The 57,671-nt window shown below is 73.5% G+C and carries 23 protein-coding genes and 2 pseudogenes; 19 read left to right on the top strand and 6 right to left on the bottom strand.

The genetic code is table 11. The features are described 5' to 3' along the window. The first annotated feature begins 20 nt into the window (after nucleotides 1–20). The 7 genes from Q5694_RS25890 to Q5694_RS25860 all read left to right on the top strand — a co-directional run bounded on the left by Q5694_RS25890 (nucleotide 21) and on the right by Q5694_RS25860 (nucleotide 23,290). Entirely contained in the window at nucleotides 21–254 is a 234-nt protein-coding gene (locus Q5694_RS25890; RefSeq protein ID WP_333935763.1) for a phosphopantetheine-binding protein, read from the top strand. 40 nt (nucleotides 255–294) lie between these two features. Continuing rightward, nucleotides 295–1,479, top strand: a complete 1,185-nt coding sequence (locus Q5694_RS25885) for an NAD(P)/FAD-dependent oxidoreductase (protein WP_333935762.1) — start codon at nucleotides 295–297, stop codon at nucleotides 1,477–1,479. A 41-nt stretch (nucleotides 1,480–1,520) separates the two neighbouring features. Next, a complete protein-coding gene (locus tag Q5694_RS25880) occupies nucleotides 1,521–9,305 on the top strand; it encodes an amino acid adenylation domain-containing protein (RefSeq protein WP_333935761.1) in 7,785 nt (2,594 codons plus the stop codon). 12 nt (nucleotides 9,306–9,317) lie between these two features. Next, nucleotides 9,318–17,081, top strand: a complete 7,764-nt coding sequence (locus Q5694_RS25875; protein ID WP_333935760.1) for an amino acid adenylation domain-containing protein — start codon at nucleotides 9,318–9,320, stop codon at nucleotides 17,079–17,081. A 4-nt stretch (nucleotides 17,082–17,085) separates the two neighbouring features. Further along, a complete protein-coding gene (locus Q5694_RS25870) occupies nucleotides 17,086–20,976 on the top strand; it encodes a non-ribosomal peptide synthetase (protein ID WP_333935759.1) in 3,891 nt (1,296 codons plus the stop codon). A gap of 76 nt (nucleotides 20,977–21,052) precedes the next feature. Further along, nucleotides 21,053–21,796 (top strand): thioesterase II family protein, encoded by a 744-nt coding sequence (locus tag Q5694_RS25865; RefSeq protein WP_333935758.1) that lies wholly within the window; start codon nucleotides 21,053–21,055, stop codon nucleotides 21,794–21,796. Between the two features lie 267 nt (nucleotides 21,797–22,063). Beyond that, on the top strand, nucleotides 22,064–23,290 hold the full coding sequence (locus tag Q5694_RS25860; protein WP_333935757.1) for a cytochrome P450: 1,227 nt from the start codon (nucleotides 22,064–22,066) through the stop codon (nucleotides 23,288–23,290). Between the two features lie 21 nt (nucleotides 23,291–23,311). Here Q5694_RS25860 and Q5694_RS25855 read toward each other — a convergent pair whose 3' ends face one another. Both Q5694_RS25855 and Q5694_RS25850 read right to left on the bottom strand, forming a co-directional pair. Beyond that, the gene (locus Q5694_RS25855) at nucleotides 23,312–24,154 is read right to left on the bottom strand and encodes a DUF4097 family beta strand repeat-containing protein (protein ID WP_333935756.1); all 843 of its coding nucleotides are present in this window, start codon (nucleotides 24,152–24,154) and stop codon (nucleotides 23,312–23,314) included. A gap of 49 nt (nucleotides 24,155–24,203) precedes the next feature. Continuing rightward, complete coding sequence (locus tag Q5694_RS25850) at nucleotides 24,204–24,707, bottom strand: toxin-antitoxin system HicB family antitoxin (RefSeq protein ID WP_333935755.1); 504 nt, start codon at nucleotides 24,705–24,707, stop codon at nucleotides 24,204–24,206. A gap of 267 nt (nucleotides 24,708–24,974) precedes the next feature. On the opposite strand from Q5694_RS25850, the gene Q5694_RS25845 reads away from it, so the two are divergent. Further along, entirely contained in the window at nucleotides 24,975–25,250 is a 276-nt protein-coding gene (locus Q5694_RS25845; protein ID WP_333935754.1) for a transposase, read from the top strand. Nucleotides 25,251–26,526: 1,276 nt separating this feature from the next. Beyond that, a complete protein-coding gene (locus Q5694_RS25840) occupies nucleotides 26,527–26,718 on the top strand; it encodes a hypothetical protein (protein ID WP_333935753.1) in 192 nt (63 codons plus the stop codon). A 238-nt stretch (nucleotides 26,719–26,956) separates the two neighbouring features. On the opposite strand, the gene Q5694_RS25835 is transcribed toward Q5694_RS25840, so the two are convergent. Further along, nucleotides 26,957–27,118 carry a hypothetical protein gene (locus Q5694_RS25835; RefSeq protein WP_333935752.1) on the bottom strand — a complete coding sequence of 54 codons (162 nt, stop codon included), beginning with the start codon at nucleotides 27,116–27,118 and terminating at the stop codon, nucleotides 26,957–26,959. Between the two features lie 299 nt (nucleotides 27,119–27,417). Between Q5694_RS25835 and Q5694_RS25830 the strand changes: the two are divergent. Further along, nucleotides 27,418–28,059: pseudogene (locus Q5694_RS25830) on the top strand (IS5 family transposase). Nucleotides 28,060–28,955: 896 nt separating this feature from the next. Here Q5694_RS25830 and Q5694_RS25825 read toward each other — a convergent pair. Then, entirely contained in the window at nucleotides 28,956–29,552 is a 597-nt protein-coding gene (locus Q5694_RS25825; RefSeq protein ID WP_333935751.1) for a dihydrofolate reductase family protein, read from the bottom strand. A 235-nt stretch (nucleotides 29,553–29,787) separates the two neighbouring features. Here Q5694_RS25825 and Q5694_RS25820 point away from each other — a divergent pair. After that, nucleotides 29,788–30,280: pseudogene (locus Q5694_RS25820) on the top strand (HNH endonuclease); the annotation flags it as partial. Nucleotides 30,281–30,308: 28 nt separating this feature from the next. On the opposite strand, the gene Q5694_RS25815 reads toward Q5694_RS25820, so the two are convergent. After that, nucleotides 30,309–31,802 carry an FAD-dependent monooxygenase gene (locus Q5694_RS25815; RefSeq protein WP_443040943.1) on the bottom strand — a complete coding sequence of 498 codons (1,494 nt, stop codon included), beginning with the start codon at nucleotides 31,800–31,802 and terminating at the stop codon, nucleotides 30,309–30,311. Nucleotides 31,803–32,176: 374 nt separating this feature from the next. On the opposite strand from Q5694_RS25815, the gene Q5694_RS25810 reads away from it, so the two are divergent. From Q5694_RS25810 to Q5694_RS25775, 8 genes are all read left to right on the top strand, one after another. After that, a complete protein-coding gene (locus Q5694_RS25810; RefSeq protein WP_333935749.1) occupies nucleotides 32,177–32,440 on the top strand; it encodes a phosphopantetheine-binding protein in 264 nt (87 codons plus the stop codon). Next, nucleotides 32,437–33,687: a cytochrome P450 gene (locus Q5694_RS25805; protein WP_333935748.1), complete on the top strand. Its 1,251-nt coding sequence runs from the start codon at nucleotides 32,437–32,439 to the stop codon at nucleotides 33,685–33,687. The genes Q5694_RS25810 and Q5694_RS25805 overlap by 4 nt, the downstream gene beginning before the upstream one ends. Then, nucleotides 33,684–34,421, top strand: coding sequence for a thioesterase II family protein (locus Q5694_RS25800; protein ID WP_333935747.1), 738 nt, complete (start codon nucleotides 33,684–33,686; stop codon nucleotides 34,419–34,421). Before Q5694_RS25805 ends, Q5694_RS25800 begins: the two co-directional genes overlap by 4 nt. Nucleotides 34,422–34,476: 55 nt before the next feature. Beyond that, the gene (locus Q5694_RS25795) at nucleotides 34,477–37,587 is read left to right on the top strand and encodes a type I polyketide synthase (RefSeq protein WP_333935746.1); all 3,111 of its coding nucleotides are present in this window, start codon (nucleotides 34,477–34,479) and stop codon (nucleotides 37,585–37,587) included. A gap of 41 nt (nucleotides 37,588–37,628) precedes the next feature. Continuing rightward, nucleotides 37,629–43,343 carry a type I polyketide synthase gene (locus tag Q5694_RS25790; RefSeq protein ID WP_333935745.1) on the top strand — a complete coding sequence of 1,905 codons (5,715 nt, stop codon included), beginning with the start codon at nucleotides 37,629–37,631 and terminating at the stop codon, nucleotides 43,341–43,343. Between the two features lie 8 nt (nucleotides 43,344–43,351). Beyond that, the gene (locus Q5694_RS25785) at nucleotides 43,352–49,840 is read left to right on the top strand and encodes a type I polyketide synthase (RefSeq protein WP_333935744.1); all 6,489 of its coding nucleotides are present in this window, start codon (nucleotides 43,352–43,354) and stop codon (nucleotides 49,838–49,840) included. 5 nt (nucleotides 49,841–49,845) lie between these two features. After that, nucleotides 49,846–52,965, top strand: coding sequence for a type I polyketide synthase (locus tag Q5694_RS25780; protein ID WP_333935743.1), 3,120 nt, complete (start codon nucleotides 49,846–49,848; stop codon nucleotides 52,963–52,965). A gap of 187 nt (nucleotides 52,966–53,152) precedes the next feature. Then, on the top strand, nucleotides 53,153–56,308 hold the full coding sequence (locus Q5694_RS25775) for an AMP-binding protein (protein ID WP_333935742.1): 3,156 nt from the start codon (nucleotides 53,153–53,155) through the stop codon (nucleotides 56,306–56,308). A 112-nt stretch (nucleotides 56,309–56,420) separates the two neighbouring features. Here Q5694_RS25775 and Q5694_RS25770 read toward each other — a convergent pair whose 3' ends face one another. Next, nucleotides 56,421–57,188: a thioesterase II family protein gene (locus Q5694_RS25770; protein ID WP_443040940.1), complete on the bottom strand. Its 768-nt coding sequence runs from the start codon at nucleotides 57,186–57,188 to the stop codon at nucleotides 56,421–56,423. Between the last annotated feature and the right edge of the window lie 483 nt (nucleotides 57,189–57,671).

Below are 57,671 nucleotides of genomic sequence, written 5' to 3'. Positions count from 1 at the left end.
GACGAACCGAGAGGACAGCGATGACTGCCGAGCGCGTGCGCGCCATCTGGTGCGAGGAGCTGCAGCGCGACGACATCCGCGCCGACGACGACTTCTTCGCCCTGGGCGGCAACTCCGTGGTCCTGGTGCGGATCCAGGGCGCCTACGTCGAGGAACTGGGTGCCGAGGTGCCGATGGACCAGATGTTCCTCCACCCGACGGTGGCGTCCATCTCCGCCTACATCGAATCCCAGGCCGCGGCCACCGCGCCGTAGCCGCCCCGTGTCGGAAAACCACTGGCCAGAGAGGCGCGCCATGTACGACGTCATTGTCATCGGGGCCCGTTGTGCGGGATCGCCGACCGCCATGCTGTTCGCGCGACAGGGCTACCGCGTCCTGCTGCTGGAGAAAGCGCGCTTCCCGCAGGACACGCTCTCCTCGCACTACCTGCACATGCAGGGCGTGGCCCTGCTGGAGCGGTGGGGGCTGCTCGACCGCGTCCGCGACTCGGGCGCCCAGCCGATCACCCACCAGATCTACCAGGGCCCCGACGTGCGCATCGAGGGCTTCTCCCTGCCGATCGACGGCCTGACGACCACGTACGCGCCGCGGCGCTACGTGCTGGACCCGATCCTCGCCGAGGGAGCCGTCGCCTCCGGCGTGGACTTCCGCCAGGGCTGCGCGGTCAAGGACCTGCTGTGGGAGAACGACCGGGTGGCCGGGGTGCGCTACACCACGCCCGGCGGCACCGAGACGACCGAGCGGGCCCGCCTCGTCGTCGGCGCCGACGGCATGCGCTCACTGGTGGCCCGCAAGGCCGGCGCCGAGAACGTCATCGAGCACCCGCGCATGACCACCACCTACTACAGCTACTGGTCGAACGTCCCGGCCGACTTCGAGCTGTACGAGCGGCCGGGCCGCTGGATCGGCGTGCTGCCCACCAACGACGACCTGACCCTGCTCATGGCCTACTTCCCACAGGCCGACTACCACCAGGTCCGCAGAAACGCCGAACCCGCCTACCTCGACGCCTTCCGCACCACCGCCCCCGAGCTGTACGAGCGGATGCAGTCGGGCAGGCGCGAGGAACAGCTGTACGGCACCGGCCACCAGGAGAACTACTTCCGCAAGGCCTGGGGACCGGGCTGGGTCCTGGTCGGCGACGCGGTGAACCACAAGGACTCCATCACCGCCCGCGGCATCACCGAAGCCTTCGTGCAGGCGCAGTCCCTCACCGCTCTCGTCGGCGACCGGCTGCACGACGACGCGGGGCTCGCCTCGGCGCTCAGACGCTACGAGAACGAACTGGGCAACGAGGCCCTCAACCACTACCAGGGCGCGCTGAACGTCGCCGAGCTCAAACCCGAGGGACGCACGGAGATGCTCCGCAAGCTGGTCGGGCACCAGGAGCACATCGACCGGTACTTCTCCACCCTGTCCGGGGCCATCTCCATCGACGACTTCTACAACGACGAACTCCTGACCCTCCTCGACAGCTGAGCGACGACCCCGCTTCCTGGTTCGCCGATTTTGGAGACACAATGATCCCGTTGTCGTTCGCGCAGCGCCGGCTGTGGTTCGTGGACCGGTTCGAAGGCCCCTCGCCGACCTACAACGGCGCCTTCGCCCTGCGGCTGACCGGTGAGCTGGACGTGGACGCCCTCACCGCGGCACTCCAGGACGTCGTCGACCGGCACGAGGTCCTGCGCACGGTGATCGTCGAGGGCGACGACGGCGTCCCCCACCAGCGGGTGCTGCCCACCGGCGACAGGCCGTTCGTCCTGCCCGTCCTGGACGCCACCGGCGAGCAGCTGACCGCGGCCGTCGAACAGGCGGCCACGCAGACCTTCGACCTGGCCGCCGACGTGCCCCTGCGCGCCCGCCTGCTGCGCAGCGCGCCGCACGAGCACACCCTCGTCGTCGTCGCCCACCACATCGCCGTGGACGGGGAGTCCTTCGGGCCGCTGTTCGGCGACCTCACCACCGCCTACGCGGCCCGCAGGCAGGGCCGAGCCCCCGCGTGGGAACCGCTGCCGGTGCAGTACGCGGACTACACGCTGTGGCAGCTGGACCTGCTGGGCGAGGAGACCGACCCGGACAGCCTCGCGGCCCGCCAGCTGGACTACTGGCGCCGGACGCTCGCCGACCTGCCGCAGCCGCTGCCCCTGCCCACCGACCGGCCCCGCCCGAGGGTGATGAGCCCCGACGGCGACCGGATCCCCTTCCGTCTCGACGCGAGTCTGCTGGAAGACGTCGAGAAGCTGGCCGCCGAGCTGGACACCACGGTGTCGATGGTGATGCACGCGGCGCTCGCGGTGCTGTTGCAGCACCTCGGCTGCGGGGACGACGTGCCCATCGGCGCGCCCATCACCGACCGCACCGACGAGGACCTGCGCGACCTGGTCGGGTTCTTCGTGAACACCTGGGTGCTGCGCGTCGACCTGACCGGCCGGCCCACCTTCCGCGACCTGCTGCACCGGGTGCGGGAGCGGTCCCTGGCCGCCTACGACAGCCAGGACATGCCCTTCGAGCGGCTGGTGGAGGTGCTCAACCCCCACCGCTCCACCGCCTACAACCCGTTCTTCCAGGTCATGCTCTCCTGGCAGCCGCCCGTGCCGCCGCTGCACCTGCCCGGCCTGGGCGTGCACGTCGAGCGGCTGGAGACCGGCACCGCCAAGTTCGACCTCTTCTTCGACCTGCTGCCCGACAGCACCGGCGGGGCGAACTGCCGGCTGGAGTACGCCACCGCCCTGTTCGACGAGGACACCGCCCGCGGCATCGCCGAGCGGTTCGTGCGCGTCCTGGACCGGCTCGTGGCCGGCCCCGACCGCGCCGTCGCCACCGTCGACGTCCTCGACGCCGCCGAACGCGACCAGTGGCTCACCCGGTCCGCCGGCCCCACGGCCCACCTGCCCGAGACGACGATCCACGAACTGTTCCAGCAGCAGGCCGCCGCCACCCCGCACGCTCCGGCACTGGTGTGCGCGGACCGGACCCTGACCTACCGGGAACTGGACCGGCGGGCCGACGCCGTCGCCTGGGAGCTGATCCGGCGCGGAGCCGGCCCCGAGGACCTGGTGCTCCTCGCCCTGCCGCGCACCGAGGACCTCGTCGCCGGCCTGCTCGGCATCCTCAAGTCCGGCGCCGGCTACGTGCCGATGGACCCGCAGTACCTCGCCGGACGGGCACGGACCGTGCTGTCCCAGGCCCGCCCCCGCTTCGCGGTCACCGACACCGCCACCTGGCGGGAGCTGCCGCCGTCCGGCCTCACCCCCGTCAACGTCGACGACCGCGCCGCCTGGCAGACGCCCGCCGGGACGCCGCGCGACGCCGACCGCACCGCACCGCTGGGCCCGGACAACCTCGCGTACGTGATGTACACCTCCGGCTCCACCGGCACGCCCAAGGGCGCGGCGATCACCCATCGCAACGTCGTCAACGGCCTGCGCGAGCTGGTGCGCGTCCTGGACACCCCGCCCGGCTGGCGGATGCCGGCCGGCACCTCGGTCAACTTCGACGTCTCCGTGTTCGAGCTGCTGACCACCCTGACCACCGGCGGCACGGCCGAACTGCTGCCCAACGCCCTCGCCCTCGGCGAACGCGACAATGTCGACGGCCACATCCTCAGCGGCGTGCCCTCGGTGCTCGGCGAACTCGCCGGCCACCTGGACAAGGCGCCCGACGTGCGCACCGTCGTCCTCGCCGGCGACGTGCTTCCCGCCCGGCTGGTGAAGCAGCTCCGCGACGCCCTGCCCGGCGCTCGCATCGTCAACTCCTACGGGCAGAGCGAGACTTTCTACGCCACCACCTGCTCCCTGGCTCCCGGGCAGGAGTGGACCGACGGTGACGTCGCGCCCATCGGCACCCCGCTGGGCAACATGCGCGCCTACGTCCTCGGCCCGGGCCTGGCCCCCGTGCCGCAGGGGGTGGTCGGCGAGCTGTACGTGGCCGGGGCCTGTGTGGGCCGCGGGTACCACGGACGGCCGGGCCTGACGGCCGAACGCTACGTGCCCAGCCCCTTCGGCCCGGCCGGCGGGCGGATGTACCGCACCGGCGACCTGGCCCGCTGGAACGCCCACGGCCGGCTGGAGTGCGTCGGACGCGGCGACGGCCAGGTGAAGGTGCGCGGCTTCCGCATCGAGACGGCCGAGGTCGAGGCGGTCATCACCACCCACCCCGGCATCAGCGAGGCCGTGGTGATCGGCCGTGAACTGCCCTCCGGTGGCAAGCAGCTCGTGGCGTACGTGGTGCACACCGGTGAGGGAGCCGTCGGCGACGACGGCTCCGGCGGCATCGGCGACGTCGACGTGCAGGCCGGGGCCTCCGCCGCCGAGCTGCGCAAGTTCACCGCGGCCCGGCTGCCCGACTACATGGTGCCCTCGTCGTTCGTGGCCCTGGGCGCCCTGCCGCTGGGACCGACCGGCAAGCTGGACCGCTCGGCCCTGCCCGAGCCGGAGTTCCTCGGCGAGACCTACCGCGAACCCCGCACCGCCACCGAGAAGATCATCGCCGCCGCCTACGCGGACGTCCTCGGCGTGGACCGGGTCGGCGCCGACGACGACTTCTTCGCCGTCGGCGGGGACAGCCTGCGCTCCATCCAGGTGGTGGCCCGCGCCCGCGCCCAGGGCCTGGAGCTGACCACCCGGGAGATCTTCGAGTGCCGTACGGCGGCCCGGCTGGCCGAGGTGGCCGCCGACCGCCGCGACCGCACACCCGTGCTCGCCGAGCTCGACGGCGGCGGCATCGGCCCGGTGCCGCTGCAGCCGGTGGCCCGCCAGGTGTTCCAGCACGGCGGCGGCACCGACCGGTTCGCCATGTCGATGGTGCTGGAACTGCCCGAAGGCATCGACGCCGACGGCCTCGCCGCCACGCTGGACGCCGTCATCGACCGGCACGACCTGCTGCGCTCCCGTCTGGTGCGCGGCGATGAGCCCCACCTCGTGGTGGCCGAGCCGGGCACCGTCCGCGCCGCGGACCTGCTCCGCCGGGTCGACTGCGACGGACGCTGGCGGGAACCGGCCGCGCTCGAGGCGGCCCGAGGAGAACTGGACCGGGCCGTCGGGCGACTGGCCCCCGAGGCCGGCACCGTGGCCGACTTCGTCTGGTTCGCCCCCGCCGGCGGCCGGGGCCGGCTGCTGGTGGTCCTGCACCACCTGGTGGTCGACGGCGTCTCCTGGCGCATCCTCATGTCCGACCTGGCCGAGGCCTGGCAGCACATCCGCTCCGGCAGGGCGCCCGAGCTGCCGGCCGTCGGCACGTCGGCCCGGCGCTGGGCGTCGGCCCTGGAGGACGAGGCGTACTCCGCGCATCGGGAGGCGGAACTGACCCACTGGCAGAACGTCCTGGAGCAGTCCGACCCGCCGCTGGGCACGCGGCCCTTCGACCCGGCGGTGGACGTGTGGTCCACGGTCGACACCGTGCGCGTGGAGCTGCCCGCCGACGTCACCGAGGCGGTACTGAGCACCCTGCCCACGGCGTTCCGCGGCACCGGCACCGACGTGCTGCTCGCCGCGCTCGCCCTGGCGGTGCACCGCTGGCGCGGTGCGGACGTCTCCACCCTGGTCCGCCTGGAGGGCCACGGCCGCGAGGAGGACGCCGTCCCCGGCGCCGACCTCTCCCGCACCGTCGGCTGGTTCACCAGCATGTACCCCGCCCGCGTCGACGTGCGGGACGTGGACCTGGCCGAGGTGCTGGCGGGCGGCGCCGCCGCCGGCCGGGCCGTCAAGCTGGTCAAGGAGCAACTGCGCGCGGTCCCCGGCAAGGGCATCGGATACGGGATGCTGCGCTGGCTGAACGAGGCGACCGGCGAACAACTCGCCGACTGCCCGGCGCCGCAGATCGGCTTCAACTACCTCGGCCGGATCTCCGACTCGGACGTGCCCGAGCACCTGCGCGCCGAGGGATGGGGCCCGGCCGACTGGTCCGCGGAGCTGATCGCCCTGCCCGACCCCGACCTGCCCGCGCTGTCCCCGCTGGAGGTCAACTCGGTCGCCACCGACACCCCCGACGGCCCCCGGCTGCAGGCGGCCTTCATGTTCCCCACCGGCGTCCTGACCCGGGAACGCACCACGCAGCTGGCGGAGTTGTGGACCGAGGTGCTGCGGGGCATGGCCGCGCACGCCGCACGTCCCGGCATCGGAGGGCTCACCCCCGCCGACGCGCCGCTCGTGCCGGTTCGCCAGCACGAGATCGAAGCGTGGGAGGAGCGCTACGGCCGGCTCACCGACATCTGGCCGCAGGCCCCGGGACAGTCCGGCATCCAGTTCCAGGCCGCTCTCGCCGAGGGCTCCTTCGACGTCTACCACATGCAGTTCGCGCTGCACCTGTCCGGGCACGTCGACCCCGAGCGCATGCGGGCCGCCGGGCAGGCGCTGCTGCGGCGCCACCCCAACCTGCGCGCCGCGTTCCTCACCACCGACGAGGGCGAGCCGGTGCAGGTCGTGCCGGACCACGTCGACCTGCCGTGGCGGCACCTGGACCTGACCGGAGCGAGCGAGGCCGAGCAGGAGGCGGCACTCGACCGGGCCCTGGCCGAGGACCGGGCCGACCAGCTCGACCCGGCCCGCCCGCCGCTGATCCGGCTGGCGCTGCTGACCTGCGGACCGCAGCGGGCCAAGCTGATCGTCACCGCACACCACACCCTGTTCGACGGCTGGTCCTCGCCCATGGTGATCACCGACCTGATCCGGCTGTACTCCGGCACGCGGGAGCTGACACCGGTCCGCGACTACGGCGACTACCTGGCCTGGCTGGCCGCCCAGGACCGGACGCGCTCCCAGGAGCGGTGGAAGCAGGAGCTGGACGGCTTCGACCAGCCCACCCTCGTCGCCCCGGACGCCGCCCTGAAGGGCACGGCGTCCGCCCTGGGCCGCGTCGAGGTACCGCTGTCCATCGACGAGGGACGCGAACTCGCCCGCCGGGCCGCCGGGCTCGGCGTCACCCTGAACACCCTGCTGCAGGGGGCGTGGGCGATCCTGCTGTCACAACTGACCGGGCAGCACGACGTGGTCTTCGGCGCCGCCGTGAACGGCCGCCCCGCCGACCTGGCCGGCTCCGACGAGATGGTCGGCCTGTTCATCAACACCCTGCCCACTCGCGTGGTCTGCGACCCCGCCCGGACCATGGGTGAGGTCATCACCGACCTGCAGGACCGCCAGACCGCCCTGCTCGACCACCACCACCACCCGCTGGCCGACATCCAGCGCAGCGTCGCACTGCCCGCCCTGTTCGACACGCTGATCGTGTTCGAGAACTATCCGATCGACCGCGAGGGCATGGTCGAGGCCAACACCTCGGCCGGCTTCACCATCGACGGCATCCGCCCCTTCGCCGGGTCCCACTACCCGCTCACCCTCAATTCCTCCGACCCCTACCTGCGGTTGTCCCTCGACTACCAGAACAACCTCTACGACCGAGCGGCCGCCGAGGAGATCGCCGCCCGGCTCGTGCGGGTCCTCGACCGGCTCCTGGCCGACCCGGCCACCCGCCTGGGCGAGCTGGACGTCCTGGGCGAGACGGAGCGGGACTGGCTGCTGCACCGGGTCAACGCCACCGCCGAGCCGTCCCTGGAGGAGGGCGGCCTGGTCCAGGCCGTGCAGCGGCAGGCGGAGGCCGCCGGGCACGCCCTGGCCGTCGCCGCCGAGGACACCTGCCTCACCTACGCCGAACTGGAGGAGCGCGCCAACCGGCTTGCGCACTGGCTGATCGAACGCGACGTGCGGCCCGAGTCGCTGGTGGCCGTGCGGCTGCCGCGCTCCGCGCAGCTCGTCGTCGCGCTGCTGGCGGTACAGAAGACCGGCGCCACCTACGTCCCGATCGACCCCGACCACCCGCGCTCGCGGATCGAGCACATCCTCGAGGACGCCCGCCCCGCACTGGTGCTCGACACCGACACCCTCGCCGCCGCCGACTGCTCGAACCACCCGGCCACCGCGCCCGCCGTGGCCGTCCACCCGGACAACGCCGCCTACGTCATCTACACCTCCGGCTCCACGGGCAAGCCCAAGGGCGTGTCGGTCACCCACCGGGGGCTGGCCAACTTCCTGGCCACCATGCGGCGGCGCACCCCGCTGACCGGCTCCGACCGGCTGCTCGCCGTGACGACCGTCTCCTTCGACATCGCCGGGCTGGAGCTGTACCTGCCGCTGACCTGCGGGGCGGCGGTGGTGCTCGCGGGCAAGGACACCGTCTCCCGCCCGTCGGCCGTACGGGAGGTGATGCGCCGTCACCGGGTCACCGTCGTCCAGGCGACCCCGGCGTTCTGGCAGATCCTGCTGATGGAGGAACCCGACGGCGCCACCGGCCTGCGCATCCTCGTCGGCGGCGAGGCACTGCCACCGCAGCTCGCCCGGGCCCTCGCCGCCCAGGCCGCAGAGGTGACCAACGTCTACGGCCCGACCGAGACGACGATCTGGTCCACCGCCGCCCCCGTCGACGCGGACGCCGGCACCCCCTCCATCGGCACACCCATCGGCAACACCCGGGTGTACGTGCTCGACGCGCACCTGCGGCCCGCACCGCGCGGGGTGCAGGGCGAGCTGTACATCGCCGGCGACGGCCTGGCCCGCGGCTACCAGGGCCGGCCCGACCTCACCGCCGGACGGTTCGTCGCCTGCCCCTTCGGTGCTCCGGGCACACGGATGTACCGCACCGGCGACCTGGTGCGCTGGCGCGAGGACGACCGGCTGGAGTACATCGGGCGCACCGACTTCCAGGTCAAGATCCGCGGCTTCCGCATCGAACTGGGCGAGATCGAGCACGTTCTGGCCGAGCACCCCGCTGTGGCCCAGGCGGTCGCCCTGGCCCGCGAGGACCGCCCCGGCGACCAGCGGCTGGTCGCCTACGTGGTGCCGGCCGGCAAGGCCGACCCGGCCGGGCTCGACCTCGCGCCCCTGGCGGAACTGCTGCGCCGGCGCCTGCCCGAGTACATGGTGCCGGCGGCGATCGTGCCGCTCGCGGCGTTCCCGACCAATCCCAGCGGAAAACTCGACCGCCGCGCGCTGCCCGCCCCCGACCAGGGCCGCGCCGAGCCGGGCCGCGGCCCGCGCAACGCCACCGAGGAAGCCCTGTGCGGCCTGTTCGCCGACCTGCTCGGCAGGCAGGACATCGGCATCGACGACGACTTCTTCGGCAACGGCGGACACTCGCTGCTGGCCACGAGGCTCAGCGGGCGCATCCGCAACCGGTTCGGCGTCGACTCCAAGGTCACGATGGTGTTCCGCAATCCCACGGTCGCCCAACTGGCGGCGCGTATCGAGGAACTGACCGCGGACGAGTCCCGGCCGCGCAAGAAGAACCGCCCCCAGCTGCGCCAGATGAGCGTGTAGGAGTTCGCGCCGATGATTCCGCTGTCGTACGCACAACGCCGGCTGTGGTTCCTCCACCGTCTGCAAGGCCCGTCCCCGACCTACAACATCCCCTTCGTGCTGCGTCTGGAAGGGCCGCTGGACACGGCGGCCCTGGCGGCGGCCGTCACGGATGTCGTGACCCGGCACGAGACCCTGCGCACCCTCGTCGCCGAGAACGCCGACGGCACGCCCGAGCAACGGATCCTGCCCCCGCAGGAGGCGGCCGTCGCGTTCCGGGTGACCGACGTGGCCGGGCACGCCCTGGACGCCGCGCTGAGCGCGGCACTGGGGGAGGGGTTCGACCTCGAGACGGAACTGCCGCTGCGCACCACCGTCTTCCGCATCTCCCCGCACGAGCACGTCGTGGCGTTCGTGTTCCACCACATCGCCGTCGACGGCGCCTCCATGGCGCCGTTCCTGCAGGGACTCGTGTCCGCCTACACCGCCCGCCGGGCCGGCGCCGACCCGGGGTGGGAACCGCTGCCGGTGCAGTACAAGGACTACACGTTGTGGCAGCGGGAGGTGCTGGGCGACGAGGCGGACCCGGAGTCGGTCGCCGCGGCGCAGATCGACTACTGGCGCCGCGAGCTGCAGGGGGTGCCGCAGCCGCTCCAGCTCCCCCTGGACCGGCCCCGTCCCACCATGGCGGGTCACCGCGGCGGACACGTCTCCTTCGAACTGGAACCCGAGTTGCTCGCCGGACTGGGCAGGCTGGCGGCCGAGCGGGGTGCCACGCCGCCGATGGCGGCCCAGGCCGCACTGGCCGTGCTGCTGCACAAACTGGGCGGCGGCACGGACGTGACGATCGGCAGCCCCATCGAGGGACGCGCCGACGAACAGCTCGACGACCTGATCGGGTTCTTCGTCAACACCTGGGTGCTGCGCGCCGACCTGTCGGGCAACCCCTCGTTCGGGCAGGTGCTCGAACAGGTACGGGACAAGGCCCTGGCCGCCTACGACCACCAGGACATCCCGTTCGAGCGCCTGGTGGAACTGCTCGGCCCGGAACGCGCCACCTCCTACCAGCCCCTGTTCCAGGTCATGCTGGCCTGGCAGTTCGTGTGGCCGCCCATCGAGATGCCCGGGCTGCGGGCCACGCCCGTCGCCGCGGACACCGCCACCGCCAAGTTCGACCTGTTCGTCAACGTCGTCCCGCAGTCGGACGGCGGCGCCTACGGGCGGCTGGAGTACGCGGCCGAACTGTTCGACCACGGCACCGCCCAGGCGATCGTGGACCGCTTCGTGCGCCTGCTGCGGCAGGTGGTCGCCGACCCCGCGGCGCCGCTGGCCGCCGTGGACGTGCGCACCGGCGCCGAACGGGAGCTGCTGGCCCGGGTCAACGACACGGCCGCCCCCCTGCCGGCCCGCACGGTGGTGGAGCTGGTCGCCGCCCAGGCGGCCCGCACCCCCGACGCGGTCGCGGTGGTGAGCGGGGACACGTCACTCACCTACCGGCAACTGCAGCGGCGCGCCGGCCGCCTCGCCGCGGTGCTGCGCGAGCACGGCGTCGGGCGAGGCGCGCTGGCCGCCGTGGCGCTGCCGCGCTGCGCCGATCTGGCGGTCGCGATGCTCGCCGTGCTCAAGGCCGGCGGTGCCTATCTGCCGCTCGACCCCGCCCACTCCTCCTCGCGGACCGGGCTGCTGCTGGACGCCGCCCGCCCGGCACTGGTGCTCACCGGCGGCGAGGTGGCCGCCGGCCTGACCGGCAGCCCGGCACCGGTGCTCCGCCTGGAGGACGTCGACCTCGACGGCCCCGGCCCCCAGGCCGCCGAGGTGCGCCTGTCGGCCGAGGACCTGGCCTACGTGATGTTCACCTCCGGCTCCACAGGCACCCCCAAGGGCGTCGCGGTGCCGCACGGCGCCGTCGTCAACGGCGTGCACGACCTGCGCCGCACCGTCGGCGTCGAGGCGGGCTCGCGGATGCTCGCCGCGACGTCGGTCACCTTCGACGTGTCCGTCTTCGAGATCTTCACCGCCCTCGCCACCGGGGCCACCGTCGAGATCGTCCGCGACGTGCTCGAACTCGCCGAGCGCGGCTCCTGGTCGGGCACCACCGTCAGCGCCGTGCCCACCGTGTTCGCGGCCCTGCTCGACCAGCTCGCCGCCCACCGGGGCGGCGGACTCGACGTGCGGACCGTCGTCTTCGCCGGCGAGGCCCTCACCGCCGACCTGGTGCACACCGTGCGCGAGGCCCTGCCCGGCGTGCGCATCGTCAACGCCTACGGCCAGACCGAGAGTTTCTACGCCACCACCCACACCCTGTCCGCGCAGCCGGACGCCACCGGCCCCGTCCCCGTCGGACGGCCCCTGGCCGGCATGCGCGCCCACGTCCTCGGCCCCGACCTCGCGCCGGTGCCGCCCGGCGTGACCGGGGAGCTGTACGTCGCCGGCCGGCTCGCCCGCGGCTACCACCGCAACGGCCGCGCCACCGCCGAGCGGTTCGTGCCCTGCCCGTTCGGCGAGCCCGGGGCGCGGATGTACCGCACCGGCGACCTGGCGCGGTGGGACGCCGAGGGACGGCTCGTCTACGCCGGCCGCGCCGACGCCCAGATCAAGGTCAACGGCATTCGCATCGAGCCGAGCGAGATAGAGAGCGTCCTGGCCCGGCACCCCGCGGTCGGCCGGGCCGTGGTCACCGTGCGCCGCGACCCGGCCGGCACGGCCCGGCTCGTCGGCTACCTCGCCCCCGCCGGGGACGACGACGCGCGGACGGCACCCGGGCCGGACGCGGCGGACGTGCGGCAGTTCGCCGCCGGGCGGCTGCCGGACTACATGGTCCCCGCCCAGCTCGTCGTCCTGGAACGGCTGCCGCTGACCGCCAGTGGCAAGCCGGACCGGGCCGCGCTGCCCGAGCCGCGGTTCGCCGGCGCCGAGTACCGCGAGCCGCGCACACCGGCCGAGCGGATCCTGGCCGAGGTGTACGCCGACGTCCTCGGCGCCGAACGCGTCGGCGTCGACGACGACTTCTTCACCAGCGGCGGCGACAGCATCCGCTCCATCCAGGTCGTCGCACGGGCCAGGACGCGCGGCGTCACGGTCAGCACGCGCGAGATCTTCGAGCACCGCACCGTCGTCCGCCTCGCGGAACTCGTCGAGGGCCGTGGCCAGGAGCAGCCGGTGCGCCTGGCGGAGCTGCCCGGCGGCGGCACCGGCCGCTGCCCGCTGCCGCCGACCGCGGCCCACGTCCTCGAACTCGGCGGCGGCATCGGCCGGTTCTGCATGTCGGCGCTGCTGACCCTGCCCGAGGGCATCGACCGTGCGGGACTGACCGCCACCCTGCAGGCCGTGCTGGACCGCCACGACGTCCTCAGAGCGCGGCTGGAGCGCACCGGACCGGGCCTGCGCATGGCCCCGGCCGGCAGTGTCGACGCCGGATCACTGCTGCGCGAGGTCCCCCGCGAAGGCTCCGACGTGCAGGCCGAACTGGACGCGGCGGCCGGCCGGCTGGACCCCGACGCCGGCGTCATGGCGCAGTTCGTCCGGTTCACCTGCGCCACAGCCACAGACACAGACACAGCCACAGACACAGTCACGGACACCGACCGGCTCCTGATCGTGCTGCACCACCTCGTCGTCGACGGGGTCTCGTGGCGGATCCTGCTGCCGGACCTGGTGTCCGCCTGGCAGCGCGTCCGCGACGGCCTGCCCCCGCAGCAGGCCGGAACCGGCACCTCACTGCGCCGCTGGATGCACGCACTGGCCGACGAGGCGGTCACCCCCGCACGGGAGGCCGAACTGCCCCGGTGGCAGGACGTCCTGCGCGAGGAGGAGCCGCCGCTGGGCGCACGCGAACTCGACCCCGCCCGCGATGTCGCCGCCACCGTCGACACCGTCCGCGTGCGGGTGCCCGCGGACGTCACCCGCACGCTGCTCGACACGGTGCCCGCGCTCTTCGGCGGCGGAGCCGACGACGGGCTGCTGGCCGCCCTGGCGCTGGCCCTGGTGCGCCGGCGCCGCACGCGCGGGGTGCCCGGCTCCACCGCGCTGGTCCGGCTGGAGGGACACGGCCGGGAGGAGCACCTGGTGCCCGGCGCCGACCTGTCCGGCACGGTCGGCTGGTTCACCGCCATGTACCCCGTCCGCCTGGATCTGTCCGGCATCGACGTGGCGGACGCCTTCGCCGGCGGACCGGCGGCCGGACGGGCCGTCAAGGCCGTCAAGGAGCAACTGCGCGCGATACCCGGCAACGGCCTCGGCTACGGCCTGCTGCGCCACCTCAACCCCACCACCGCGGCAGCCCTCAGCGGCCGACGCCCGCCCCAGATCGGGTTCAACTACCTCGGCAGGTCCTCCGCCGCGGACATCCCCGAGCACCTGCGCGGCCTGGGCTGGACCCCGGACACCGCCCACCGCGACCTGATCGCCGCACCGGACCCGGACATGCCGGCGCTGTCCGCCCTGGAGATCAACGCGGTCGCCACCGCCGGCCCGGACGGCGACGAACTGAGTGCCTGGTTCGGCTTTCCCACCGGCGTGCTCACCCGCGAGGAGGTCACCGAACTGGCCGCACTGTGGGTCGAGGCCCTGACCGCCCTGGCCCGGCACGCCGGCACCCCCGGCGCCGGCGGACTGACCCCGAGCGACGCACCTCTGACGAAGGTGAGCCAGGACGAGATCGACGCCTGGGAGGCCCGCTTCGGCCCACTGAGCCACGTGTGGCCGGTGACCCCGGCCCAGTCCGGGATGCTGTTCCACACCATGCTGGCCGGAGCGTCGTCGTTCGACGCCTACCACATGCAGATGGTCTTCCATCTCGGCGGCACCGTCGACGCCGGGCGGATGCGCCGCGCCGGGCAGGCGCTGCTCGACCGGCACGCCAACCTGCGCGCGGCATACGCCGAGAAGGCCGACGGCGACGTGGTGCAGGTGGTCCCGCGCGAGGTCACCCTGCCCTGGCGGCACCTCGACCTGACCACCGGCGAGAGCACACCCACCGAGGCGTTCGAACGCTTCCTCGCCGAGGACCGCGCCGCCCGCTTCGACCGGGACGCCCCACCGCTGTTCCGCCTGTCCCTCGCCGTCCTCGGCCCCGGCCGCACCGAACTGGTGATGACCGCCCACCACGTCCTGTTCGACGGCTGGTCCACACCCCTGCTGATGCGCGACCTGCTGCTGCTCTACGCCTTCGACTGCGACCCGGCCGCCCTGCCGGCCGTGCGCGGCTACGGCGACTTCCTCACCTGGCGCGCACGGCAGGACCGGCAGGAGTCGGCCCGGGCCTGGGCGGCGGAGCTGGCAGACCTGGACGAGCCCACCCTGCTCGTCCCCGGAGCCGACGACGAGCGCGCCGGCGGACCCGGCCGCGTGGAGGTGGAACTGCCGCCGGAACTGGCCCGCGGCATCGGCCGCAGCGCCGCCGGACTGGGCGTCACCGTCAACACGCTGATCCAGGGCGCGTGGGCGCTGCTGCTCGGCCGGCTCACCGGCCGCCATGACGTGGTGTTCGGCGCGACCGTCTCCGGCCGCCCGCCCGCGGTGACGGACGTGGAGTCGATGGTCGGGCTGTTCATCAACACCCTGCCCGTCCGCGTCCGCCACGCCCCCGGCGACACCCTCGCCGAGATCCTCACCCGGCTGCAGAGCCGCCAGGCGGCCCTGCTGGAGCACCACCACCATCCGCTCGCCGAGATCCAGCAGGCCACCGGCCTGCAGTCGCTGTTCGACACGCTGGTCGTCTTCGAGTCCTACCCGGTCGACCAGGAGGGCCTGGGCGCCGCACTGGACGCCACCGCCGGGATCAGTCTCACCGGCATGAGCGCCGACACCGGCACCAACTACCCGCTGACCCTCATGGCGCTGGTCGAGCCGCAACTGCGGCTCACCCTGCAGTACGCCGAGGGCGTCCTGGACCGCCGGGAGGTGCAGGACTGCGCCACCCGCCTGGTCCGGGTCCTGGAGCAGCTCACCACCACCCCCGGCCTGCGCGCCGCGGAGCTGGAGGTCCTCGGCACCGCCGAACGCCACCGGCTGCTGACCGCGTTCAACGACACCGCCGCCCCCACCCCCGACACCACCGTCGACGCACTCGTGCGCGCCCAGGCCGAACGCACCCCCGACGAGGTCGCCGTGGCCGCTGAGGGCGTGACGCTCACCTACCGGGAGATCGACACCCGCGCCGGCCGCCTGGCAGCCGAACTCCTGCGCCGGGGTGTGGGGCCGGAGTCCCTGGTGGCGGTCTCCCTGCCCCGGTCGGCGGACCTCGTCGTCGCCCTGCTCGCGATCCTCAGAGCAGGCGGTGCCTACCTGCCGGCGGACCCCCGCTATCCCGGCCGGCGCCTGCGCGCCGTCCTCGACCAGGCACGGCCCCGCCTGGTGCTGACCGACACGGCGACGGCCGCGACACTGCCGCCCCACCACACCCCCCACCTGCTCCTGGACACCCTCGACCTCACCGAGGGCCCCACCGGGCCGCTGCCGCGGGTCCACGCGCAGCAACTGGCGTACGTGATGTACACCTCCGGTTCCACCGGCACGCCCAAGGGTGTGGCCATCACCCACGCCAACGTGGTCAACGGCGTACTGCGGCTCGCCTCCCGCGTGGGACTCGGACCGGGCGGGCGGATGCTGGCCGGCGCCTCCGTCAACTTCGACGTCTCGGCGTTCGAGATCTTCACCACCCTCGCCACCGGCGGCGTCGTCGAACTCGTCCGCGACGTGCTGGTGCTGGGGGAGCGCACGGACTGGAGCGGCACCGTCATCTCCACCGTGCCCTCCGCCTTCGCCGAACTCCTCGACCGGATCGCCGACCGCACCCGTGTGTCGACGCTCGTCTTCGCCGGCGAGGCCCTGCCGCTGTCGCTCGTCGAACAGGCCCGCGCCGCCTTCCCCGGGGTACGGGTGGTCAACGCCTACGGGCAGAGCGAATCCTTCTACGCCACCACCTGCACCGTCACCACCCCCGCCGGCCCGGGCAACGCTCCCGTGGGCACCCCGCTGGGCAACATGCGCGCCTACGTCCTCGGCCCCGGCCTGACCCCCCTGCCGCAGGGCACCGTCGGCGAGCTGTACGTCGGCGGCAGCGTCGGCCGCGGCTACCACGACCGCGCCGCCCAGACCGCCGAGCGGTTCGTCGCCGATCCGTACGGCCCGCCCGGATCCCGCATGTACCGCACCGGCGACCTGGCGCGCTGGAACGCCGACGGCCTGCTGGAATACGTGGGCCGCGCCGACACCCAGGTCAAGATCCGCGGCTTCCGCGTCGAACCCGGCGAGGTCGAGGCTGCGTTCACCGCGCACCCCGACGTCGCCCAGGCCGCCGTCGTCGCCCGGGGCACCGGCACCGCCAAGCGGCTCGTCGCCTATGTCGTGACCGCGCAACAGGCCACCACCACGCAGCAGGTGCGCGACTTCGTCACGGAGCGGCTGCCGGAGTTCATGGTGCCCTCCGCCCTGGTCGTGCTGGACCGGCTGCCGCTGATGCCCAACGGCAAGCTGGACCGCTCAGCGCTGCCGGAGCCGGAGTTCAGCACCGCCCCCTACCGCGAGCCCCGCACGCCCCGCGAGAAGGCCCTCGCCGAGCTGTTCGCCGAGGTGCTCGACGTGGAACGGGTCGGCCTCGACGACGGCTTCTTCGCGCTCGGCGGGCATTCGCTGCTCGCCACCCGCCTGATCAGCCGCGTCCGCGCCGAGCTGGGGGTCGAGATACCCATCCGCCAGGTCTTCGACCAGCCGACGGTCGCCGCACTCGCCACGTGGTCGGAGGAATCGGCCGCTCCCCGTCGCCCCAGTATGCGCCAGATGTTCACCAAGGAGTGAAGCGATGATTCCGCTGTCCTTTGCCCAACGCCGCATGTGGCTGCTGCACAGACTCGAGCGGGGAGCGGCCACCTACAACATATCGGCGGCGTTCCGGCTGACCGGCACCCTGGACCAGGACGCCCTGGTCGCGGCGGTGCACGACGTCGTCGGCCGGCACGAGATCCTGCGCACCACCTACGGCACCGACGACACCGGTGAGCCGTACGCGCGGATCCGGCCGATGGCCGAGGCGCCGCTGAAGGTGCCGGTGGCCGACGTCACGGCCGAGGAGTTGCCCGCCCGGATCGGCGAAGCCGTCGCGCACCGCTTCGACCTGGCGGCCGAACTGCCCTTCCGGGCCGACCTGCTGCGCTGCTCGCCGACGGAACACGTCCTCGTCCTGGTCATCCACCACATCGCCTCCGACGGCAGCTCCGGCGCCCCGCTGATGCGCGACCTGGTCGAGGCCTACACCGCACGCCGGGAGGGCCGGGCCCCGGCCTGGGAGCCGCTCCCGCTGCAGTACAAGGACTACGCGCTGTGGCAGCGTGAGGTCCTCGGCGACGTGGCCGACCCGGGCAGTCTCGCGGCGGCGCAGATCGAGTACTGGCGCAAGGAACTCGCGGGCGTGCCGCAGCCGCTGAACCTGCCCCTGGACCGCCCGCGCCCGGCGGAGGCCGGCACCCACGGTGACACGGTCGCCGTCGAGGCGCCGCCCGAGGTGGCGGCCGGGCTGCAGCGGCTCGCCGACGAGCGCGGCATGAGCCTGTCGATGGTCGTGCAGTCCGCACTGGCGGTGCTGCTCGGCAAGCTCGGCGGCGGCGAGGACGTGACGATCGGCTCACCCATCGCCGGGCGCACCGACGAGGCGCTGGCCGACATGATCGGATGCTTCGTCAACACCCAGGTCCTGCGCGCCGATCTCTCCGGCAACCCGCGCTTCACCGATCTGCTCGCGCAGGTGCGCGACAAGGCGCTGAACGCCTACGAGCACCAGGACGTGCCGTTCGACGTGGTGGTCGAGGCGATCAACCCCGACCGCTCCGCCGCCTACCAGCCGCTGTTCCAGGTGATCTTCTCCTGGCAGAGCTACGACAAGCCCGACCTGACCCTGCCCGGCCTGCAGATGCGCTTCGAGCAGGCCATCCCCTCGACCGCCATGGTCGACCTCACGTTCTTCCTCGCCGTGGACGCCGAGGGCGCACTGCGCGGCGACCTGCAGTACGCCACCGACCTGTTCGACCGAGCGACGGCCCGGGAGATCTCCGCCCGGCTGGTGCGGGTGCTCGCGCAGTTCGCCGCCGAACCGGACCTGCGCGTCGGCGACGTCGACGTGCTCGGAGCCGACGAGCGCCGGCGGCTGCTGGTCGAGGTCAACGCTGCCGGGGACGGCATCGACGAGGTCACCCTGGTGGAGCTGTTCGAGCGGCAGGCCGCACAGCGCCCGGGGAAGACCGCCGTCGTCTTCGAGGGCACCACGCTCACCTACGGGGAGCTGAACGCGCGGGCCAACCGGCTCGCCCGGCACCTGCTCGCCCGGGGCGTGGGCCCCGAGTCCCTGGTCGGGGTCTGCCTGGAGCGCTCCGCGGAACTGGTCGTCGCGCTGCTGGCGGTGCTCAAGGCGGGCGGCGCCTACCTGCCGATCGACCCCGACTCCCCGGCCGAACGCATCGCCCACATCGTCGCCGACGCGGCCCCCGTCCTGCTGCTGACCACCGACGACACCGACCCCGCGCAGGACCTCGCCCACGACCTGCCCCTGGTCCTCCTCGACGAGTGGGGGGTCTTCGACGACGAGTCGGCCGCCGACCTCACCGACGCCGAGCGGCGCACCCCCCTGCGCCCCGGGCACCCCGCCTACGTCATCTACACCTCCGGGTCCACCGGCCGCCCCAAGGGTGTGCCGGTGCCGCACCGCAACGTGGTCGGGCTGTTCACCGCCACCCGCGACTTCGGTTTCGGCCCGGACGACGTGTGGACGCTGTTCCACTCCTTCGCCTTCGACTTCTCGGTGTGGGAGCTGTGGGGCCCGCTGCTGCACGGCGGACGCCTGGTCGTGGTGCCCTACGACGTCTCCCGTTCCCCGGCCGACTTCCTGCGCCTGCTGGCCCGGGAGCGGGTCACCGTCCTCAACCAGACGCCCTCGGCCTTCTACCAGCTCGCCCAGGCCGACGCCGACGCACCCGGTCAGGACCTGGCGCTGCGCTACGTGGTGTTCGGCGGCGAGGCCCTGGACGTCAACCGCCTCACCGACTGGTACACCCGCCACGCCTCCGACGCGCCGGTGCTGGTCAACATGTACGGCATCACCGAGACCACCGTGCACGTCACACGCGTCGACCTGGACGAGCGCAGCGCCGCCCGCCACGGGGCCGGCGTGATCGGCCCGGCCGTGCCGGGCCTGCGCACCTACGTCCTGGACGCGTACCTGAGACCGGTCCCCGCCGGCGTGACCGGCGAGCTGTACGTGGCCGGGTACGGACTGGCCCGCGGCTACCTCGGCCGGCCGGGTCTGACCGCCGGACGGTTCGTGGCCTGCCCCTTCGGCGAGCCGGGGGAGCGGATGTACCGCAGCGGCGACCTGGTCCGCTGGGACCGCGAGGGCCGGCTGCGGTACGTGGGCCGCGCCGACTCCCAGGTGAAGATCCGCGGCTTCCGCATCGAGCTGGGCGAGATCGAGCACACGCTGGCCGGCCACCCGGACGTGGCGCAGGCGGTCGTCCTGGTCCGCGAGACCCACGACGGCGACAAGCGCCTGGTCGGCTACGCCGTGCCCGAGCCGGGGGCCACCGTCACCGGTGAGGAACTGGTGCAGCACCTGCGCGCCCGCCTGCCCGACTACATGGTGCCCTCCACGGTCGTCCCGCTGGCGGAGATCCCGCTGACCTCCAACGGCAAGCTCGACAAGCGGGCCCTGCCCGCCGAGGACACGACGGCGGACGCCGCCGCCCGGGAACCGCGCAACGCCTACGAGCGCGCTCTGTGCGAGTTGTTCGCCGAACTGCTGGGCCTGGACCGGGTCGGCGTCGACGACGGGTTCTTCGCCCTGGGCGGACACTCGCTGCTGGCCACCCGGCTCAGTGTGCGCATCCGGGACCGGTTCGACATCGACATCCCCATCCGGACGATCATCCGCTACCCCACGGTGGCCGAACTGGCCGCGCTGATGCTGGCCGGTGGCGTCCCCGACGACGGCGCCGACTCCTTCGCGGTGGTGCTGCCGCTGAACGACGATCCCGGCACGGGCAAGAAGCCGGTGTGGTTCTTCCACGGGGGCGGCGGCCTGGGCTGGGCGTACTACAGCTTCGTGCTGCACCTGCCGGACCGGCCCGCCTACGCCCTGCAGTCGCGGGGAAGCGACGGCGTGGAAGAGCTGGCCGGCTCGGTGCGGGAGATGGTCGAGGACTACGTCACCCAGATCCTGCGGATCCAGCCGGAGGGCCCGTTCAACCTCATCGGCTGGTCCTACGGCGGCTCCGTGGTCCAGGCCGTCGCCGACGCCCTGGACCGGCGGGGCCACGAGGTCGCCCTGGTGGCCGTCCTGGACGCCCAGCCGGGCGGGCACGGTTTCCAGGAGGTGCACGCGGGCAAGGACTCCTCCGACTTCCGGGCGGAGCTGGAGGACGACTTCAGCCAGTACATCCGCACCGGCAACCGCCGCCGGCTCCTGGACACCATGTCCAAGGTGCTGGCCAACAACACGGCCCTGATGATGGATTTCCAGTCGCCGGTCTACCGCGGCGACGTGGTGTACTTCAACGCCACCCTCGAGGACACCTCGTACGCGCACCTGTGGCGGCCCTACGTCCAGGGCTCCCTGGAGGTGCACGACGTGGCGGTCACCCACCACGAGATGCACATGCCCGGGCCCGTGGCGGAGATGTTCGAGGTCTTCCACCGCAAGCTGGCCTAGCGATGGCCCGCCCGCACCACCTTTCAGTGAACAATCCGATCGATGACGGGAGTTGGTCTCAGTGAGGGATCCCGGCGTGTCCGCGGGACAGGAGGACGGGACCGCGCTGCTGTGCGTACCGTTCGCGGGGGCGGGGCCTTCGTTCTTCCACCCGTGGCGGGAACTGGCCGCCGGCCGCTGGCGGGTGACCTCGGTGGAACTGCCCGGACGGGAGCGGCGGTTGCTGGAGACGCCGTACCGCAACGTCGTCGAGGCGGCCCGCAGCGAGATCGACGGGGTCGTCGCCGACCTCGGTGCCAGGACGCCGACCGTGCTGTTCGGCCACAGCCTGGGCGCGGTGCTGGCCTACGAACTGGCCCACCTGCTGACCGAGCGCGGCGTGCCCGTCGAGCGGCTGGTCGTCAGCGGCTCGCCGGGGCCGTGGACGCAGCGCGAGCGGCGCGCGGCCGGCCTCCAGGGCGACGAGTTCCTCGCCCGCGTCGAGGAGTTCGCGGGCTTCCGGCACGAGGCCCTGGACCACCCCGAGATGCGGGAACTGATCCTGCCGACGCTCCAGGCCGACTGCGAGATGCACGAGGCCTACGTGCCCGGCACCGACGAGCCGCTGCCGGTGCCGATCACTTCGCTGCGCGGCGACCGGGACGGCCTGGTCACCGCGCAGGAGGCCAGGCAGTGGCAGGCGGCGACCACGGCCGCCTTCACCTATGTCGAACTGCCCGGCGACCACATGTACCTGGTCGACCTCGGCCCGCGGGTCCTGGACGTGATCGAGGCCCGGGGCGCGGTGCGGGCCGGTGGTGGGCGAACCCTGTCGCGGTGACCGGACGAACTCCGTCCGTCCCGCCCCTGACCGGACGAACTCCGTCCCGCCCCGGCCGGTGAGCCGCCCGCCACCGCCGAGATCAGGACATGTTGGTCGGGGGCCGGGGCCCTTTCCTGGCCTGCGGGTTTCCGTACGGCGAACCCGGGGCTGGTCCCGGCGCGGTGCGCGATGGGGCCAGAATGGCTCTAGTTGGCATCACGGGTGTGCCATGGTGGAAGCACCGGCTTCGGCCGGTGCCCCAGCCGTGCTGCGAGAGGAAACCCGATGAGCCAGACGGTTCCCGTCCCCGACGGCCTGCCCACGGAGCGCGACGCGGGCCCCTTCGACCCGCCCCGCGCCCTCACCGAGCTGCGCACGGCCCGCCCGGTCAGCCCCCTGCTCTTCCCCGACGGACACGAGGGCTGGCTGGTCACCGGCTACGAGGAGGTGCGCCGGCTCCTGGCCGACACCCGCTTCAGCTCCCGCCAGGACCTCGGCGTGCTGCACGTGCCCTACGAGGTGCCCGGCATGCCCGTGCCCACCGAACCCTCCCCGCAGATCCCCGGCATGTTCATCGCCATGGACCCCCCGGACCACACCCGGCTGCGGCGCAGGCTCACCGGGGCCTTCACCGTCAGGCGGATGAAGGAGCTGCAGGAGCACATCGCCGACATCGCCGAGGCGCAGCTGGAGATCATGGCGCGGCTGACCCCGCCGGTCGACCTGGTCGAGCGGTTCGCGCTGCCGGTGCCCTCGCTGGTCATCTGCGAACTGCTCGGCGTCCCCTACGAGGACCGGGCGGCCTTCCAGACCAACACCGCCACCTTCCTCGTCCGTGACCAGGTCTTCGACGAGAAGATGGCCGCCTACGGGGCCATGACCGGCTACCTCGCCGAACTGGTCGTGCGCAAACGCGCCGAGCCCGGCGAGGACATCCTGTCCGACCTGGCCCGCCAGGAGGACCTCACCGTCGAGGAACTGACCGGCTGCGCCTTCCTGTTGCTGCTCGCCGGCCACGAGACCACCGTCAACCAGCTCGCGCTGGGCACCTTCGCGCTCCTGGAGCACCCCGACCAGGCGGCGGCCCTGCGTGCCGAGCCGGAGCTGATCCCCGACGCCGTCGAGGAACTGATGCGCTATCTGTCGGTCGCCGACATCTTCTACCGCTTCGCCACCGAGGACCTCGAGCTGGGCGGCGAGACCATCGGCAAGGGATCGACCGTCGTCGTCTCCCTGCTGGCCGCCAACCGCGACCCCCGCCGCTTCGACGACCCCGACACCCTCGACGTGCGCCGCAAGGCCCGCGGGCACCTGGCCTTCGGCCACGGCGTCCACCAGTGCCTGGGCCAGCAACTGGGCCGCATCGAGATGCGCGCGGGTTTCGGTGGACTGCTGCGCCGCTTCCCGACCCTGCGCTTGGCCGTCCCCGCCCACGAGGTGCCGCTGCGCACCGACATGAACATCTACGGCGTCCACGCGCTGCCGGTCACCTGGACCCGTACCGCCCCCTGAGGCGGCGCCGGCCGACGACGGTCAGGGCCGGGCGCGGTGCACGTCGATGGTGCCGTGGCGGGTGCGGGCGCGGATCCTGACGGTGTCCTCACCGGCCTGCGGCGGCCCGGTGGCGGTCAGGGCGTTGCGCACCTGCCCGGAGCCGGAGTGCGCATCGAGCCAGGCCGCCGTGCCGGTCCGGACGCCCACCTCGATGGCGCCGGTGCCGGTCTCCAGCTGGACGGTGCCGCGGGCCACCTCGCCCAGCCGCACGGTGCCGTGCGCGGTGGTCGCGGTGACCGAGTCCTCGGCGCGGGCGATGTCGATGTCGCCGTGCGCACCGCTGACCCGCAGCTCGCCGGTGGCCGCGCCGATGGTGGTCGTGCCGTGGGAGTTCTTCACGACGGCGGGACCGTCCAGAAGCCCCACGCGCACACTGCCCGAGCTGGTGCTGATCGCGGCCGCTCCCTCGACCCGCTCGACGGTGACCGAGCCGTGGGAGGCGGTGACCGTCAGCGCGCCGGTGGCCTCCAGGCGGACGTCACCGGAGGAGGTCCGCACCGTCACCTCGCCGAGCCGGCCCTCACCGAACACCTGCGTCCAGGCGCCGGTCAGCTCCACGCGCGAGCCCGCGGGCAGTTCGACGGTCACGTCCACGGTGCCGGTGCGGCCGAACAGACCCGGCCTGGGGGTGTGCACCGTCAGCACGCCGCCCGCGCAGACGACCTCGGTCTGCCCGGCCGCGCGGACGTCCAGGTCCCTGTCCGCATCGCGGGGCCGTACCCCGACGACGGTCCTGGCCCGGTCTCCGGCGGTGAACTGGACCGACCCCGCCTCCACGCGCGCGGTGACCGAGAGCGTCCCGGGGGTGTCGAAGGTGGGCATCGCAGTCCCGTCTGGTGGGGGTGGGTGGCGTGGCGGGGTGGGGGCGCGCTCAGCGCACCCAGCCCGTGAAGCTCTGCCCGACGGTGCCGGACCGGTCCGCCGTGCGCGGTCGGCTGCCGCCGTCGACCGCCGCCGACACGGCACGCACCAGCCACGCGTTGACCGACAGGCCCTCACGCGACGCCGCCTCCTCGGCGCGGGACTTGAGGTGGGCGGGCAGGCGCAGATTGATGCGGGCGGTGCCGCCCTCCTCGCCCTCGGGCGGTGCGCCGGCCGGCGCGGCCGGTGAGGGCTCCACGGGCACCCCCTGGGGCGCCGGGGTCACCACGAAGTCCGGATCGAGCCCGCGCAGCCGTACGTCGACGGAGCCGGGGGCGAGTTCGCGGGTCACCTCGTCCATCGCGGCGGACAGCACGCCGAGCATGGTCAGCCGGGCCGCCGACTCCAAGGGTGCGGTGAGCCGGCGGGCCAGCTCACGGGCCTCCTCCCCGCCCGCCTCGGCGGCCACCGCGAGCTCACGGCGGAGGGTGTCGACATACGGCGAGAGGTCCATGACGTCATGCTGGCATCACCGTGGCGCCATGTGCAAGCGTGTGAGCTGCGGCGGAACGGGCCCGGCGCCCGGTGAGGGGAGGCCGTGCGCCGGGAGAGGGAGGGCCCGTGTGCGGCCGGCGCCGACCCGGGCCGGCAGGTCGCTCACCAAGGCATGCAACCGCCAAGCGGAGATCGGCGAGTTCCTGCGGCATGAGCTGGTAGATCACTTCGGTCTCACCCCCCTTCCGTCAGAGCCGGAAGCGATGGCTGCCAAAGTGACCTCCTGGTGGACGGCTGCCGTCGCTACCGATGCCACCGGCTGCGTGTAGCCGCTCCTTTCGGATCGTCTGCTCGTTGTCCGGGGGTGCCGTTGACTGACGCGCAGTGGGCGCGGATCGAGCCGTTACTGCCGGACCGGACACCGAAGCGGGGTGGCCGATGGCGAGACCACCGAGAGGTGATCGACGCCATCGTCTGGAAGTTTCAGACCGGGGCACAGTGGGTCCAGCCGCCGGAGAAGTACGGCAACTGGCGGGGCGTCTACAACCGGCTGCGGATGTAGTCCGCCGACGGCACATGGGAGCGGGTCTTCACGGCGCTTGTGGCACAGGCCGACCCCGACCTGGAGCTGAACCGGGTCGTCTCGGTGGACTCCACGATCGTGTGCGGCTCGCACCATGCCGCGGATTGCCGAGCAGATGGCGTGGACAGAGCGCTGGTCGTCGTGCACCGGCCGTCGCAGTCCGGTGGCCGTCGGGTCACCCTGCACCGGCGCGGCCGGAAGCTACGAGTCCATGTGCATCGGTGGTGAGTTCTCGCAGAACAGCCATGGACTCGGCTCAGGACAGGTGAGGACGAAGCTTCGGACGCTCCGCGCATCGGCTACGTAGCCGACCTAGGGATGTCATCGGCCGTGGTGCCCGGCCGCCGGCCCCTCGTTTGACCGCTGAGCAGCGGGCGGACCTCGAACCCGTCCAGCGTCCCGACGAGCAGGAACCCTGCCTCGTCGTCATCATCCGCGTCCCAGGAGGACGCGAGAACCCCAACCAGCTGCGTCCTGCGCCCGCCTGAAGAGCCCAAGCCGTACCCAGGTGGGCCAGGGCACAGCCTTGAGTAGCTACCTGATAGCCCCGCGAGCGCCTGCGCAAGGATCTGCAACGCTGGCAGTGAGCGTTCCGACGCATCAACGCAGGGCCTTCGAGGCGCGGTCGGTATCGCGGTACCAGCGGATGAAGGCGCGGCTGGCGGGACAGTGCGCGTGGCCGGCCGAACAAAACTCCATTCACAGTCATCAGCGGCCCGTGCCAGTACGGAGGCCGCCTCCGCAGCGGTAACAAGGCCAGTCCGGATGTTTCTCCTCGCCACGGTCGGGGGGATGCAGCCCGGCGAGTTCTTAGTCGAGGTCCTCGCTCTCGGCGGCTTCGGGGTTCCCGACCAGTTCAGCGATGCTGCCGTAGTCGACAGCTTGCCATCGATGCCGGTATCGACCGGCAGCTGGGCGAGGGCGGCGGCCCGGATCTCAGGAAACGAGCCGGTCATGTCCGTGCCCTGGCGAGCGCGGCAGCACCCGCCCACCGGCTTGCACGGCCAGCTGCGCGCGGAGGCTGTCTCACTCGGGTCCGCCGCGTACCCGGCGGGCAGGACGACTGTCCACGGCCACCGTGAGCATCGGCTGAGGCAACGACCACGTCATACCCCGATCCCTTCCACGCCGCGCCCCAAGTGGACCGATGGGGAGACGACAACTAAGTCCAGTATTCAAGCGTTTTGCAACTATTGCCGGATTGGGCTGGACTGGTAATGGAAGGTCCCACCCCGGTTACGAAGGGAATGATGGCATGTCCTTCATCGATCCCTCGACAGAAGATCAAAAGCTGTCGGCTGCCGACGTCGAGGCGGCCCTCGACTGTGTGGAAGCGGAAGGTGTGTACCGCGACACGCGCGAATGCTCCGTTCTTGCCTTGCAGGCAGGGGCGGGCGGTGTCCTGCTGTCGCCTCCGACGCCGCGGCCCAAGAAAGACCAGGGCTGAGACGGGCTGACACGTCCAGTCCTTGGTTGGGCGCTGTGCAGGAGCGCGCAGAACAGGTGGTTCCCGCGCCTCCACAGCGGGGACCACCTGCGGTGTGTCAGGACGTGCGGTGTCCCGCCTGCCCGGTAGGCAGCGCAGGGTTGTTTCTGAACCCAGAATCCGCAGGCCAACCTGCCAATGTCCGGAACGCGCAGTTCGTGAGCGCTGCACCGCCCGATCCGCCGCCCGTGGCTCAAGGTCAGAAGCCGCCACTCTGCACCTCTTCGTAGTTATAGAGCTCGGTGGAGTACCCGTGCGTGAGGAGGACGGCGAGCTTGTGGAGCTCATTCACCTCCTCGTAGAAGTTGCGGGACTCCTGCGTCGGCCGGGCCGGGGCACCGTTCGCTGCCTTGCCGATCACGGCCTACCGGAAGGCGTCGCCCCACTCGTCCTCGCTGCTCAGCTTGCGCAGAAGCTTCCGCGATTCGCGGTCGACGCTGCTGCTTGGGCCGAACCGCTTCCTCACCCTGCGACGGCTCGACCCAAAAGCCTAGATGCCGGCCTGACCCTCTACTGGGTCCTCGATGCCCTCCAGGACCTACTGAGGTGCTGCACCGGCACCTGCACCACCTGCAACCGACCCCTGCCGACCAGAAGATCCAGAACCTAACGAAGCACTACTAGGGCGTTTCTCTCGGATCATCGGATCGTTGGTCAGGCGTGCCGTTGAGTGACGCCCAATGGGCGCGGATTGAGCCGCTGCTACCGGACCGGACGCCGAAGCGCGGCGGCCGGTGGCGTGATCACCGGCAGGTGATCGATGCGATTGCGTGGAAGTTCCAGACCGGCTCCCAATGGGTGCACCTGCCTGATCAGTACGGTTCGTGGAAGGGTGTCTACAGCAGGCTGCGGAATTGGGCTATCGACGGCACCTGGGAGCGCGTCTTCACCGGTCTGCTCGCCCAGGCCGAGGGGGAGGAAGACCTGGACTGGGTCGTCGCGGTGGACTCCACCATCGTGCGTGCTCACCAACATGCTGCGGGGGCCCGCAAAAAGGGGCCGCAGCCGGCGAGCCGGACGATCATGCAGTTGGCCGGTCGCGCGGCGGCCTGACTACGAAGGTGCACCTGGCCGCCGATGGTCGATGCCGACCCTTGGCCTTTGTCCCGCGCACGACGCGGCAGCCTCGGCGGCAGGCCACCCGCATTTGACCGAGAGACCTACAAGCAGCGGAACACCGTCGAGCGGTGCATCAACCGCCTCAAGCAGTGGCGGGGCACCGCCACCCGCTACGAGAAGACCGCCACTGTCTACCTCGCCGGGCTCCATCTGGCAGGCATCTTCATTTGGTCTGCGCGATGACAAGCAACCAGCACCGGTCAGACACGACCATGCTCCGGAACGAGCGCCTCACACCGATCACACAGTACGAGGTGAGCCCGTCGGCTCTCACGCAGTGAGCCATCGGCACCACAGCGCTCACAGATACCCTCACTACGGTCAGCGAACGCATCAGTGACAGCATGGAGGCGCGAGTGCTCCGCATCTGTCCAGTTGCCGCCAGGCTTCCACGGTCGTGGGAACGCCTGGAAGGCCAGAGCCCCCCACTTCTGCTTCACGGCCAGGAGTTCGTACTCCGGGAACTCCGCGACAACCGCCTGATGGCACTCAAAGACCAACTGCCGCCAGCCAGGACCCACGTCGACGTCATAGGAAGGGTCTCGCAGGTGCTGCTTGATCGGCTCCAGCACATCGCCTGAAGCCGAGGAAGTCTCCACCATCCAGTCCCCTCACGCAGCAACGGACCCCGATCCTACGGTCCACGGCTTGCCCGACGTGATCCATAAGAGAAGCCCTAGACGCGCCGCGTAAGCAGCGGCACACAGTCACCCGGATCTTCCACCGGCTGGTCGAGGAACACGGCGCCGACGTCTCCCACGGGATGGTCCGCTACTACGTCGCGGCCCGGAAGGAGGCTGGACCAAGACCTTCACCGACCCTCGCCTCTGCGCGGCCATCGTCGACCGCCTCACCTTTGTACCGACCAGGGCTGCCCGCGCGGCACGACCTACACCTGCAACGACGCCCTACAGCACACGGCCAAGTCCTCCACGAGCGGCCCCTGGTTCTACGTCGTCATGCCGCAGGGGCGACGCCAGCCCCACACCGCCGGTTCGCGTTGTTCCCCGCTGCATTCACTGGCAGCGACCCATGGCGCGCCCGCGCCGGCCTCACGCAGCGCGGTGTACCCGGAGGGCTCAGCCGGTGACGCGCGTGTAGGTCAGGATCGCCGTGCCGCTCTCGAGGGCTGTGTGGTCGGTGAGTGTCCAGGTGCGCGGGTCGAAAGCAGACCTGCGGGAGAACAGAGGGATTCCATCGCCGATGGTCAGCGGGGCGACCTTGAGGATCAGTGTGTCGATTTCGGCGTACAGGGAGCCGGCCAGTTCGCCGCCGCCGAGCAGCCAGATGTCCTTGCCATCTTGCTGCTTGAGGTTCCGCACGGTCGCCACCGGATCGTCGGCGACGAACTGGACGGCCGGGTCCGGTCCGTCGGTCAGGGTCTGGGAGAAGACCATGTGACGCAGGTGGGGGTATGCGTTGGTGACACCGGCCGCCAGGCCGATCTCGTAGGTGCGTCGGCCTGCGAGCACGGTGTCGAAGTGCGTGCCTGCCGCTGTGACGGACAGGGCTTGTCGGGCCTGCACGGGCAGCGTCTCCGGGTACTCAGTCACGAGGTGCTGGATGTAGTCCTCCGGCAGGGGCCAGAAGCCGTTCGGGCCGGTGGGGTCCGCGCCGTCCGGGCCCGCGATGAAGCCATCGAGAGTGCTGGCGATGTAGTAGACGAGTTTGCGCACGCCGGGTTTCCTTTCGTCGGTCTACTCCCGCAGCGCTGCCGGACGCCAGCTGGCGTGCCGGAATGCGACGCCACTTCACCGCCTCGTCCTGGTGCTACTCGAACGAGGCACGGCGCAGCGTTCAGGGCGGCGCACCAGCTGCCGGGCGCGTCCCATTGTGATCATTCCACCCACACGGGCGGCGCGCGGAGGAATCCGCCGACAGCGCCCCTTCGGCCGCCGCTATCAGGACTGCATGGTCACCTTCATGTTGCGCGGCCTGGCCGCCGCCCTCGTCGTCCTGTCCACCACCATCTCCTCACCCGCCCACGCCGCCGAGTCACTGCCTCTGACCGTCGAGCGGCTGCCGTTGGGGACGGAGGCGCGTGAGGGATACACCCGTGACAGCTTCCGCCACTGGAACGCCGGCGAGGACCCGACGGATGGCTGCCACACCCGCGCCGAGGTCCTCCTGCGCGCAGCCCTCGAGTCACCCACCGTCGGCGCCGGCTGCCGCATTGAGGGCGGCGGCTGGTTCTCCTACTACGACGGCGTCACCGTCACCTCGGCCTCCGGCCTGGACATCGACCACATGGTGCCCTGGCCGAGACAGCGGCGCCTCGGCGTGGAGCGCGCAGCGCCGTGAGGCCTACGTCAACGACCAGGGCCAGGAGACGTCGCTGGTCGCGGTCACCGCCCGCTCCACCCGCAGCAAGGCCGACCAGGACCCCGCCCCTTGCGGTCCACCGTGTCCACGTCGTGCTGCGGGCGGGACGTTCAGCCGCGCAGGGCCGGACCGAACCAGGTGTCCAGGGCCGTGCACAGTGCGGGCAGGTCAGGGTCACCACCGGGAGCGGCGGCCCACGCGACGTGGCCGTCCGGGCGCACCAGCAGCGCGTCGGGCGCCTCGATCTCCCCGATGCCCGGGACGAGCCAGTGCGCCTCCTCGCTGCGGGCCTCCACCAGGTCGACGCGATCGGCCCAGCCCTTGACGGCCGCCGCCACCTCGGCGCTGCCGCGCAGGTCGAGCAGGACGGGCCGGGCGGCGTGCAGCAGTTCGTGGACGCGACGGGCGCCGCCGCAGGCGGTGAGCCCGGCGTCGGGGACCCGGCGGCCCTCCAGCGGGTGGTCACCGCCCGACGGGTAGCGGATGTCCAGCGCGTTGAGCAGGTGACGCAGATACCGGTTGACGTCGTCGAAGACCATCAGGGCCCCGAACACCTCCCGCAGGGCGTCGGTCTGGGCACCGGGGCGCACGAGCGCCGACTGGGCACGGGTGTTGTGCAGCACGCGCTCACCGACCGGGTGCCGCTCGGCGTGGTAGCTGTCCAGCAGGCTGTCCGGCGCCTGACCGCGCACCACCGCGGCGAGCTTCCAGCCGAGGTTCACCGCGTCCTGCACACCGGTGTTCAGCCCCTGGCCGCCGGCGGGGAAGTGGATGTGCGCCGCGTCGCCCGCCAGCAGCACCCGGCCCTGCCGGTAGCGGTCCGCCTGCCGGGCGGCGTCGGTGAAACGGGAGACCCAGCGGGGGTTGCGCATGCCGAAGTCGGTGCCCGCGACCCTCACCAGCGACTGCCGCAACTGTTCGAACGTCACCGGCTCGTCGCGGCCGGGCACACGGTCGTACTCGGAGGTGATCACCCGGTACCAGCCGGGCTCGAAGGCGATCGCCGAGTAGTCGCCGGCCGGGCGGCGCCGCACCCACACGTAGTCCTCGGGCAGGTCGGGCAGTTCGACGTCGCCGATCAGCGCGGTCATCGTCGGCCCGGTGCCGGGGAAGCCGATGCCGGCCAGCTTGCGCACGGTGCTGCGCCCGCCGTCGCAGCCCACCAGGTAGCGGGCGCGCAGCGGGGCGCCGTCCGTGCCCAGCTCGACCCGCACGCCGCTGTCGTCCTGACGCACGCCCACGACCGGCGACGACCAGCGCATGCGCACGCCGAGCTCGCTCGCCCACTCCTCCAGCAGCCGCTCGACGGCGGACTGGAGGATCATCAACGGATACGGGTGGCGGGACTCGGACTCGTCGAAGTCGACGTAGAGCCCGGAGAAGTGGCCCACCGGCTGCAGCGCCCCTTCAGCCAGGAAACGGTCCAGGACGCCGCGTTGGTCCAGCACCTCCAGCGTGCGCGAGTGGATGCCGCCGGCGCGCGACTCGCCCGTGCGCTGCGCGAGCCGCTCGACGACCACCACCTCGGCGCCCGCCAGGCGCAGTTCACAGGCGAGCATCAGGCCGGTCGGCCCGGCGCCCGCGACCACCACGTCCGCGTCCATGCCGGTCTTCTCCACGTCGTCGGCCCCCTTTTCGAGTTCCTTCTTCTTCCGGGCTCGCCCACACCTCGGGCACTGCTTTTCCCCTGCTTCTCCAGCGGTTCTCCAGTGCGGCTCGAGCGCGCCGCACCACTTCCCCGTGGCGGGTCCCGCCGGCGGGACGCATTCCGCGAAGCGGTCGGTCCGGGGTGTCAGCCTGCAAGCGGGCCGGGCCATCCTCAACCGCACCGGCCGCCGCGAGTCGGCAGGCCATCGGCACGGTGGGAACGGCCCCGCATTCACGCGACACTCGACGCGGCCATTCACCCGGCCCGTCCCGGATTTCGTCTCGCCGGCGGGACAGCGGAAGAGAACTCGGCGGAGGAAGGAAAAGGACAATGGAGCAGCACGCCGCACCTTCGAGTGCGCCGGTGTCCCTGGTGCAGGAAATAGCAGCTCTGTGGGGAGAGTGCCTGGGCGGCCGCGAGGTCGGGGCGGAGGACGACTTCTTCGCACTGGGCGGGAACTCACTCACCGGAATCAAGATCATCGAGCGGGTGGCGCAGGACCACGGCGTCCGGCTCTCCGTGCGCGACTTCTACCTCGCGGGAACCCCCGCCCGGATCGCCGAGCTGATCGAACGAGGGAGGGCGGGGACGTGAGGCTGACGCCGGGTCCCGCGCGCCACATCGACCTCGACGGCGTCGACCTGTTCGACCTGGACCTGTACGCCGAGGGCGACCCGCACCCCGTGTGGGACGTGATGCGGGAGAGGGCCCCTCTGCACCACCAGGTCCTGCCCGACGGACGGGAGTTCTGGTCGGTGACCCGGTTCGAGGACGTCTGCCGCGTCCTCGGCGACCACCGCGCCTTCACCTCCGAGCGCGGCACGGTCCCCACCCACCTCGGGACGGACGACGTCGCGGCCGGCGTGCTGCTGACCTCGACGGACCCGCCGCGGCACACCGAGGTCCGCCGCCCGCTCGGCTCCAAGCTCACCGCGCGGGCGGTGAAGTCCTGGGAGGACTCCATCCGGGGCACGATCGTCCGCTTCCTGGAACCTGCCCTCGACGGCGAGCCCTTCGACCTGGCGGAGCGGGCCCTGCTGCTGCCCGCCATGGTCACCGGCCCGCTGCTGGGCGTCCCCGAGCGGGACTGGGCCGAACTGGTCCAGCTCACCGCGATGGTGACGGCCCCCTGCGACCCGCACTTCCAGATGGGCAGCGAGGCCGCCACCCTGGCCATAGCCCACCACGAGCTGGTCGCCTACGTGCGCGAGTGGGTCCGCACGCGGCGCGCCTCCGGCTTCGAGGACGACAGCCTCCTGCACCACCTGATGCACGTCCGCCCCGGCGGCGCGCCGCTGTCCGACGAGGAGATCGCCCTCGACGGCTACAGCATCCTGCTGGGCGCCAACGTCACCACCCCGCACACCGTCTCGGGCACGGTGCACGCCCTCATCGAACGGCCCGAGCAGTTCGGCAAGGCCCAGGCCGACCCCACACTGATCCCCAACCTCGTCGAGGAAGGGCTGCGCTGGACCTCGGCGGCGTGCAACTTCATGCGGTACGCGGTCGACGACGTCGAGATCGCCGGGGGCACCGTCCCGGCCCGCGGGGCGGTCGTCGCGTGGATCGGCTCGGCCAACCGGGATCCCGCCCAGTTCCCCGACCCGCACACCTTCGACATCACGCGCGCCAACGCCAAGCGCCAGGCCGCCTTCGGATTCGGGCCGCACTTCTGCATCGGGGCGCCACTGGCCCGGCTCACCCTGCGCGTCTTCTTCGAGGAACTGCTCCGGCGCTTCGGCTCGATCGAGCTCGCCGGCGAACCGCGGCACCTGCGGTCGTACTTCATCGCCGGGATGACCCACCTGCCCGTCACCGCCCAGAAACGGCACACGCCATGACCTCCGGCCCCACCACCCTCGCCTCGCCGTGGTTCGTGCGGCCGCCGGCCGCCGGCCACGCCGCCCGGATCTTCGGCCTGCCCTTCGCCGGGTCCGGGGCCTCCGCCTTCAGCGCCTGGCCGGCCGCACTCGGCGACGCCGAGTTCTGCCCGGTGCAGTTCCCCGGCCGCGAGAACCGGCTGGCCCACCCCCACTACGGCACCTACGACAACCTCGCCGCCGGCCTCGCCGAGGCGCTGCGCCCGCATCTGCGGCAGCCGTACGCCATCTTCGGGCACTGCGCGGGCGCGCTGCCCGCCTACGAGACCGTCCTGAAGCTCGCCGATGCCGAACTGCCCGCACCCGCGTGCCTGTTCGTCTCCGGCCAGCCGGCCCCGCACGACGCCGCCGACGACCGGATGCTCGCCATGACCGAGGCCGAACTGCGCGCCGAGGTCGAGGTGTTCCTGCGCGGCCGGGGCATCGAGCCGCGGCCGGACATGGTCGACCTGGGTCTGACGGTGCTGCTGCGCGACCACGCCGCCGCGGCCGCGTACCGGCGGACCGAGCCGGTCGCGGTGCCCTGCCCCGTCGTCGTCCTGCACTGGCGCGACGACCCCGACGTCGGCCTCGACCGGCTCCAGGGCTGGCACCGGTACGCCGACAGCGTCGACTTCGTGTCCGTCGACGGCGGCCACTACGACTTCATGGACGCGCCGGACCAGCTGCGCGACGTACTGACCCGTTGGCGCTGACAGCGGCACCGCCGTCCGCCGGAGCCGAACACCGAGGGAACCGGAAGGAAAACGTATGAGTGGCGCAGCCACCGATATTGCCGTCATCGGGATGTCGTGCCGCTTCCCCGGGGTGCGCGACCCGGACGCCTTCTGGCGCCTGCTGCTCGACGGCGGATCGACCATCGGGACCTTCCCCGAGGACCGGCCGGTCGTCCCGGACCGCACACCCCACCCGGACGCCGCCATCGTCGAGGCCGGGTCGTACCTGGACGCCGTCGACGGCTTCGACGCGGAGTTCTTCGGTATCTCCGCCGCGGAGGCGGCCGCCATGGACCCCGTGCAGCGGCTGGGCCTGGAACTGGCCTGGGAGGCCGTCGAGAACGCCGGCCTCCCGGCCTCCGCGCTGGCGGGCCGTGTCATCGACGTCGTCGTCGGGGCAGGACCGTCCGGCTACGAGCTGCTGCGCAGGCTGACGGGCAGCGACCAGGACGACCACTACGCCGTCCTCGGCTCCGGCGGCGCGCTGATCGCCAACCGCATCTCCCACCTGTTCGACCTGCGCGGCATGAGCCTGTGCGCGGACTCCGGCCAGTCCTCCTCCCTGGTGTCGCTGGCGCTGACCTGCGAACGCATCCGCAGCGGCGCGGTCGACACGGCGCTCGCCGGCGGCGTGCACCTCGTCGCCGACCCGGAGGCGGGCCTCGGCCTGGCCAACCTCGGCGCGCTGTCGCCCGACGGCCGCTGCCACCCCTTCGACGCGCGGGCCAACGGCTTCGTACGCGGCGAGGGCGGCGCCTTCGTCGTGCTCAAGCGGCTGGACAGGGCCGTCGCCGACGGCGACCGGGTCCACGCCGTGGTACGCGGCTGGGGCGTCGGCAGCGGGGGCGCCTCCTCCCGGATGCCCGACCCCAGCCCCGGCGGGCAGGCGGCGGCGGTGCTGGCCGCCCTGGACAGCGCGGGGGTCGGCTTCGACGGGGTCGACTACGTCGAGGCGCACGGCACCGGCACCCGGCGCGGCGACCCGGCCGAGCTGGCCGGTCTGCGCGAGGTGTTCCGGCGCACCGGCCGCGCCCGGCCCCTGGTGATCGGCTCGGTGAAGGCGAACGTCGGTCACCTGGAGCCCGCCGCCGGGATCGCCGGCTTCGTGAAGGCGGTGCTGTGCCTGGACCGCGCCCATCTGGTCCCGCACCGGGGCTTTCAGACCCCCAACCCCGAGATCCCCGACTTCCACGACGACTTCGACGTCCTGCGCACCGCGCGTCCCTGGCCGGGCACACCCCACCGGCCCCGGCGCGCCGGCGTCACCTCCGTCGGCATGGGCGGCACCGTCGCGCACGTCCTGCTCGAACAGGCCCCCGCCGCCCCGGCCGAGGCCGCCGAACCGCCGCCCGCCGCCCCCGCCGTGGTGCCGTGGATGCTCTCGGCACGTTCCGAGGCGGCCCTGCGCGAGCAGGCGGCCCGGCTGCGGGACCACGTGGCGGGCGACCCGTCGCTGACGGCGGCCGACGTGGGGCACTCGCTGCTGACCACACGGACGGCGTTCTCCCACCGGGCGGTGGTGCTCGGCGCCGACCGCGAGGAGGCACTGGCCGGACTGGGCCCGGTCGCGGCGGGCTCCGAGGCGGCCCGCGCCGTGCGCGGGGTGGCCGACGGGCCGGCCGGTCCGGTCGTCTTCGTCTTCCCCGGCCAGGGCTCCCAGTGGCTCGGCATGGGGCGGCAGCTGTACGCCGAGTCGGAGGTCTTCGCCCGCGCCGTCGACGAGTGCGCACGGGCGCTGGAGCCCTGGCTGGACTGGTCCCTGCTGGATCTGGTGACCGGCGCGCCGTCCGCCCCCTCCCTGGAGGGCCGCGACACCGTGGTCCAACCGGCGCTGTTCGCGATGATGGTCTCCCTGACCCGGGTGTGGCGGTCGCTGGGTGTGGTCCCCGACGCAGTGGTCGGCCACTCGCAGGGCGAGATCGCCGCGGCCTGCGCGGCCGGCGCGCTCAGCCTCGAGGACGCCGCCCGGCTGGTCGCCCTGCGCAGCCGCACCCTGAGCGCACTGGCGGGCCTGGGCGGCATGAGCGCCGTCGCGGCACCCCTCCCCGAGGTCGAGCAGCGGCTGACCCGGTGGCCCGGGCGGCTGTCCGTGGCCACCGTCAACGGGCCGGCCTCCGTGGTCGTCTCCGGGGACCTCCAGGCCCTGGAGGAGCTCGCCGCCGAGGCCGCCGCAGACGGCGTACGGGTCCGCCGCATGAAAGTCGGCTACGCCTCCCACTGCCACCAGGTCGAACGCATCCGCGGCCAGGTGCTCGCGGCAGCGGCGCACGTCACACCGCGGCCCACGCCGGTCGAGTTCCACTCCACGGTCACCGCCGCACGCGTCGACACCCGCCTGCTGGACAGTGCGTACTGGTACGACAACCTGCGCTCGACGGTGCGGTTCGGCGAGGTCGTCGACGCCCTCATGCGCGAGCGCGGCGGTGTGTACGTGGAGGTCAGCCCGCACCCCGTGCTCCAGGTGGCGATGGAGGAGACCGCCGACACGCTGCAGCGCCCGCCCCTGGTGGTGCACACCCTGAGCAAGCACGACGGCGGCACCGGCAAGATCCTCACCTCGGCCGCCGAACTGCACGTGCGGGGTGTGCCGGTGGACTGGCAGACGGTGTTCGCGGCCGCCCGCCCGCGCCGGGTCACCCTGCCCGCCTACCCCTTCCAGCGGCGGCGGTACTGGCTCACCGCACCGGACACCGCCGCCGGGGAGCAGCCCGCCGAAGGACCGGAGCTGTCCTCGGAGGCCTCCGTCCGCGCGCTGGTGTGCGCCGAGACGGCCGCACTGCTGAGCGCCGAGCACGCCGGGACACCGCTGACCGGCGCCGACCTGGCGGCCCGGGCGGACGAGACCTTCAAGGCCCTGGGGTTCGACTCGTCGATGGCCGTGGCGCTGCGCAACCGGCTCACCGCGGTGAGCGGTGTGCGGCTCCCGGCCACCGTCGCCTTCACCCACCCCACACCGCGCGACCTGGCCCGCCACCTGTTCTCCCGCCGGGCGCCGGCACCGTCCGGGGCGCCGCAGCCCCCGCCGGCGCAACAGCCGGGGCCCGCACAGCCGGCCGGGCAGGCACAGCGCACCACACCCGGGGAACGCCCGGAAAGCCGCAGTGATGACGATCTGTACGCACTGATCGACCGCGGATACGTGTAGCAGCACCGTTCGTCCCAGCAACCGTCAAGGGGGAGGCCCTGGTGGAGGATGTCGACAAGCTCCGGTCCTATCTGCGTCGCGCGGTCGGCGACGCGCAGCACCTGCGCGAGCGTGTGCGCGAGCTGGAGGAGTCCCAGCGCGAGCCGGTCGCGGTGGTGGGTGCGGGGTGTCGCTTCCCCGGAGGGGTGACGTCCCCCGAAGACCTGTGGGACCTGGTGGCCGGCGGCGTGGACGCGATGGGCGACTTCCCCGCCGACCGCGGCTGGGACACCGAGACGCTGTACGACCCGGATCCCGGGGCGCACGGCAGGACCTACACCCGCTCGGGCGGGTTCCTGCACGAAATGCCCCTGTTCGACGCGGAGTTCTTCGGCATCAGCCCGCGCGAGGCGCTGGCGATGGATCCGCAGCAGCGGCTGATGCTGGAGACCTCGTGGGAGGCACTGGAACGGGCGGGCATCGACCCGGCCGCACTGCGGGGCTCGCCCACCGGGGTGTTCACCGGTGTCTACGGCGTCGACTACGGCCCCCGCATGGGCGGCGGCGCGGCCGGTGAGGTCGAGGGCTTCACCCTCACCGGCACCCACCTGAGCGTGGCCTCGGGCCGGGTGGCCTACGTGCTGGGCCTGGAGGGCCCGGCGGTGTCGACCGACACCGCCTGCTCCTCCTCGCTCGTCGCCGTCCACCAGGCCGTGCGCTCCCTGCGGTCCGGGGAGTGCACGCTGGCGCTGGCCGGCGGGGTGTCGGCGCTGCCGACGCCGGGGATGTTCGTGGAACTGTCCCGGCAGCGGGGCGTGTCGGCCGACGGACGGTGCAAGGCCTTCGCGGACGCCGCCGACGGCACCGGCTTCTCCGAGGGCGCGGGCGTCCTGGTCCTGGAGCGGCTCTCCGACGCCCTGCGCAACGGCCGCCGCATCTGGGCGGTCATCCGCGGCTCGGCGGTCAACCAGGACGGCGCCTCCAACGGCCTGACCGCGCCGAACGGGCTGGCGCAGCAGCGGGTGGTCCGGGCGGCCCTGACCGACGCCGGCTTGACGGCCCGTGAGGTGGACGCGGTCGAGGCACACGGCACCGGCACGCGACTGGGGGACCCGCTGGAGGCGGAGGCGCTGCTGGCCGCCTACGGCCAGGAGCGGGAGCCGGACAGCCCGCTGTGGCTGGGGTCCCTGAAGTCGAACATCGGACACACGCAGGCGGCAGCCGGCGTCGGCGGCATCATCAAGATGACCATGGCGATGCGGCGCGGGGTCATGCCCCGCACGCTGCACGTCGACCGCCCCTCCACGCACGTGGACTGGTCGGCGGGGGCGGTGGAACTGCTCACCGAGGCCCGCCCGTGGACCACACCGGAGGGCCGGCCCCGCCGCGCGGGCGTGTCGTCCTTCGGCATCAGCGGCACCAACGCGCACCTGATCCTGGAGCAGGCACCCGAGCCCGCCCGTGCGGCCGGCACCTCCCCGTCCTCCCGGCCGGCGGAGACACCCGGGCCCTGCGCGACCCCCGACGTCCCCGGGCCCGCCGACACCCCCGCGGCCCCCGGCACCGCCGGGGTGTCCGCAGCCCCCGCGACCCCCGGGACCTCCCGTCTGCCCGGACCCGGCCGGGCTCCCGCAGCCACTGCGCTCACCGGCCCCGCCCTCGCCGGGCAGCCGCATCCCGTGCCGTGGGTGCTGTCGGCGCGATCGGAGCAGGCCCTGCGCGGGCAGGCGCGCCGGCTGCGCGACCACCTCACCGCCGACCCCACCCTGCACCCGGCCGAGGTGGGCCACGCGCTGGTGACGACACGGTCGCTGTTCGAGCACCGGCAGGTGATCGTGGGCGCCGACCGCGACGCCCTGCTCGCCGCGCTGGCCGCCGTCGCCGCGGGCGAGGAACCGGACGGTGCCGCCGCGGTGTCCGGCCGCGCCCGGCCCGTCGGCCGGACGGTGTTCGTCTTCCCCGGCCAGGGTGCGCAGTGGACCGCGATGGGCCGGGAGCTGTGGGACACCTGCCCGGTCTTCGCCGAGCAGCTGCGCGCCTGCGCGGAGGCGCTGCGGCCCTGGGTGTCCTGGTCGCTGGTCGACACCGTGATCGGCGGGCCCGAGGCGGCCGACCTGGAGGACATCGACGTCGTCCAGCCGGTGCTGTTCGCCGTGATGGTGTCGCTCGCCCGGGTCTGGCAGTCCCTGGGCGTCACCCCGGACGTGGTGATCGGCCACTCCCAGGGCGAGATCGCCGCAGCCCACATCGCCGGTGCCCTGACCCTCCGGGACGCGGCCAAGATCGTGGCCCTGCGCTCGCGGCTGCTGGCCACCGTCGCAGGACAGGGCAGCATGGCCGGCATCCTGCTGCCCGAACAGCGCGTGCGAAAGCTGCTGGCGGGCATGGAGTCCTCCCGCATCGGCATCGCCGCGGTCAACGGGCCCCGCTCCACGACCGTCTCCGGTGAGAACGAGGCGGTCGAGGAGCTGGTCGAGGCCTGCCGGGCCGAGGGCGCCCGCGCACGGCTGATCAAGTCCAGCGTCCCCGGCCACTCCCCGCTGATGGACCGCTTCGCCGGGCAGCTCCCCGAACAGCTGGGCCGTATCACCCCCGCGCCCACCCCGGTTCTGATCTACTCCACGGTCACCGGCGACGTGATCGACCCGGCGGCGCTGGACGCGGCGTACTGGTACCGCAACCTGCGCGAACCCGTGCAGTTCGCGGCCGCCATGGCCCGGCTGGTCGAGCGGGAACCCGACAGCGCGGTCGTCGAGCTCAGTCCCCACCCGCTGCTGGTGCTGAACATCCAGGAACTGTTCGACACCACCCCCGGCGCCACCGGATGCGTGGTGGGCTCCCTGCGCCGCGACGAAGGCGGCCTCGACCGCATCTACCGCTCGGCGGCGGAAGCCTTCGTCGCGGGCGCCGAGGTGGCTTGGCAGACGGCGTTCCCCGGCCGGGACGACCGCTGGGCCGAGCTGCCCACGTACGCGTTCCAGCGGCAGCGCTACTGGCTGAACACCCCTCAGGACACCACCCACGGCACCACGTCCGACCATCCGCTGCTCGACGCCGTGGTCGACCTGCCCGCCGACGGCGGGCGCGGGGCGCTGGCCGGCGCCGGGCGCCTGTCGCTGGAGCGCCAGCCCTGGCTCGCCGACCACGTCGCCCACGGCACCCACCTCGTCCCGGCCGCCGTCGCGGTGGAACTCGCGGCGTGGGCCGCGCACCGGGCCGGCTACGACACCGTCGGCGAACTCACCCTGGAGACCCCGCTGGTGCTGTCCCGCACCGCCGAGCGGGAGATCCGCGTGGTGCTCGACGACTCGGGCACCGTCAGCGTGCACTCCCGCGGCCGGGGCGAGAGCCGATGGACACGCAACGCCGTCGGCACGGCGGGGCCCGAGGACCCGGCCGGCTCCCCGGCCCCCGCCGAGGACGCCCTCACCGCCTGGCCCCCGCCGGGCGTGGCCCCCGTCCCCGCCGAGGACGCCTACGCCCGGCTGGCCGCCCTCGGCTTCGGCCACGGCCCGGCCTTCCGCGGCCTGAAGGAACTGTGGCGCCGGGGCGACACCCTGTTCGCACGGGTCGAACTGCCCGCAGGCGCCACCGGCCAGGACCTCTTCCGCATCCATCCGGCACTGCTGCACGCCGCGCTGCTCCCGGCCTGCCCGACCGCGGACGCCGGCGCCTCCCCGCCCGAGAGCCGGCTGCCCCACCGCGTCACCGGCATCCGGCTCGGCGCCGCCCGGCCCGGCTCGCTGCGCGTGCGGCTGGCACCGACGGGCGAGGACACGCTGTCGGTGACCCTCGCCGACGACCGCGGCACCACCGTCGGCGGCATCACCGCACTGACCCTGCGGCCCGCGGACGCCGGGCAGCTCACCGCACTGGGCTTCGACCACCGGGACGCGTTGTTCCGCACGGACTTCGCACCCGTGCCCGCCCCCGCCGGGCCGGCCGGCACCGCGTACGCCGTGCTGGGCGCATCCGTCCTCCCCGCACCGGACACGGCCCACTTCACCGGCCCCGGCGCCCTCGCCGCCGCCGGTCCCGTGCCGCCGGTCGTGATCGCCTCCGTGGCGCCCACGCCGCCGGACACCTCCGACACCCCCGCCGCCGTCGAACGCACCCTGCACCAGGTGCTCGACTGGATCCGGCAGTGGCTGACCGACGACCGCTTCGCCGCCTCGCGGCTGGTCGTCGTCACCCGGGGCGCGTTCACCGACGCACACACCACGCGCCCCGACCCGGCGGCGGCCGCCGTCTGGGGCTTCGTACGCAGCGCACAGACCGAGAACCCGGGCCGGTTCACGCTCGTGGACACCGACGACCACGCCGCCTCCCGGGCACTCCTGCCCGCCCTGACAGCGACCGGGGAGGACCAGCTCACCCTGCGCGCCGGCGTCCCGGCCGCCCCCCGGCTGATCCGCGCCGACGGCGGCCGCCGCACGAGCGACCTGCCCGCCCTCGGCACCGGAACCGTCCTGATCACGGGCGGCACCAGCGGCCTGGGCGCCCTGCTCGCCCGGCACCTCGTGGACCGGCACGGCGTGCGCCGCCTGCTGCTGACCAGCAGACGGGGACCGGCGGCACCGCGGGCGGCCGCACTGGCCGCGGAACTGACCGGCGCGGGCGCCCACGTCGACATCGCCGCCTGCGACGTCACCAGCCGCGACTCCGTCGCCGCGCTGCTGGCCGCCGTACCCGCCGAACACCCGCTGACCGCGGTCGTCCACTGCGCCGGCGTGCTGGACGACGGGGTCGTCGAGACGCTGACCGGCGCACGCCTGGACGCCGTCCTCGCCCCCAAGGTGCGGGGCGCCTGGCACCTGCACGAACTGACCCGGCCCCTGCAGCTGTCCGCGTTCGTGCTGTTCTCCTCGGTCGCCAGCGTCCTCGGCACCGCCGGACAGGCCAACTACGCCGCCGCCAACGCCTTCCTCAACGGCCTCGCCCGGGCCCGCCACGCCGACGAACTGCCCGCCACCGCCCTGTGCTGGGGCTTCTGGTCGCTGCGCAGCGAGATGAGCGCCGACCTCGACGACACCGACCTGGGGCGCCTGAAGCGCCAGGGCGTGCTGCCGATGTCCTCGCGGGAGGGCCTCGCCCTGTTCGACGCGGCCCTGCGGGCCGACGGCGAGCCGGTACTGGTGCCCGCACGGCTGGACCTCACGGCCCCGGCCGGCCACCTCGCGTCGCCGCTGCTGCGCGGCCTCACCGGCACACCCGTCGCCCCGCAGGACGACGCAGGCACCGGCGGCCCGCTCGCCCGCACCCTGGCGTCACTGCCGCCCGACGACGCCCACGCGGCACTGCTCGACGCGGTCCGCGCCCAGACCGCGGCCGTCCTCGGCCACGCCGACCCGGCGCGCATCGGCCCCGCCCTCGCCTTCAGGGAACTGGGCATCGACTCGCTCACCGCGCTGGAACTGCGCAACAAGCTGGCCGCGGCAACCGGCCTGAAACTGCCCGCCACGCTCGTGTTCGACCACCCCAACCCCGGCGCCCTCGCCCGGTTCCTGACCGAGCGGATCGCACCCGGGGACCCGGCAGCGGCGCCGTCGCCGGCCGCCCACCTGGCCAAGGAGATCGAGGGCCTGGGCGTCCGGCTCCAGGACGCCTTCCTCGACCTCGCCGCGGAGGAGCAGAACACCATCTCCACGCTCCTGGGCGAACTGCAGGGCCGGGTCCGCTCGCTGGCGGGCGCCGCGGCACCGGCCGGCATCACCGACCGGATCAGTTCGGCCTCGGCGGGCGAACTGCTCGCGCTGCTGGACAAGGAACTCGGCTAGGGAGAGCCATGACGACCGACGACAACGCCGACGTTCTCGCGTACCTCAAGCGGACGTCGATCGAACTGATCGAGACCCGTAAGCGCCTGCAGGAACTGACCGACGCCGCAGCCGAGCCCATCGCCGTGGTGGGCGTCGCCTGCCGCTTCCCCGGCGGGGCGACCTCCCCCGAGGACCTGTGGGACCTGGTGCGCACGGGCACCGACGCCGTGTCCGGCCTCCCGCAGGACCGCAACTGGGACGTGGAGAACCTGTACGACCCCGACCCCGGCCGACCCAACAGCAGCTCCGCCCGCGCGGGCGGCTTCCTCCACGACGCGGGCGACTTCGACGCCGAGTTCTTCGGCATCAGCCCGCGCGAGGCGCTGGCCGCCGACCCGCAGCAGCGGCTGCTGCTGGAGACCTCCTGGGAGTCCCTGGAACGCGCCGGCATCGACCCGCACTCCCTGCGCGGCAGCGACACCGGCGTCTTCGCGGGCCTGGCCTACTTCGGCTACGGCAACCACCTGTTCACCCCGGAGGCCATCGCCGGCTACGCGCAGACCGGCTCCCTGCTCAGCGTGGCGTCCGGCCGCGTCTCCTACACCCTGGGCCTGGAAGGGCCGGCGGTGTCGACCGAGACCGCCTGCTCGTCGTCGCTGGTGGCGGTGCACCAGGCGGTGCAGTCGCTGCGGCAGGGCGAGTGCGGCCTGGCCCTGGCCGGCGGCGTCACCGTCATGGCGACCACGCAGGTGCTGCGGGAGATGACCCGGCAGCGGGGCCTGGCGGCCGACGGCCGCTGCAAGGCCTTCGCGGACGCCGCCGACGGCGCCGGCTTCTCCGAGGGCGTCGGCGTGCTCGTCCTGGAACGGCTCGGCGACGCGCGACGCAACGGCCGCCGCATCTGGGCCGTCATCCGCGGCTCGGCGGTCAACCAGGACGGCGCCTCCAACGGCCTGACCGCCCCCAACGGCCCCGCCCAGCAGCGGGTGATCCGCGCGGCGCTCGCCAACGCCCGCATCCGGGCGGCCGACGTCGACGTGGTCGAGGCGCACGGCACCGGAACCACACTGGGCGACCCCATCGAGGCACAGGCGCTGCTGGCCACCTACGGCCGGGAACGCGACCCGGACAACCCGCTGTGGCTCGGGTCGCTGAAGTCGAACATCGGCCACGCCCAGGCGGCGGCCGGGGTCGGCGGCCTCATCAAAATGATCATGGCGTTGCGGCACGGGCTCATGCCTCCCACCCTGCACATCGACCGCCCCTCCACCCACGTGGACTGGTCCGCCGGAGCGGTCAGCCTGCTCACCGAGGCCCGCGACTGGCCGAGCACACCGGACCGGCCCCGCCGCGCGGGCGTGTCCGCCTTCGGCGTCAGCGGCACCAACGCCCACGTGATCCTCGAAGAGGCCCCCGAGCAGGACGAGGCCCCCACCACCTCCGGGCAGCCGCCCGGTGCCCTCGTGCCGTGGGTCCTCTCCGCGCGCTCCGGGCAGGCGCTGCGGGCCCAGGCGCGCAAGCTGCGCGACTTCGCCGCCGGCACGGACCCGGACCCCGCCGACACCGGCTGGTCGCTGGTGTCCGGCCGGGCCCGGCTCGAACACCGTGCCGTGGTGCTCGGGCAGGACCGCCGGGCCCTGCTCGACGGCCTGACGGCGCTGGCCGAGGGAGAGGAGTCCGCCGCGGTGGTGCGCGGCACCGCCGGCGAACCCGGCGCCCGCGTCTTCATGTTCCCCGGGCAGGGCGCGCAGTGGGCCGGCGCGGCGGGTCCGCTCCACCAGGCCTATCCCGTCTTCGCCGAGGCCCTGGACGAGGTGTGCGCCCACTTCGACACCCACCTCCCCTTCGCCCTCCGGCCGGTGCTCCTGGCCGCCGATCCCGGCCCCGAGCTGCGCGAGCGGACCGACGTCGCACAGCCGGCGCTGTTCGCCCTCCAGGTCGCCCTGTACCGGCTGCTGACCCGCTACACCCCGGCGCCGGACCACCTGATCGGCCACTCGGTCGGTGAGATCGCCGCCGCCCACGTGTGCGGAGCGCTCGGCCTGGACGACGCCACCCGCCTGGTCGCCGCCCGCGGACGCGCCATGCAGACGGTCACCGAGCAGGGCGCCATGCTCGCCGCACGCCTCGGCGAGCCCGAGGCGGCCGCCCTGCTCGGCGCGTACGACAGGGTCGGACTGGCCGCCGTCAACGGCCCCGAGTCGGTGGTCTTCTCGGGCCTGCGCGAACAGGTCCACGCCCTGCGCGACCGGCTCCTGGCCGACGGCGGGTCGGCCAAGCTCCTCCCGGTCGCCCACGCCTTCCACTCCCCGCTGATGGAACCCGTCCTGGACGACTTCGCGGCCGCCATCGGCACCCTGCGGGCCGGCGAGCCCGTCATCCCCGTCGTGTCGACCCTGCTGGGCCGCGAGGCCACCGCCGCGGAACTGACCTCCGCCGCGCACTGGGTGCGCCACGTCCGCGCACCCGTGCGCTTCCACGACGCGGTGGAGCACGCCCGCGCCGCCGGCGCGGACGTCTTCGTCGAGGTCGGCCCCGGCGCCACGCTCACCGGCCTCACCAAGGACACCTTCGCCGGCGCCGGCGTCGACGGCGCCCTGGTCGTCCCGGCCGGCCGGCGCGACCGCGACGCGGCCCGGGCACTGGCCGGCGCCCTGGCCGAACTGCACGTGCGCGGCGTCCCCGTGGACTGGGCCGCCCTGTTCGGCCGGCGCCGGCAGGTCGACCTGCCCACCTACGCCTTCCAGCGGCAGCGGTACTGGCTGGACCTCACGGCCGGAGCGGGACCGGCCGACCTGGCCTCGGCCGGCCTGGCCGCCGCCGCCCACCCGCTGCTGGGCGCCGTACTGGACCATCCCGGCACCGACGAGGTGCACTTCAGCGCCCTGTGGTCGCTCAAGAGCCACCCCTGGCTGGCCGGGCACACCGTGTTCGGCGCGGTCGTCGTCCCCGCCACGGCCTACCTCGACCTGGCCCTGACGGCGGGCGGGCACGTCGGGTGCGCCGCGCTGGAGGACCTCACCCTGGAAGTGCCGCTGCTCCTGCCCGAGACGGGTGACGTGCAGGTGCGCATCGTCGTCGGCGCGGCGGACGAGACGGGCCGCCGCACGCTCCAGGTGTACTCACGCCCCGGCGACCACGCCGCCACCAGCGGCGGTTGGACCCGCCACGCACACGGCAGCCTGGCCCCGGACGCGACGAGCCCTCCCGCAGCCGCCGGCACGGCCCGGCCGCCGACCGCCTGGCCGCCGGCCGGCGCGGTCCCGGTCCCCGTCGACGGCCTCTACGACACCTTCGCCGACGCCGGGTTCGACTACGGCCCCGCCTTCCGCGGCCTGCGCGAGGTGTGGCGGCACGGCGACGACCTCCACGCCCTGGCCACCCTGCCGGACAGCGCCGAGACGGGCGCCTTCGCCCTGCACCCGGCCCTGCTGGACACCGCGCTGCACGCGTCGGTGGCCGGCGGCGTCATCGAGGTGACGGGCGAACAGGGCCGGATGCCGTTCGCCTGGACCGGCGCCCGCCTGACCGGCGCGTGCGGACCGACCGTACGGGTCAGGCTGACCCCGGCCGGCCAGGACACGGTGTCGCTGACGATCACCGACGAGGACGGCCACGCCGTCGCCTCCGTCGCCTCGCTGACGTTCCGCCCGGCCGGTGCCGGGCAGGTGCGCTCGGCGCGCGGCGGGCAGGAACCGCCGCTGTACGAGGTGCGGTGGCGGCCGGTGCCGCCCGTCGAACCGGCCGCCCGCCCCGCGCGGTGGGGCGTCATCGGCACGGACACCGGCCCGGCCGCCCGGCTGCTGCGGGCGGGCGGCGACCGGGCCGTGTCCTACACCTCCCTCGAGGAGGTGCCCCCGGGGGAGCCCCCCGCGCACCTCGTCCTGTGCCCGGACGACATCGCCGTCCCGGCCGATCCGCTCGCCGCGGTCGGCGCCACCGGCTCGCACGTCCTGCGGCAGGTCCAGCGGTTCCTCGCCGAGGACGCGTTCGCCGCGTCCACGCTGGTGGTGCTCACCCGCCTGGCCGTGGACACCGGCACCGGACAGCGCGCCGAGAACCTCCCCGGCGCGTCCGTGTGGGGCCTGATCCGCTCCGCCCAGACCGAACACCCCGGCAGGTTCCGGCTGCTGGACATCGACGACGAGGAGACCTCCCGGACGGCCCTGCCCGACGCACTCGCCCTGGGGGAGGAGCAACTGGCCCTGCGCGACGGCGAGTTCCTCGTCCCCCGCCTCGCCCCGGCCACGCCCGCTGACCAGCGGCTCGAACCCCCGGCCGGCGGCCCGCACCGGCTGGGCATCCCGGACAAGGGCACACTGGAGAACCTGACCTGGGTGCCGTGCCCCGAGGCCGAGGCGCCCTTGCGCGGCGGGCAGGTCCGCATCGCCGTGCAGGCCGCGGGGCTCAACTTCCGCGACATCACCATCGCCCTGGGCCTGGTGGAGCGCACCGCCATCGACGCCGGCATCGGCAGCGAGGGCTCCGGTGTCGTCCTGGAGGTCGCCGACGACGTCACCGCCTTCGCGCCGGGCGACCGGGTGGCCGGCATCTTCACCGGCGCCTTCGGCCGCGTCGCCGTCGCCGACCACCGCCTGCTCACCACCGTCCCCGACGGCTGGAGCCACGCCGAGGCGGCGTCCGTGCCGAGCACCTTCCTCACCGCCTACTACGCCCTCTTCCGCGTCACCCGGCTCGAAAAGGGCCGACGGATCCTCATCCACGCCGCGGCCGGCGGCGTCGGCATGGCCGCCGTCCAGCTCGCCAAGCACGCCGGCGCCGAGATCTTCGCGACCGCCAGCCCCGCCAAGTGGCCGGTCCTGCGCGAACTGGGCCTGGACGACGCGCACCTGGCGTCCTCCCGCGACCTGGAGTTCGCCGAGAAGTTCCTCGCCACGACGGACGGCCGGGGCGTGGACGTGGTCCTGAACTCCCTCGCGCACTCCTTCGTCGACGCCTCGCTCACGCTGCTGCCCGAGGGAGGCCACTTCATCGAGATGGGCAAGACCGACATCCGCGACCCCCGGCAGGTGGCCGCCGACCACCCGGGCGTCACGTACGACGCCTTCGACCTGTACGCGGCCGGCCCGGACACCCTCCAGGAGATGTTCCGCGACGTCATGTCCCTGTTCGTCGACGGCCGGGTGCACCTGCCGCCGGTGTCCGTCCGCGACATCCGCGACGCACGCCGCACCTTCCGCGAGATGAGCCAGGGCCGCCACGTCGGCAAGCTCGTGTTCGACGTCGGCGGCGGCTTCGGCGGCGGCACCGTCCTGGTCACCGGCGGCACCGGGGGAGTGGGCTCGCTCGTGGCGCGGCACCTGGTCACCGAGCACGGGGTGCGCTCCCTGGTGCTGGCCGGCCGGCGGGGAGCCGCCGCCGACGGGGCCGACGCACTCGCCGCGGACCTGCGCGACCTGGGCGCCGACGTCCGTGTCACGGCCTGCGACGTCGCCGACCGCGCCGCCGTGGCGCGGTTGCTCGCCGACATGCCCCCGCGTCACCCGCTGACGGCGGTCGTGCACGCGGCGGGCGTCCTGGCGGACGGCACCGTGGAGTCGCTGACCGCCGAGAGCCTCGAGCGGGTACTGCGCGCCAAGGCCGGCGGCGCGCTCGTCCTGCACGAACTGACCAGGGACCGTCCGCTGTCCGCGTTCGTGCAGTTCTCCGCCCTCGCGGGCACACTCGGCACGGCCGGGCAGGCCAACTACGCCGCCGCCAACGCCTTCCTGGACGGCCTGGCGGCCCAGCGCGCCTCCCGCGGCCTGCCGGGCACATCACTGGCCTGGGGCTGGTGGGAGCAGAGCAGCGGCATGACCGGGGACCTGGACGAGGCGGACCTGGCGCGGCTGCGGCGGGCGGGCGTCGCGGCCATGCCCACCGCCGAGGCACTGGCCCTGTTCGACGCGGCGCACTCGGCCGGCCGGGCCGTCCTCGTCCCGGCCCGGCTGGACCTCACCGCGCTGCGCGACAGGACCGGCCCGGACCTGCCGCCGCTGCTGCGCGACCTCGCCGCCGCCCGCCGCCCCCGCCGGGCGCGGAAGACCGGCGACGACAGCGCCCGCGGCCTGACCGCCCTGCTGGCCGGCCTGCCGGCCGACGAGGCGCACACGGCAGCCCTGGACTGGGTCCGCGACCAGGTCGCCCTCGTCCTGGGCCACCCCTCCGGCGCGTCCGTCGACGCCGAACAGGCCTTCACCCAGCTCGGTTTCGACTCCCTGACGTCGGTCGAACTGTGCAACCGGCTGTCGGCGCGGACCGGACTGCGCCTGCCGACCACGCTCGTCTTCAGCTACCCGACCCCGCGCGAGATGACCGAACACCTCGTCGGCCTGCTGCGCCCGGAACACGGCCCCGGCACCGGACTCGCGACGGACCCCGTGACCGACCTCGGCACGCACGCCGCGACGGCTCCCACGACGGACCTCGGCGCGGGCGGGCCGGCCGAGATGGCGGAACTGACCGACCTGGACCTGGAAGCACTGGTCGACCTGGCTCTGGATGAGAAGAGGTAAGTGAGATGACCGACTCCGCGGAACGCACGGCGGACGGCGCGGACCGGGTCCAGCGGGCGCTCCGCACCCTGCTGGAGGAGCGCGACCGCCTCCGGCGCGAGAACGACGCCCTCAAGGCCGGACGCGGCGAACCCGTCGCCGTCGTCGCCATGGCCTGCCGCTACCCGGGCGGCGTCTCCTCGCCCGAGGACCTGTGGAAGGTGCTCCGCGACGGCCTGGACGTGGTGGACGACTTCCCCGCCGACCGCGGCTGGCGGGACGTGTACGACCCCGACCCGGACGCCACCGGCAGCTCCTACACCCGCCAGGGCGGCTTCCTGAAGGACGTGGCGGGCTTCGACGCCGACTTCTTCAACATCAGCCCCCGCGAGGCGCTGGCCGTCGATCCGCACCACCGCCTGCTGCTGGAGACCTCCTGGGAGGTCTTCGAACGGGCCGGCATCGTCCCCGCCGACGTGCGCGGCTCCGACGTCGGCGTCTTCTCCGGGGTCAGCTCCTCCGAGTACGGCTGGCGCTTCCTGGAGGGCCGGCAGCAGGAACTGGAGGGCTACCTGCTGTACGGCAGCGCACTGAGCGTCGCCTCCGGCCGGGTGGCGTACGAGATGGGGCTGACGGGCCCGGCCGTGTCGGTCGACACCGCCTGCTCGTCGTCCCTGGTGGCCCTGCACATGGCGGTGCAGTCGCTGCGCTCGGGGGAGTGCTCCATGGCGCTGGCGGGCGGGGCGCTGGTGATGGCGACCCCGGCGATGTTCGTGGAGTTCTCCCGGCAGGGCGCCCTGTCGGCCGGCGGCCGCTGCAAGGCGTTCGCGGACGGGGCCGACGGGACCGGCTGGGCCGAGGGCGTCGGCGTACTGCTGCTGGAGCGGTTGTCCGACGCGCGCCGCAACGGGCACCCGGTGCTGGCCGTCGTCCGCGGCAGCGCCGTCAACCAGGACGGCGCCAGCAACGGCCTGACCGCCCCCAACGGCCGCGCCCAGGAGAAGGTGATCCGGCAGGCCCTGGCCAACGCGGGCGTCGCCCCCGGCGAGGTGGACCTTCTCGAGGCGCACGGCACCGGCACCACACTCGGCGACCCCATCGAGGCGTCCGCGCTGCTGGCCGCCTACGGCCGCGACCGGCCCGCGGACCGGCCGCTGTGGCTGGGTTCGCTGAAGTCGAACATGGGCCACGCCCAGGCCGCCGCGGGCGTCGGAGGGGTCATCAAGGCCGTGCTGGCCATGCGGCACGGATACATGCCCAAGACCCTCCACGTGGACGCCCCCTCACGGCACGTCGACTGGTCATCAGGGGCGGTGGAGCTGCTGGTGGAGGGCCGCGAGTGGGCCAGGCGGGACGGTCCGCGCCGAGCCGGGGTGTCCTCCTTCGGCGTCAGCGGCACCAACGTCCACGTGATCCTGGAGGAGGAACCGCCCGCGCGGCCGGCCGGGCAGCGGCAGCCGGAGGCGGCCGTCGCCGGCGGCCTGGTGCCGTGGGTGCTGTCCGCCAAGAGCGCCGGCGCCCTGCGCGCTCAGGCGGGCAAGCTGCGCGACTTCCTCACCCTCGGGACGGACACCGACGGCATGGACGCCGCCGCCGTCGGCTGGTCCCTGGCCTCGGGCCGCTCACGTTTCGAGCACCGGGCGGTGGTGCTCGGAAGCGGCCGGGACGAGCTGCTGAGCGGACTGAACGCGCTGAGCCGGGGCGCCGAGTGCCCGACGGTGGTGAGCGGCACCACCGCCGCACCCGGCGGCGTCGCCTTCGTCTTCCCCGGCCAGGGCTCGCAGTGGGCCGGCATGGGCCGGCAGTTGTACGACGCCTTCCCCGTCTTCGCGCAGACCCTCGACGCGTGCGCGCGGGCCCTGGCCGAATGGGTCGACTGGTCGCTGCTGGACGTCCTACGCGGCGTGGAGGGGGCGCCCGGCCTTGACCGGGTGGAGGTGGTACAGCCGGCGCTGTTCGCGGTGATGGTGTCCACGGCCGCCCTGTGGCGGTCCTGGGGTGTCGAACCGGGCGCGGTGATCGGCCACAGCCAGGGCGAGATCGCCGCCGCCTGCGTCAGCGGCGCGCTGTCCCTTCGTGATGCCGCCCGGGTCGTGGCGCTGCGCTCCAAGGCCCTGGTCGACCTCCAGGGCCACGGAGGCATGGCCTCGGTCGCCCGGTCCGCCGACGAGGTGGCGCAGCGACTGGCTCCTTGGGGCGACCGGGTGAGCGTCGCCGTGGTCAACGGGCCCGGCTCGGTGGTGGTGTCCGGGGAACCGGACGCGCTCGACGAATTCGTCGAGAAGATGAAGGCCGACGGCGCCCAGGCCAGGAGAATCCCGGTCGACTACGCCTCCCATTCCCCGCAGGTGGCCCGAGTGCGCGAGAAGGTGACCTCCGCACTGGCCGGAATACGCCCGGAGACATCGGGCCTGCCCTTCTACTCGACGCTGTACGGCGAGGTCGTCGACACCGCGGAACTGGACGCGGAGTACTGGTACCGGAACCTCCGCGAGAAGGTCCTGTTCGAAACGTCCGTGCGGCGGCTGGCCGACGACGGCTTCCGGGTCTTCATCGAGATGAGCCCGCACCCCGTGCTCACCGTCCCGGTGCAGGAGGTCGTGGAGGACCTGGACGACACGCTGGTGCTGGCGTCCTCGCGCCGGGACCGCGACGAGGTCCGGTCCCTGCTCGGCTCCCTGGCCCAGCTCCACGTCCGCGGCGGACGCGTGGACTGGGACGCCCTGTTCACCGCACGCCGCCGGGTGGATCTGCCGACGTACGCCTTCCAGCGGCAGCGCTACTGGCTCAGCTCCTCGCCCGCTGCGGCGGCCGCCGCCGAACTGCCCGCGACGCAGCCGCCCGCCGGGGACGACCAGGCCGTTCCGCTGCCGGAGCGGATCGCCGCCCTGCCCGGCGCCGACGCCGAGGAACTCGTGCTGGAGCACGTGCGGGAGAAAGTCGCCGTCGTCCTCGGGCACTCCTCGGCCGACACCGTCGGACCCGACCAGGAGTTCAAGGAGCTGGGCTTCGACTCGCTGCTGTCGGCGGAGCTGAGCAAGCGCCTGACCGTCTCGACCGGACTGAGACTGAAGCCGAACCTGGTGCTGCGGCACCCGTCGCCGCGGCGCATCGCCGGGCACATCCTGTCCTCGCTCGCTGCGTAGCACGTCCCGCCGGCGGGACACGGCAAGGGCCGCGACCCGGCCCGTCCCGCCGGCACCGGGGTGTCTTGAACGGCCGATTCACCTCCCGGAAGGTGGAGGTGATCCGCGAAGTCCCGAATTCCCGGGCCATTTTGCTGAGGGGTTGATCTGTGTGCCTTCGTTCGGTGCGTCGTCTGCGCATGTAGGAATGTGGCGAGCGCAGGAAATGGCTCCCGACACGCCGAACCACGCGCTGACCATGTGGGACGTGGACGGCGAGCTGGACACGGCCGTCATGGAGACCGCCTTCCTGCACGTGATGGGCGAGGCGGAGGTCTTGCGCGTCAACTTCGTCGACGAGGGCGGCGGACTGCGCCTGGTGCCCCGGGAGCTCGGCGACTGGCGGCCGTTCTCGTGGGATCTGACCGCCGAGGCCGACCCGGAGCAGGCGGCCCGCGAGGCCCTGGCCGACCTGGTGCGCAGGCCGTTCGACCTGGCACGCGACCTGCTGTTCCGGCTGGGCGTGGTCAAACTCGCCGACGACCGCTTCCTGCTGGTGATCGCCTACCACCACCTCGTCTCCGACGGCTTCGGCGCCGGCGGTCTGCTCTCGCGGCGCCTGGCCGAGGTCTACACGGCGCTGGTACGCGGCGAGCGGGTGCCCGAGCTGCCCCACCCGTGGGACACCGCCTCCTTCGCCGACGAGGCGGTGCGCTACCTCGCCTCGCCGAGGTTCGCCGAGGACACGGACTTCTGGCGCGACTACCTCAAGGACGCGCCCCCGCCCGCACAGGTCCCCCGCGTGACCCTGTCCGAGGCCCGGCGCACCGCCCTGTCGCAGCCGCTGAGCAGCGCCGACCGCTGGTCGGAGGTGGCCGAGGCCATCGGTATGGTGAGCCGGACCCTGACCGTCCCGCGCGCCGAGGCCGACCGGTGGACCGAGGCCGCGCAGTCCCTGGGCGTGTGGCTGTCGCAGATGCTGACCGCCGCCGCGGCGGTGTACTTCCGCCACCGCTGCGAGCGCCCGGAGTTCCTGCTGTCCCTCGCCGTCGGCAACCGCGTCGGCGTGGCGAGCAGGACACCCGGCCTGGCCGTCAACGTGGTGCCGGTGCGGGTGAAGGTCCCGCTCGGCGCGACGTTCGCCGAGGTCGCCGAGAGCCTCGCCGACGAGACGTACGAGATCTTCGACCACACCGCCTGCCACTACTCCGACATCCAGCGCGCGAGCGGGACCGCCCTCGGCGGCCGCGGCAGCTTCGGCGCCGTCGTGAACGTCGCCGAGTTCGCCGAGCAGCTGCGCTTCGGCGACAGCCCCGCACGCTACTCGGGCGCCACCACCGGCACCTTCGAGGAGCTGTCGATCGGCGTCTACACCGACGGCAGCCCCGACAGCGACCTGTTCATCCGGCTCGACGCCCCGGCGGGCCTGTACCACCGCGCCGAACTGCGCTTCATCGGCGAGGAGCTGATCTCGTTCGTCCGCGCCGGGCTGGAGGCCGGCGCCCGCCCGGTCGGCGCGCTGGACGTGGTCGGGGGCGAAGAACGGGACCGGGTGCTCGCGGCACCGGACACCTCCGGGGCGCCGCTGCCGGGACTGACCGTCCCGGAACTGTTCGCCCGGCAGGCCGAGCGCGCCCCCGACGCCGTCGCGCTGGTCGCCGGTGACACCGAGGTCACCTACCGGGAGCTGGACGAGCGGTCCGGCCGGCTGGCCGCGGCGCTGCGCCGCCGGGACGTCGGCCCCGAGACGGTCGTGGCGGTCGCGCTGCCCCGGTCGGTGGAGCTGGCCGTCGCCCTGCTGGCGGTGGCCAGGGCCGGCGGCGCCGCCCTGCCCCTCGACCCGGCGGCCGCCGCCGGCACCGCACCGGCACGCCTCCGGCTCACCGACGCCGCCACCGCCCGCACGCTCCCGGCCGGTTCGGACCTGCCGGTGCTGATCCTGGACGACCTGCTCACCGACGAGACCGACACCACCGCCCCCGGCGCCGCCCGGCCGCATCCCGACAGCCTGCTGGCCGTGCTGCACGGAACCGGCCCGGACGGTGCCGCGAGGCCCGTCGCCGTCACCCACCGCACCATCGAGCGGTTCGTCCTGGACCGCCGCTGCCGGGACGCCGGGCGCGGCACCGTGCTGTGGCACGCGCCCCACGCCTGCGACGCGCTCGCCCTGGAGCTGTGGACGCCCCTGCTGAACGGCGGCCGGGTCGTCGTCGCCCCCCGAGGGGAGCCGGACGGCGACGTGCCGGCCGGACTGCTCGCGGCCCACGACGTCACCACGCTGTGGCTGCCCGCCGCCCGCTTCACCCGGCTCGCCGCCATGCACCCCGAGCGTCTGGCCGGCCTGCGCGAGGTGTGGACCGGCGGCGACCGGGTGCCCCCGGCCGCGCTGCGCCGGGTCCGCGAGGCCTGCCCCGGGCTGACGGTCGTCACCGGGTACGGCCAGGCGGAGACGACCCTCCTCGCCGCCTGCCACCCCCTGCCCGCGGGCGAACCGGACAGCTGTGCGGAAGCCCTCGGCCACCCGGTGGACCACACCGCCCTGTACGTCCTCGGCCCCGGCCTCGCCCCGGTCCCCGTCGGCGTGACCGGCGAACTGTACGTGGCCGGGCCCGGCGTGGCCCGCGGCTACCCCGGACGGCCGGCGGCGACCGCGGAACGCTTCGTGCCCTGCCCGTTCGGCCCCCGCGGCGCGGTCATGTACCGGACCGGGGAACGGGTGCGGTGGACCGCCGGCGGCCGGCTCGCCCACGTCGGTCACGCCGGCACGGCGACCGACGTGCGCGGTGTCCGCGTCGAACCGGCCGAGGTCGAGCAGGCGCTGTCCGAGCACGCCGGCCTGGCCCAGGCCGTGGTGGCCGTGAAGGAGGACGGCTCCGGGCAGCGGGGCCTGGCGGCCTACGTCGTCCCGGTGCCCGGCACGAGCGTGTCCGCCGACGAACTGCGCCGGTTCGCGGCGGACCGGCTTCCCGAGGCCCTGGTGCCGCCGGTGTTCACCGTCGTGGACCGGCTGCCGCTCACCGCGGGTGGCCGGGTGGACCGGGCGGCCCTGCCGCGGCCCGCGGCCGGCGACGACACCTACCGGGCCCCGCGCAACGACACCGAACGGATCCTCGCCGAGGCCTTCGCCGAGGTGCTGGAGGTCGACCGGGTCGGCATCGACGAGGACTTCTTCGACCTCGGCGGCAACTCGCTGCGGGCGATCCGGCTGGTCGGTCTGATCCGGGCGCAGCTCCATCAGGAGGTGTCCATCCGCAAGTTGTTCGCGGCCCGCACCGTCCTCGCCCTGTCGGACGTGTGCAAGGACCTCGGCCGCTCCAGCCGGCCGGCGCTGCGCAGGCGCACGAGGGAGGGTGCGGTCCTGTGAGCACCGCGGCGCACACGACGCCCCGGCTTCGACCTCGCTGCGCGAAGCCGCAGGGGGCGGCACGGACCAGGTCCGTGCCGCCCCCGGGCGGTTGTGCGGCCCGACGGGCCCGTCAGGAAGCGGCCGCCCCGGTGAGGAGTTCCCCGGCGACGACCGCCGCGATGTCGCCGGGCCGCTCGTAGAGGTAGAAGTGACCACCGGGGAACACCTTCACCGCCACGTCCCCGCGGCTGTGCGCCCGCCAGGTCCCGGCCTGCTCGATCGTCACCACCGGATCGCTGTCCCCGACCAGCACGGTCAGCGCCGCGGTGATCGGCTCGGCCTCGCGCCACGTGTACGCGCCGAGCGACCGGTAGTCGGCCCGCAGCGCCGGCAGCACCATCTCCATCATGTCCGGGTCGTCCAGCATCGACTGATCGGTGCCGCCCAGCCTGCGCACCTCGGCGAGGACGTCGTCGTCCCCGTAGTGCGCGAAGTGGGCCGTGCTGTGCGCGTCCGGCGCCCCCCGCCCGGACAGGAACAGCCGCCGCGGCCCCGGAAGCGGGCCCCGGGCGAGCGAGCGGGCCGCCTCGAACGCCACGAGCGAGCCCATGCTGTGACCGAACAGGGCGTACGGGCGTCCCGGGTCCGCCGCCACCACCTGTGCCAGCTCCTCGGCCACCGCCCCGGCGAGCAGGGACAGGTCCGTGAAGGGCGCGTCGCGATGCCGGTCCTGACGACCCGGATACTGCACGCACATCACGTCCAGATCCGCGGGCAGCGCCTGAGCCAGGGTCCTGAACGCCGTCGCCGAACCGCCCGCGTGGGGGAAGCACACGAGCCGCGGCCCGCTCCCCGGGGTGGTGAAGCGCCGGAACCAGGTGCTGTTCACAGTGTGCATCCCTTCGTCTGTGCCGGCCCGCCCACGCGAGCGACCCGCCGGTGCCCTCGGGGGGTGCGGGCACCGGCGGGCGGTCCATCGCCCCGCGGGGGCCAGAATGCCCGTCCGTCACCGGAGCTGATACCCCCAGCATCCCGTTCAGACCTCGACGGGGGTTCGCGGGGCGGTGGAGTGCCGCCGGGGCGGCCACGGCATCTCGACGCGGGTTCGCGCGAGCGCCCCTCTATCCGTGCCGCATAGCCTCCGGCGAGGTGCACGACCCGCACCGCGACGCGTGTCCGCCGACATGTCCGCCTGCGCTTGCGGACCAGCCCCGACAGGAGCGACACAAGTATGTCCGTGGTAGCCACTTCCCCCGGGACGACGGGGACGCGTGACAAACACGTCCGTCGTCTGGACCGGGTGGTCATCAGGTTCGCGGGTGACTCGGGTGACGGTATGCAGCTCACCGGTGACCGTTTCACCTCGGAGACGGCGTCGTTC

This window comes from Streptomyces sp. AHA2 (assembly GCF_036857595.1).
Lineage (GTDB): Bacteria > Actinomycetota > Actinomycetes > Streptomycetales > Streptomycetaceae > Streptomyces.
This window is presented reverse-complemented; position numbering and strand designations above follow the sequence as displayed.

Coding starts and splice junctions, on each gene's coding strand:
- Q5694_RS25890 (WP_333935763.1), top strand. CDS start 21: ATGACTGCCGAGCGCGTGCGCGCCATCTGGTGCGAGGAGCTGCAGCGC.
- Q5694_RS25885 (WP_333935762.1), top strand. CDS start 295: ATGTACGACGTCATTGTCATCGGGGCCCGTTGTGCGGGATCGCCGACC.
- Q5694_RS25880 (WP_333935761.1), top strand. CDS start 1,521: ATGATCCCGTTGTCGTTCGCGCAGCGCCGGCTGTGGTTCGTGGACCGG.
- Q5694_RS25875 (WP_333935760.1), top strand. CDS start 9,318: ATGATTCCGCTGTCGTACGCACAACGCCGGCTGTGGTTCCTCCACCGT.
- Q5694_RS25870 (WP_333935759.1), top strand. CDS start 17,086: ATGATTCCGCTGTCCTTTGCCCAACGCCGCATGTGGCTGCTGCACAGA.
- Q5694_RS25860 (WP_333935757.1), top strand. CDS start 22,064: ATGAGCCAGACGGTTCCCGTCCCCGACGGCCTGCCCACGGAGCGCGAC.
- Q5694_RS25855 (WP_333935756.1), bottom strand. CDS start 24,154: ATGCCCACCTTCGACACCCCCGGGACGCTCTCGGTCACCGCGCGCGTG.
- Q5694_RS25850 (WP_333935755.1), bottom strand. CDS start 24,707: ATGGACCTCTCGCCGTATGTCGACACCCTCCGCCGTGAGCTCGCGGTG.
- Q5694_RS25840 (WP_333935753.1), top strand. CDS start 26,527: ATGTCCTTCATCGATCCCTCGACAGAAGATCAAAAGCTGTCGGCTGCC.
- Q5694_RS25815 (WP_443040943.1), bottom strand. CDS start 31,802: ATGGACGCGGACGTGGTGGTCGCGGGCGCCGGGCCGACCGGCCTGATG.
- Q5694_RS25810 (WP_333935749.1), top strand. CDS start 32,177: ATGGAGCAGCACGCCGCACCTTCGAGTGCGCCGGTGTCCCTGGTGCAG.
- Q5694_RS25800 (WP_333935747.1), top strand. CDS start 33,684: ATGACCTCCGGCCCCACCACCCTCGCCTCGCCGTGGTTCGTGCGGCCG.
- Q5694_RS25795 (WP_333935746.1), top strand. CDS start 34,477: ATGAGTGGCGCAGCCACCGATATTGCCGTCATCGGGATGTCGTGCCGC.
- Q5694_RS25785 (WP_333935744.1), top strand. CDS start 43,352: ATGACGACCGACGACAACGCCGACGTTCTCGCGTACCTCAAGCGGACG.
- Q5694_RS25780 (WP_333935743.1), top strand. CDS start 49,846: ATGACCGACTCCGCGGAACGCACGGCGGACGGCGCGGACCGGGTCCAG.
- Q5694_RS25775 (WP_333935742.1), top strand. CDS start 53,153: ATGTGGCGAGCGCAGGAAATGGCTCCCGACACGCCGAACCACGCGCTG.
- Q5694_RS25770 (WP_443040940.1), bottom strand. CDS start 57,188: ATGCACACTGTGAACAGCACCTGGTTCCGGCGCTTCACCACCCCGGGG.